General features: G+C 38.2%; 57 protein-coding genes (1 of these 57 running past the window's edge). 31 read left to right on the top strand and 26 right to left on the bottom strand.

Annotated features, from left to right (window positions below; all coding sequences use genetic code 11):
• Positions 1–367, bottom strand: the 5' portion of a protein-coding gene (locus XM47_RS06790) for a DUF6702 family protein (protein WP_048691044.1). The gene continues 140 nt to the left of window position 1, outside the view; only the first 367 of its 507 coding nucleotides appear in the window; it begins with the start codon at positions 365–367; its stop codon lies off the left edge, out of view.
• 255 nt (positions 368–622) lie between these two features.
• Here XM47_RS06790 and XM47_RS06785 point away from each other — a divergent pair, with 255 nt between their 5' ends.
• On the top strand, positions 623–1,468 hold the full coding sequence (locus tag XM47_RS06785) for a 23S rRNA (adenine(2030)-N(6))-methyltransferase RlmJ (RefSeq protein ID WP_048691043.1): 846 nt from the start codon (positions 623–625) through the stop codon (positions 1,466–1,468).
• Positions 1,469–1,495: 27 nt separating this feature from the next.
• Here XM47_RS06785 and XM47_RS06780 read toward each other — a convergent pair whose 3' ends face one another.
• Positions 1,496–1,858 (bottom strand): TraR/DksA family transcriptional regulator, encoded by a 363-nt coding sequence (locus XM47_RS06780; RefSeq protein WP_048691041.1) that lies wholly within the window; start codon positions 1,856–1,858, stop codon positions 1,496–1,498.
• A 174-nt stretch (positions 1,859–2,032) separates the two neighbouring features.
• Between XM47_RS06780 and XM47_RS06775 the strand changes: the two genes are divergently transcribed.
• The 10 genes from XM47_RS06775 (at position 2,033) to XM47_RS19105 (ending at position 9,687) form a co-directional block, all read left to right on the top strand.
• Entirely contained in the window at positions 2,033–2,524 is a 492-nt protein-coding gene (locus tag XM47_RS06775) for an HvfA family oxazolone/thioamide-modified RiPP metallophore (protein WP_048691040.1), read from the top strand.
• 84 nt (positions 2,525–2,608) lie between these two features.
• On the top strand, positions 2,609–3,433 hold the full coding sequence (locus XM47_RS06770) for an HvfB family MNIO-type RiPP peptide maturase (protein WP_048691038.1): 825 nt from the start codon (positions 2,609–2,611) through the stop codon (positions 3,431–3,433).
• The gene (locus XM47_RS06765) at positions 3,434–4,159 is read left to right on the top strand and encodes an HvfC family RiPP maturation protein (RefSeq protein WP_048691037.1); all 726 of its coding nucleotides are present in this window, start codon (positions 3,434–3,436) and stop codon (positions 4,157–4,159) included.
• Between the two features lie 124 nt (positions 4,160–4,283).
• The gene (locus XM47_RS19450) at positions 4,284–4,409 is read left to right on the top strand and encodes a hypothetical protein (RefSeq protein WP_281175807.1); all 126 of its coding nucleotides are present in this window, start codon (positions 4,284–4,286) and stop codon (positions 4,407–4,409) included.
• 140 nt (positions 4,410–4,549) lie between these two features.
• The gene (locus tag XM47_RS06760) at positions 4,550–4,918 is read left to right on the top strand and encodes a response regulator (protein ID WP_048691035.1); all 369 of its coding nucleotides are present in this window, start codon (positions 4,550–4,552) and stop codon (positions 4,916–4,918) included.
• A 120-nt stretch (positions 4,919–5,038) separates the two neighbouring features.
• A complete protein-coding gene (gene apt, locus XM47_RS06755; protein WP_048691033.1) occupies positions 5,039–5,587 on the top strand; it encodes an adenine phosphoribosyltransferase in 549 nt (182 codons plus the stop codon).
• Between the two features lie 8 nt (positions 5,588–5,595).
• Positions 5,596–8,541 (top strand): DNA polymerase III subunit gamma/tau, encoded by a 2,946-nt coding sequence (dnaX, locus tag XM47_RS06750; RefSeq protein WP_048691031.1) that lies wholly within the window; start codon positions 5,596–5,598, stop codon positions 8,539–8,541.
• A 31-nt stretch (positions 8,542–8,572) separates the two neighbouring features.
• Positions 8,573–8,902 (top strand): YbaB/EbfC family nucleoid-associated protein, encoded by a 330-nt coding sequence (locus XM47_RS06745; protein ID WP_048691029.1) that lies wholly within the window; start codon positions 8,573–8,575, stop codon positions 8,900–8,902.
• Positions 8,903–9,102: 200 nt separating this feature from the next.
• Positions 9,103–9,489: a hypothetical protein gene (locus tag XM47_RS06740; RefSeq protein ID WP_048691027.1), complete on the top strand. Its 387-nt coding sequence runs from the start codon at positions 9,103–9,105 to the stop codon at positions 9,487–9,489.
• A gap of 36 nt (positions 9,490–9,525) precedes the next feature.
• Positions 9,526–9,687: a hypothetical protein gene (locus XM47_RS19105; RefSeq protein WP_154665747.1), complete on the top strand. Its 162-nt coding sequence runs from the start codon at positions 9,526–9,528 to the stop codon at positions 9,685–9,687.
• Between the two features lie 17 nt (positions 9,688–9,704).
• Here XM47_RS19105 and XM47_RS06735 read toward each other — a convergent pair whose 3' ends face one another.
• Together XM47_RS06735 and XM47_RS06730 are read right to left on the bottom strand one after the other, a co-directional pair.
• Positions 9,705–10,655: an AEC family transporter gene (locus XM47_RS06735; RefSeq protein WP_048691025.1), complete on the bottom strand. Its 951-nt coding sequence runs from the start codon at positions 10,653–10,655 to the stop codon at positions 9,705–9,707.
• A gap of 203 nt (positions 10,656–10,858) precedes the next feature.
• Positions 10,859–12,718, bottom strand: coding sequence for a lipocalin-like domain-containing protein (locus tag XM47_RS06730; protein WP_077066501.1), 1,860 nt, complete (start codon positions 12,716–12,718; stop codon positions 10,859–10,861).
• A gap of 237 nt (positions 12,719–12,955) precedes the next feature.
• Between XM47_RS06730 and recR the strand changes: the two genes are divergently transcribed.
• From recR to XM47_RS06710, 4 genes are all read left to right on the top strand, one after another.
• Complete coding sequence (gene recR / locus XM47_RS06725; protein ID WP_048691023.1) at positions 12,956–13,564, top strand: recombination mediator RecR; 609 nt, start codon at positions 12,956–12,958, stop codon at positions 13,562–13,564.
• Positions 13,565–13,794: 230 nt separating this feature from the next.
• On the top strand, positions 13,795–15,711 hold the full coding sequence (gene htpG, locus XM47_RS06720) for a molecular chaperone HtpG (RefSeq protein WP_048691021.1): 1,917 nt from the start codon (positions 13,795–13,797) through the stop codon (positions 15,709–15,711).
• A 104-nt stretch (positions 15,712–15,815) separates the two neighbouring features.
• A complete protein-coding gene (locus XM47_RS06715; protein WP_048691020.1) occupies positions 15,816–16,526 on the top strand; it encodes an SDR family NAD(P)-dependent oxidoreductase in 711 nt (236 codons plus the stop codon).
• A 136-nt stretch (positions 16,527–16,662) separates the two neighbouring features.
• Positions 16,663–16,992 (top strand): 4a-hydroxytetrahydrobiopterin dehydratase, encoded by a 330-nt coding sequence (locus tag XM47_RS06710; RefSeq protein WP_048691019.1) that lies wholly within the window; start codon positions 16,663–16,665, stop codon positions 16,990–16,992.
• Here the strand turns inward: XM47_RS06710 and XM47_RS06705 are convergent.
• Both XM47_RS06705 and XM47_RS06700 read right to left on the bottom strand, forming a co-directional pair.
• The gene (locus XM47_RS06705) at positions 16,961–18,058 is read right to left on the bottom strand and encodes an anhydro-N-acetylmuramic acid kinase (RefSeq protein ID WP_048691018.1); all 1,098 of its coding nucleotides are present in this window, start codon (positions 18,056–18,058) and stop codon (positions 16,961–16,963) included. The genes XM47_RS06710 and XM47_RS06705 overlap by 32 nt on opposite strands.
• Positions 18,058–19,467 (bottom strand): peptidoglycan DD-metalloendopeptidase family protein, encoded by a 1,410-nt coding sequence (locus tag XM47_RS06700; protein ID WP_048691268.1) that lies wholly within the window; start codon positions 19,465–19,467, stop codon positions 18,058–18,060. The genes XM47_RS06705 and XM47_RS06700 overlap by 1 nt, the downstream gene beginning before the upstream one ends.
• A gap of 255 nt (positions 19,468–19,722) precedes the next feature.
• Here XM47_RS06700 and tyrS point away from each other — a divergent pair, with 255 nt between their 5' ends.
• Positions 19,723–20,919 carry a tyrosine--tRNA ligase gene (tyrS, locus tag XM47_RS06695; RefSeq protein ID WP_048691016.1) on the top strand — a complete coding sequence of 399 codons (1,197 nt, stop codon included), beginning with the start codon at positions 19,723–19,725 and terminating at the stop codon, positions 20,917–20,919.
• Between the two features lie 54 nt (positions 20,920–20,973).
• On the opposite strand, the gene XM47_RS06690 is transcribed toward tyrS, so the two are convergent.
• Together XM47_RS06690 and XM47_RS06685 are read right to left on the bottom strand one after the other, a co-directional pair.
• Positions 20,974–22,896, bottom strand: a complete 1,923-nt coding sequence (locus XM47_RS06690; protein WP_048691015.1) for a metallophosphoesterase family protein — start codon at positions 22,894–22,896, stop codon at positions 20,974–20,976.
• Positions 22,897–22,926: 30 nt separating this feature from the next.
• The gene (locus XM47_RS06685; RefSeq protein WP_245623435.1) at positions 22,927–24,258 is read right to left on the bottom strand and encodes an alkaline phosphatase; all 1,332 of its coding nucleotides are present in this window, start codon (positions 24,256–24,258) and stop codon (positions 22,927–22,929) included.
• A gap of 306 nt (positions 24,259–24,564) precedes the next feature.
• Here XM47_RS06685 and XM47_RS19100 point away from each other — a divergent pair, with 306 nt between their 5' ends.
• Positions 24,565–24,714, top strand: a complete 150-nt coding sequence (locus XM47_RS19100) for a hypothetical protein (protein WP_154665746.1) — start codon at positions 24,565–24,567, stop codon at positions 24,712–24,714.
• Between the two features lie 57 nt (positions 24,715–24,771).
• On the opposite strand, the gene XM47_RS19180 is transcribed toward XM47_RS19100, so the two are convergent.
• From XM47_RS19180 to XM47_RS06660, 5 genes are all read right to left on the bottom strand, one after another.
• On the bottom strand, positions 24,772–24,948 hold the full coding sequence (locus XM47_RS19180; RefSeq protein WP_048691013.1) for a hypothetical protein: 177 nt from the start codon (positions 24,946–24,948) through the stop codon (positions 24,772–24,774).
• Positions 24,949–24,957: 9 nt separating this feature from the next.
• A complete protein-coding gene (locus XM47_RS06675) occupies positions 24,958–26,211 on the bottom strand; it encodes an AmpG family muropeptide MFS transporter (protein WP_245623434.1) in 1,254 nt (417 codons plus the stop codon).
• Between the two features lie 145 nt (positions 26,212–26,356).
• Complete coding sequence (locus XM47_RS06670) at positions 26,357–26,680, bottom strand: hypothetical protein (RefSeq protein ID WP_048691008.1); 324 nt, start codon at positions 26,678–26,680, stop codon at positions 26,357–26,359.
• Between the two features lie 47 nt (positions 26,681–26,727).
• Complete coding sequence (locus XM47_RS06665) at positions 26,728–27,321, bottom strand: peptidylprolyl isomerase (RefSeq protein ID WP_048691006.1); 594 nt, start codon at positions 27,319–27,321, stop codon at positions 26,728–26,730.
• Positions 27,322–27,333: 12 nt separating this feature from the next.
• Positions 27,334–28,473 (bottom strand): methyltransferase, encoded by a 1,140-nt coding sequence (locus tag XM47_RS06660; protein WP_048691264.1) that lies wholly within the window; start codon positions 28,471–28,473, stop codon positions 27,334–27,336.
• Positions 28,474–28,610: 137 nt separating this feature from the next.
• On the opposite strand from XM47_RS06660, the gene XM47_RS06655 reads away from it, so the two are divergent.
• The 4 genes from XM47_RS06655 to cydB all read left to right on the top strand — a co-directional run bounded on the left by XM47_RS06655 (position 28,611) and on the right by cydB (position 32,121).
• Positions 28,611–28,919 carry a hypothetical protein gene (locus XM47_RS06655; RefSeq protein ID WP_048691004.1) on the top strand — a complete coding sequence of 103 codons (309 nt, stop codon included), beginning with the start codon at positions 28,611–28,613 and terminating at the stop codon, positions 28,917–28,919.
• A gap of 160 nt (positions 28,920–29,079) precedes the next feature.
• On the top strand, positions 29,080–29,628 hold the full coding sequence (locus tag XM47_RS06650) for a GbsR/MarR family transcriptional regulator (RefSeq protein WP_048691000.1): 549 nt from the start codon (positions 29,080–29,082) through the stop codon (positions 29,626–29,628).
• Between the two features lie 115 nt (positions 29,629–29,743).
• Positions 29,744–31,123 (top strand): cytochrome ubiquinol oxidase subunit I, encoded by a 1,380-nt coding sequence (locus XM47_RS06645; RefSeq protein WP_048690999.1) that lies wholly within the window; start codon positions 29,744–29,746, stop codon positions 31,121–31,123.
• On the top strand, positions 31,120–32,121 hold the full coding sequence (gene cydB / locus XM47_RS06640; protein ID WP_048690996.1) for a cytochrome d ubiquinol oxidase subunit II: 1,002 nt from the start codon (positions 31,120–31,122) through the stop codon (positions 32,119–32,121). Before XM47_RS06645 ends, cydB begins: the two co-directional genes overlap by 4 nt.
• On the opposite strand, the gene XM47_RS06635 is transcribed toward cydB, so the two are convergent.
• A complete protein-coding gene (locus XM47_RS06635) occupies positions 32,115–32,435 on the bottom strand; it encodes a DUF2956 domain-containing protein (protein WP_149865473.1) in 321 nt (106 codons plus the stop codon). The genes cydB and XM47_RS06635 overlap by 7 nt on opposite strands.
• Positions 32,436–32,597: 162 nt before the next feature.
• Here XM47_RS06635 and XM47_RS06630 point away from each other — a divergent pair, with 162 nt between their 5' ends.
• Both XM47_RS06630 and XM47_RS06625 read left to right on the top strand, forming a co-directional pair.
• Positions 32,598–33,749, top strand: a complete 1,152-nt coding sequence (locus XM47_RS06630; protein ID WP_048690991.1) for a hypothetical protein — start codon at positions 32,598–32,600, stop codon at positions 33,747–33,749.
• Positions 33,750–33,929: 180 nt separating this feature from the next.
• A complete protein-coding gene (locus tag XM47_RS06625) occupies positions 33,930–34,223 on the top strand; it encodes a YciI family protein (protein WP_048690989.1) in 294 nt (97 codons plus the stop codon).
• Between the two features lie 37 nt (positions 34,224–34,260).
• On the opposite strand, the gene XM47_RS06620 is transcribed toward XM47_RS06625, so the two are convergent.
• The 5 genes from XM47_RS06620 to leuA all read right to left on the bottom strand — a co-directional run bounded on the left by XM47_RS06620 (position 34,261) and on the right by leuA (position 39,892).
• Complete coding sequence (locus XM47_RS06620) at positions 34,261–35,025, bottom strand: hypothetical protein (RefSeq protein WP_048690987.1); 765 nt, start codon at positions 35,023–35,025, stop codon at positions 34,261–34,263.
• A 100-nt stretch (positions 35,026–35,125) separates the two neighbouring features.
• On the bottom strand, positions 35,126–35,728 hold the full coding sequence (leuD, locus tag XM47_RS06615; RefSeq protein ID WP_048690985.1) for a 3-isopropylmalate dehydratase small subunit: 603 nt from the start codon (positions 35,726–35,728) through the stop codon (positions 35,126–35,128).
• A complete protein-coding gene (gene leuC, locus XM47_RS06610; protein ID WP_048690983.1) occupies positions 35,728–37,137 on the bottom strand; it encodes a 3-isopropylmalate dehydratase large subunit in 1,410 nt (469 codons plus the stop codon). The genes leuD and leuC overlap by 1 nt, the downstream gene beginning before the upstream one ends.
• 63 nt (positions 37,138–37,200) lie before the next feature.
• Positions 37,201–38,301, bottom strand: coding sequence for a 3-isopropylmalate dehydrogenase (gene leuB / locus XM47_RS06605; RefSeq protein ID WP_048690982.1), 1,101 nt, complete (start codon positions 38,299–38,301; stop codon positions 37,201–37,203).
• Positions 38,302–38,332: 31 nt separating this feature from the next.
• Positions 38,333–39,892: a 2-isopropylmalate synthase gene (leuA, locus tag XM47_RS06600; RefSeq protein WP_048690980.1), complete on the bottom strand. Its 1,560-nt coding sequence runs from the start codon at positions 39,890–39,892 to the stop codon at positions 38,333–38,335.
• Positions 39,893–40,363: 471 nt separating this feature from the next.
• Here leuA and XM47_RS06595 point away from each other — a divergent pair, with 471 nt between their 5' ends.
• Positions 40,364–42,025 carry a sulfatase gene (locus XM47_RS06595; RefSeq protein ID WP_048690978.1) on the top strand — a complete coding sequence of 554 codons (1,662 nt, stop codon included), beginning with the start codon at positions 40,364–40,366 and terminating at the stop codon, positions 42,023–42,025.
• Between the two features lie 98 nt (positions 42,026–42,123).
• Here XM47_RS06595 and XM47_RS06590 read toward each other — a convergent pair whose 3' ends face one another.
• The 5 genes from XM47_RS06590 to XM47_RS06570 all read right to left on the bottom strand — a co-directional run bounded on the left by XM47_RS06590 (position 42,124) and on the right by XM47_RS06570 (position 47,262).
• On the bottom strand, positions 42,124–44,352 hold the full coding sequence (locus XM47_RS06590) for a bifunctional diguanylate cyclase/phosphodiesterase (protein ID WP_048690976.1): 2,229 nt from the start codon (positions 44,350–44,352) through the stop codon (positions 42,124–42,126).
• A gap of 196 nt (positions 44,353–44,548) precedes the next feature.
• Positions 44,549–44,992, bottom strand: a complete 444-nt coding sequence (locus XM47_RS06585) for a DUF4426 domain-containing protein (RefSeq protein WP_077066504.1) — start codon at positions 44,990–44,992, stop codon at positions 44,549–44,551.
• Positions 44,993–45,021: 29 nt separating this feature from the next.
• On the bottom strand, positions 45,022–45,552 hold the full coding sequence (locus XM47_RS06580) for a YggT family protein (protein WP_048690973.1): 531 nt from the start codon (positions 45,550–45,552) through the stop codon (positions 45,022–45,024).
• A gap of 125 nt (positions 45,553–45,677) precedes the next feature.
• Positions 45,678–46,499: a pyrroline-5-carboxylate reductase gene (proC, locus tag XM47_RS06575; RefSeq protein WP_048690972.1), complete on the bottom strand. Its 822-nt coding sequence runs from the start codon at positions 46,497–46,499 to the stop codon at positions 45,678–45,680.
• Between the two features lie 88 nt (positions 46,500–46,587).
• Complete coding sequence (locus XM47_RS06570) at positions 46,588–47,262, bottom strand: YggS family pyridoxal phosphate-dependent enzyme (RefSeq protein WP_048690970.1); 675 nt, start codon at positions 47,260–47,262, stop codon at positions 46,588–46,590.
• Positions 47,263–47,504: 242 nt separating this feature from the next.
• Between XM47_RS06570 and XM47_RS06565 the strand changes: the two genes are divergently transcribed.
• Positions 47,505–48,539 (top strand): type IV pilus twitching motility protein PilT, encoded by a 1,035-nt coding sequence (locus XM47_RS06565; RefSeq protein ID WP_048690968.1) that lies wholly within the window; start codon positions 47,505–47,507, stop codon positions 48,537–48,539.
• A 9-nt stretch (positions 48,540–48,548) separates the two neighbouring features.
• The gene (locus XM47_RS06560) at positions 48,549–49,661 is read left to right on the top strand and encodes a PilT/PilU family type 4a pilus ATPase (RefSeq protein ID WP_048690966.1); all 1,113 of its coding nucleotides are present in this window, start codon (positions 48,549–48,551) and stop codon (positions 49,659–49,661) included.
• Positions 49,662–49,975: 314 nt separating this feature from the next.
• Here XM47_RS06560 and XM47_RS06555 read toward each other — a convergent pair whose 3' ends face one another.
• Complete coding sequence (locus tag XM47_RS06555; protein WP_048690965.1) at positions 49,976–50,344, bottom strand: hypothetical protein; 369 nt, start codon at positions 50,342–50,344, stop codon at positions 49,976–49,978.
• A gap of 157 nt (positions 50,345–50,501) precedes the next feature.
• On the opposite strand from XM47_RS06555, the gene XM47_RS06550 reads away from it, so the two are divergent.
• Positions 50,502–51,227 carry a DUF599 domain-containing protein gene (locus tag XM47_RS06550; RefSeq protein WP_048690962.1) on the top strand — a complete coding sequence of 242 codons (726 nt, stop codon included), beginning with the start codon at positions 50,502–50,504 and terminating at the stop codon, positions 51,225–51,227.
• Positions 51,228–51,360: 133 nt separating this feature from the next.
• Here XM47_RS06550 and XM47_RS06545 read toward each other — a convergent pair whose 3' ends face one another.
• Positions 51,361–52,119 (bottom strand): outer membrane protein assembly factor BamD, encoded by a 759-nt coding sequence (locus tag XM47_RS06545; protein WP_048690961.1) that lies wholly within the window; start codon positions 52,117–52,119, stop codon positions 51,361–51,363.
• Positions 52,120–52,302: 183 nt separating this feature from the next.
• Here XM47_RS06545 and rluD point away from each other — a divergent pair, with 183 nt between their 5' ends.
• The 4 genes from rluD (at position 52,303) to pssA (ending at position 57,518) form a co-directional block, all read left to right on the top strand.
• On the top strand, positions 52,303–53,277 hold the full coding sequence (rluD, locus tag XM47_RS06540) for a 23S rRNA pseudouridine(1911/1915/1917) synthase RluD (protein ID WP_048690959.1): 975 nt from the start codon (positions 52,303–52,305) through the stop codon (positions 53,275–53,277).
• 17 nt (positions 53,278–53,294) lie between these two features.
• Entirely contained in the window at positions 53,295–54,017 is a 723-nt protein-coding gene (gene pgeF, locus XM47_RS06535) for a peptidoglycan editing factor PgeF (RefSeq protein WP_048690957.1), read from the top strand.
• An 87-nt stretch (positions 54,018–54,104) separates the two neighbouring features.
• On the top strand, positions 54,105–56,687 hold the full coding sequence (gene clpB, locus XM47_RS06530; protein ID WP_048690955.1) for an ATP-dependent chaperone ClpB: 2,583 nt from the start codon (positions 54,105–54,107) through the stop codon (positions 56,685–56,687).
• A gap of 75 nt (positions 56,688–56,762) precedes the next feature.
• Complete coding sequence (pssA, locus tag XM47_RS06525; RefSeq protein WP_048690953.1) at positions 56,763–57,518, top strand: CDP-diacylglycerol--serine O-phosphatidyltransferase; 756 nt, start codon at positions 56,763–56,765, stop codon at positions 57,516–57,518.
• The last annotated feature ends 153 nt before the right edge of the window (positions 57,519–57,671 follow it).

Below are 57,671 nucleotides of genomic sequence, written 5' to 3'. Positions count from 1 at the left end.
AGCTATCTGCATCAGCAAGTGGTGCTTCAAGATTAAACACTAAACTTTCACCTTCAACAGCAGCAGATTTAATTGATAAATTAACTGGTTCACCTTCATTTTTAGTGACAGGTAGGTACTCTTGAAAGTAGTACTCCAAATGATTTTGATAAGCGGATAAATTTTGCAGATCTAAAGCTGGTAATTTTTCTACTTCTATTAAATCTTGCTCAATTAGCTTTTTATTTACTTTGAGTGCTAATTTAACTGTATCATCATCAACAGATAATTCACTTGAGCTTGATGTTTGTTCTTCAGCTTGACTGCTAAATGGCAATAAAAACATCAGAGCTAAGCTTCCGAATAGTTTATTTGAATTCGTTTTCACGATAAGCCACCTTTTTTTCTTGAGATTAACGACATGTTAACAATTTGTTTCATGTTTAGTCAATCTTATTAAGAGAAAGTTCCATCATTTTTATGTAAATAAGTGTATAAAGTGTATAAATTTTGTAAGTTTCGCTCATTTTTTATCATTTTGTATGATTTTTAGTGCTAAACCCTTTTAGTTTAAGCCTTTCATTGGTTTTAGTTTGTTGGTTAGGTACAATTAACACAAGACTAATTTTTGAGAATTTAAATTTTGTTAAGTTATAAACATGGCTTTCATGCTGGCAATCACGCAGATGTGTTAAAACATATTGTTTTGTTTTTGTTAATAGAAAAACTTAAACAGAAAGACAAACCTTTTAGTTATATCGATACTCATAGCGCGGCAGGGATTTATGATTTAACTTCTGATGAAGCCAATAAAACTCAAGAATACCAATCAGGCATAGTCAGCTTATCAGAATCTACAATAGCTGAAATTCCACTTATTGCGCCTTATTTAGAGTTAGTGAAAAGTGGTTTAGCAAGCCAGACTTATTTAGGCTCGCCTAAACTTGCTCAAGAGCTACTCAGATCTCAAGATCAATTAAATCTAATCGAGTTACATAATAACGAGATCCGCGAACTAAAAAGAAACATGCGCGGTGACGACAGGGTATCAATTCATCATCGAGATGGGTTCGAAGGTTTAGTCGCCATAACACCACCTAAGCCAGCTCGAGGCTTAGCTCTAATTGACCCTGCATATGAAGTGAAAGACGATTATGCTCAAGTTGTAAAAGCGGTCGCATCAAGTGTCGCAAAATGGCCGGTTGGGATATTTGCGATTTGGTATCCAATTTTAGCTGCAGAGCGAGACCGCAGCGAATGGTTAACCCGCAAACTTGCTGAATTACCTGTGAAGAATTTACTGATTAGTGAGATGTGTGTGTCTGAGCAAGAAACCGAATTCGGTATGCATGGTTCAGGTATGGCAATTATCAATGCACCTTATCAACTTGATAAGCAATTAGAGCAGATATTGCCTAGCTTAACTCAGACTATGGCTCAAGATGCTGCGGCTTATCATAAGCTAGAGTGGTTAGTCCAACCTAGCTAATTAGTCTGCTTTGATATCTGAAGCCGACTAATGCGTATCTTCAGATTGGCAGCTTTGACAATATTGAGCATATGGGTGTTGATTTAAAATACTCTGCTCAATATTTTCGTCGCATTTGGCACAAGTACCGTATAAACCTATCTCTATCTGACTAATAGAAGCTTCAATTTTTTCAAGTAGTTCTATCTTATCTTCAAATCGAGAATGAAACTCTTTCTCTAACAACTCTAATTGCTCATCATTATTAATACCTAATAACTGTAAAGCGGTTTGTTTATCTGATAAATTGTCAGAGTTAAGTAGCTGTAAAATAAGATTATTAAAAACCTGACTTCTTATTTTAAATAGAGCCGATTGATTTAATCTAGCTGTATGCTCGTATGATGTCATAGTCTCAGTCCATTAATAATAGGTTGGACTAGTCTACTTATTTAGGTTTGCCCGATAATGATTTACGTCAAATAAATTATTTATTATAAAATTTAGTTTCAATGAAATTTAAAAAAATATTCCAAGGTCTTTAAAGGTAATGAACTTATTTTATGATTGCTTAGGATTAAAATTATGAAAAATTTAAAACAAAATACAATGGCAGCAACACTTGGTGCGGTAGTGGTTGGTTCTTTATCTATGACTAACGTTGCAAATGCTTCACCTTTTTCTGTGCAAGCGTTATCGACGGGTTATGAAGTGCTCGTTCATGAAGCTAAGTGCGGCGAAGGCAAATGTGGCGGTAAAGCAGATAAAGAAGCTAAGTGCGGTGAAGGCAAATGTGGCGGCAAAGCAGATAAAGAAGCTAAATGCGGCGAAGGCAAATGTGGCGGAAAAGCAGATAAAGAAGCTAAATGCGGCGAAGGCAAATGTGGCGGCAAAGCAGATAAAGAAGCAAAATGCGGTGAAGGCAAGTGTGGCGGTAAAGCAGCCAAAGAAGCAAAATGCGGTGAAGGCAAATGTGGCGGTAAGGCAGCCAAAGAAGCTAAATGTGGTGAAGGCAAATGTGGCGGTAAAGCAGCCAAAGAAGCTAAATGTGGTGAAGGCAAGTGTGGTGCCAAATAAACTAATGTATTTGGATAGATAAAGATTAAAGGTGGCTTCAGTCACCTTTTTTATTTTCTGTTTTAAATGAACGATGGATTAAGAATGCAGAACAATTTTTATGGCGCAGGTTTAGGTTTAAGACGCGATTTTTTAGATGACTTTATTTCGCAAGTGCCTGACAGCATCAATTTTATGGAAGTCGCCCCAGAAAATTGGATGACATTAGGCGGACGTTATCATGCTAACTTTTCACGCCTAGCTCAACAGCATAAATTTGTTTGCCATGGCTTATCTTTATCTATTGGTAGTCCAGACGAGTTAGATGAAAAATTTGTCCAACAAGTAAAATCTTTTTTAGATGAATACCAAATCCTTTATTACTCAGAGCACTTAAGTTTTTGTTCTGCAAATGGTCACATGTACGACCTGATGCCAATTCCTTTCACTAACCAGGCTGTGGATTATGTTGTAGCAAGAATACAAAGAGTCCAAGACATACTACAAAGGCCTCTAGTGTTAGAAAATGTTTCTTATTACACACCATTGTCGCAAGAAATTAGCGAAATAGAATTCACTCAAAGCATACTTAAAAAGTCTGGTGCATTAATGCTATTAGATGTAAACAATGTCTATGTAAATTCGATTAATCATAATTATGATGCTAAAAATTTTATAGCTGCGATGCCAAGTGAAAAAATTGTATATGGTCATATTGCAGGGCATTACAATGAAGCGGATGACCTAATAGTTGATACCCATGGTGCAGATGTCATTGAACCGGTTTGGCAGCTTCTTGATTATGCTTATAAAACGCACGGCGTGTTTCCAACTCTGCTCGAAAGAGATTTTAACATACCATCGGTCGCTGATTTAATTAAAGAGATGAACCGAATTCACACTATCCAAGCTCAGCATTTGGAGAAGTAGATGTCGGATTTTAAACAAAAGCAAATTGAGTTTGCTAACGCAATTAGACAAGCTGAGTCTGGTTTATGTAGTGAACTGGAAGCTCGACGACTCAAAATTTATCAAGATTTATTTATTAACAATGTCTCAGGGTTTATTGAAAATACTTTCCCTGTATTGAAAAGCCTCTACTCAGAAGCGAACTGGCAAAAGTTAATGAGACAATTTTTTATTCAGCATGCTAGCGAAACGCCGATATTTTCTGAGATCCCCCAAGAGTTTTTAGCTTTTATTACAGACGAATATCAATTATGTGATAGCGATCCTATCTTCATGCGGGAGTTAGCTCATTACGAATGGCTAGAGCTAGACGTATCCATTAGACAAGATTCAGCAGAGCAAGGGATTGATACAAGCAAGTTACAAGTTTCAGCATTAGCAAGTATCGTTTCTTACCCATACCCAGTGCATCAAATATCTCAAGATTTCCAACCGCAAGCACCATCCGATCCTGTTTATCTTGTGGTTTATCGAGATGAGGGATATGAGGTGAAATTTTTGCAAATTAATTCAGCCAGTGTGTATATGCTAGATTTAATTGAAAAAGATATTGCGACCAGTTTTGACTCGTTATTAAGTTGTATGCTTCAGGCACTACCGCAAGTTGGTGAAATGCAGATAAAAACCGGATTAAAAGAAAATTTAGATACGCTGAGCTCGCTCGGTATCATCTTGAATTGGAACTGATTTACGCAAAAGCTTTCTGCTTGTAGTTGATCTGTTTTGCAGATATTTAAACTATAACATAATAATATTTGGCTTTTTAAGTGGCATTGTCTAGAATACGCGCCATCAAAAATAGGAGTATTTTATGTCTCATCATGATGAACAAGGCGGAAACGAAAACATCACGCATCTATTATTAGCTGCTGTTGTGACTGTTGCTTTACCGTTATTACCAGCAATTTTAGGTTGGTTGAATATTTTATCTAACTAGTTTTAGATAAAATATTCAAAATCATTAGAAAAATATAAACAAAATTACAATAAGGAATTTAGCTTAGCTAAATTGAAACTTTTTCAGATTACCATAGGTCAAAGTGGTGCTAAGTCTGAAAAGTAATTCAGGGTAGAAATATGAAATTATTATTAGTTGAAGATAACGCTCAAGTTAGAGCTGAAATTGCGAGTTATTTAAGTCAATTTCCAATTCAGATCGATGAAGCTGAAAATGGCCTTACAGCCTTTAATAAAGCTAAATCAGATAAGTACGACATAGTTATAACTGATTATAAAATGCCGTATATCGATGGCTTAAAGTTAATTGATAATCTAGAAAACAGTTTAGATTACCAAGCAGAGCAGATTTTATTGCTGACGACAGACAACAGCCATGAATTTAAAAATAAGGCTAAATCATTAGCGATTAATTGGCTTGCTAAACCGGTTAATCGAAAATCGATTGAAGATTTTATTAATCAGACACTCGTCGTAGATGCAGCTTAATTTTTTAAGCTGCGTTTTATTATTCTAACTTCCTTTATTGTTTTTCATTCGCTGATCCCTATTGCATTTCTGCCATAGTTTGTTTTAATTCCTTTCTTAATTTCTTTTACGGTGTTTGAAATGACAGACAGTAAAATCTTGGCGGAAATAAAAGCCAGTATAAAAACAATTCCTGACTATCCCAAAGCCGGTATTCAATTTAGAGATGTGACTTCATTAGTCGAAAATGGCGACGCATTTGCTAAATCTGTCGATGCTTTAGTTGAACCATATAAAAATATGGGGATTACTAAAGTCGTGGGTGCCGAAGCGCGAGGGTTTATCTTTGGAGCTGCTGTCGCTAATAAACTGGGTTGCGGCTTCGTATTAGCGCGCAAACCAAACAAACTACCAAGAGAAACTATCAGTCAATCATACCAACTTGAATATGGCGAAGATGAACTCCATATACATAAAGATGCACTGGACGAAAATGATGTCATATTGCTAGTTGATGATCTCATCGCAACTGGCGGGACGATAGAAGCCTCAGTTAAGCTAGTTCGTTCGTTAGGCGCCAAGGTAAATCACGCTGCTTTTGTTATCAGCTTACCTGATTTAGGCGGAGAAGATAAATTAAAGCAGCTAAACATAGAGCCTTTTAGTTTAGTTTCATTTGAAGGCGAGTAAATTAATATATGAGTTATCAAGCGCTGGCTAGAAAGTGGCGACCACAAATCTTTGCTCAATTAATGGGCCAAGAGCATGTTGTTGCGGCTTTAACAAATGCATTATCTAACGACAGGTTACACCACGCTTACTTATTTACGGGAACTCGTGGGGTAGGTAAAACGACAATAGCACGCATTTTTGCAAAGAGTTTAAACTGCGCCGATGGCGTAAGTGCTGAGCCATGTGGCCAGTGTAAAAACTGTGTCGCGATAGATGAAGGACGCTTTGTTGATTTAGTCGAAGTGGATGCGGCATCTAGAACCAAGGTAGAAGACACTCGCGAAATTTTAGATAACGTCCAATACAGACCGACTCAAGGTCGTTACAAGGTTTATCTAATTGACGAAGTGCATATGTTGTCACGTCACTCTTTCAATGCCTTGTTAAAAACCTTAGAAGAGCCACCACCGCATATTAAGTTTTTGCTTGCGACAACTGATCCACAAAAACTACCTGTGACGATTCTATCGCGCTGTTTACAATTTAGCTTAAAAGCCATGTCGCTTGAGCAAATACAAACCCAGCTCGATAAAATTTTAAATGCAGAAAAAATTAGTTTTGAAGCGAAAGCCTTAGTTCAGCTCGCTAAATCGGCCAATGGCAGCATGCGAGACGCGTTAAGTTTAACAGATCAAGCGATTGCACAAGGTAATGGCCAGCTATCAGCAGAAACCGTTAGAAATATGCTGGGCCTACTTGAAGAACAGCACATTAGCAAACTGCTCAAAGCTGTACTGAATAATAATTTAGAACAAGTCATGGAGGCTATTGCTGAGCTATCTCACGCAGCTGTCGATCCAGAGCAAGTCTTAATTGAGTTAATGAATTGCTTTCACCAAATTGCCTTGGTACAAAACTTACCAAGCTTTGCATTAATGAACGAATCCATTGCGGAAATATTAACTCAAGCTGCAGAAACCCTACCTGCAGAACAAATTCAACTCTATTACCAAGTTTGCTTAAAAGGCAGACGCGATCTGGCTTTTGCAGCACACCCTAGAGTTGGGCTCGAAATGACATTAATGCGAATGCTTGCATTTTCGCCTGTCAGCACAGAACGAGTAGAGGTTTTTAAAGCAAAAAAGTCTGAACTGCTAATTGAAAATACCGACGAAGTGAATCCAGCTGAGCAAACTTCAAAACCGGATACAATCCAAGCAGATAGAATTGCCGAGCAAACCGCCTCAGAATCAATCGAATTAACGAGCACTGAAGCCGTTGAAAAAACTGCAAAAGCTGAAAAATCTGAAACTCAGAAAGGCGAAGAAAGCCAAACTGATACAGCAGCAGAAGCAACTCAGCAGACTGAAGCCCAACCAGAACAAGCGATGGAATCTCGCTCTGAACCAGAGTTAAAACCAGAGTTAAAACCAGAGTTAAAATCAGAGATTGAACCAGAACCTCAGCTTGAATCTGAGACAGCCGTTGACGAATTAGCTCCAGCGCCAGAAACGAGCGAAACTCAGCCGATATCGGCAGCCGAATTAGAAGCACAGCAGGCACAGATTTTAGATTTAGCTGAATCGCAACACCAAAACAAATTAGTTGAAAATGATTCGCAACAGAAAGCGCCGCTAGAGGGTCAAGAAGTTGCCCAAGGTCAAGCACTGGTTACATCACCAAATCCAGCTGAATCAGCAAAACAAACCATTTCGCAAGACGTAGAAGAAATTACTGAAATTGCACAAACAGATGACGTTGCAGTAGCTCAAGATACACAGGTTGAAACGGAAACCACTCAGCCAAATCAGCAAGGCGCGCAAGCTGAGCCTGTCGCTTCGGTTGAATACGACGAATATGCAGATTATGCATACCAAGTCGAGTCTGACGATGAAGAAATGGCCGATTCGACAGACTTATTCGGCGACACACAAGCTGCAGTAGCAAAATTACCAACCGAGGCCGAAAGTAGTGAACAGGTTGAAGTCACTATGTCTATGCTGGACGTTATGCAAGGGCTTAGAAATAAGCGCCAGCAGAAAAGCGCTGAAATAGATAAAGCTCAATCTGGTACAACTGAATTTGCAGCGCCAGTTATTGCTAAAGAAACCACGACTGAAGCCAATAACGAAGCGAACACAGATGTGACAACAGCAGTAAATACCGCTGCACATACAGAGCAAACTGAGGCAAGCGCAACGCCTCAGCTAACGCCTCAAGCAGAAATCACACCAGCTTACGGATTAGATGATTTGCCTGCTCAGCCGATTAGCGGATTTGGTGAAACAGGCCAAGCAGACGAACTCGAAGACGACGCGCCGCCTTGGGTTGATCACTTTTCAGGTAATTTATTTGGCGATGAACAAGCAATTCCAGCTGAGCCGATAGAGAACTCAGCTAACCCTGAGGTAGCCGAAGTAGAACCACAAACGCTATCATCAACACCAATGCAAACGGCAACAGAAAGCTTAGCGACTCAAACTGTCGAGCCAGTAGAAAATTTTAGCCCAGACAATTTAAATCAGCCGCTAGCTGAAACGCCAATTTCGGGTAATGAACTCGCAGAGCAAGTTAGGCAAGGCGTACGCAAGTCGTTTGAAATTGATGAATGGGCTAGGTTAGTTGAATCGCTTGGCTTAATGGGGTTACAAAGACAGTTTGCACTGCATTCTAGCTGTACAAACTTAGCGAATAAAATTAATTTAAAGCTAGACGAAGGTCAAAAGCATTTAGATACAGAGCATAATAGACAAATTTTAAAATCTAAAATTAAAGAAGTTTTACAATTAGATGTTGAACTTGAAGTGACAATTGAAGGTAAAATTCAAGATACGCCATTTCAAATCCAACGCTCAATTGATGCTTCTAGGCAAGATTACGCTGAAGAGCTCATTCAGCAAGATGAAAAAGTTCAAACTCTACTTGAGGCTTTTTCTGGCAGTATAGTTGAAGGTTCAATTAAACCTTTATAGTTTTTATCGATTAAGAAAAAAGGTAGTAAATATGTTTAAAGGTGGCGGCTTAGGCAACATGATGAAGCAAGCGCAACAAATGCAAGAAAAAATGCAAAAAGCGCAAGCAGACTTAGCTAAATTAGAAGTAGTAGGCGAGAGCGGTGCAGGCATGGTTAAAGTAACTATGCTAGGCAACCATAGCGTTCGTCGTGTCGAAATTGACGACAGCCTAATGGAAGACGACAAAGAAATGTTAGAAGACTTAGTTGCAGCAGCATTAAATGATGCCGTGCGCAGAGTTGAAAAGCAAAACCAAGAAAAAATGGCAGAATTAACTGGCGGTATGCAATTACCACCAGGCATGAAAATGCCTTTCTAGGATAAGCTTTAGTCGCTCATATCTGATTTCAGCTATGAGCGAAAAACAGATCTTAAATATGTTTCAATTAGGCGTTTGCTTACGAGTTTAAGCCCTCTAAACGTCATCATTTTTCAATTACCGTAGGTTGTGGTAATAGCTGATTCTGATGGTGCGGAGATATGGTAGCCTTAACAAGCGTTATACGTGTAGAGGTGAACATGCCAAAATATCAATGGAGATGTCTAGCTTGCGGGATTGCTAATTCTCAAAACGCTGAAGAGTGCGAAAGCTGTGGGGCTAGTCCAACACCTACAGCTTGGGAGTTAGATGCCAGAGAATTTGCCATCAAACATTTGCTTGGAGGTGGTTGTAAACCGGTTTGTCCAAAATGTGAGAACATATCTCATAAAATACAATTTAGCGAAGACCCATTTTTATACTTTGAATCAAGGCAGCGCCCACTGTTTAGAGCAATGTATGTTTACACAAGCTGTAATGGTTGCCATGTACAAGCATCTCAAGAATATGCGGTACCAAGCATGCGAAAAATATATCGCTGGTTTACTGGCAAAGATATAACTAATCAGCGTTTTCTAAAAATATAATACGCATACAAGCCCGCGTTGGTTGGGTCGAACGAAGTGAATCCCAACATTTTCCAATATACCAAAACCTTGGCTGCGCCTCTGGCTTACCCAAACGAAAAATATGGTAAATTTGAGTTGGGTAAACATCTGATTATCACTAGCCGACGTTTACAAATTCAAAAGCGAGCTTACGCTTCTGCGCCTAAGGCTCGCTAATTCACTAGTTGTAACAATCAAATAATCGCTAAGCTTTTTAATGAAAATATACCTATAGTGATACTGAGCGTGCTTAGGATGGTTGTGACTGCAATTGTCTCTGCTGCTAGGTCGGCTTGCGATGTCATTTGTTTGGCCATTACATAACTAGCTGCCGCAGTTGGGGTGCACATATAAATAAATAGAATCGCAATTTGGGTATGGCTAAAGTCTAAGTACCAAGCGATTATCACAGCTAACACTGGCATTAAAGCGAGTTTTACAAAACTTGCCCACACAACCCAATGCTTGTTTGTATACAGGCTCTTCATTTTTAAGCTGGCACCAATACAGATTAAGGCTAATGGCAAACTTAAGCTGGCGAAGTAGTTTCCGGTTTGTTTTATTGCTGAAAACAATGGAATACCCAAAATAGACCAAACACTCGCGAGCACAATGGCAATAATTAGTGGGTTTGAAATTAGGTTTTTAACTGTCTTAAGCGAAAATATTTTATCTGTTGGTTGGAGTAAAAAGATAGCGACGACATTATACACTAGTGTCATTACGCCCAAGTAAACAGCGGCTTCTGCTAATGCCGCACTGTCATTCGGGTAAATATTAAAAATGAGCGCTAAGCCAATAATCCCCATATTACCTCGGTAAGCAGATTGGACAAATACAGCGCTTTTCTCGCTATTTTTGGTCAGAATATTCAAAAACACTGTGAGTAAAACAACTAATAAAATCGTGAACCCAGCCGCAAAACCTAAAAACTGTGCGTTTAGTGTGCTTAAGATAGGGGCATCAGCAATTTTAACGAATAGTAGGCAGGGGAGCGCAACATTAAAAACCAGTTTATTACCTATTTCGGTAAAGTGGCTGTCGATTACATTTCTCTTTTTTAGCCAAATCCCGAGTGCTAATACAATTAAGATGGGTAAGGTAATATTTAGCGTAAATAATAAATTAGCTAAGAATGTCTGCATTCGTTGAAACTCAAAAATAACGGAAGTTATTGTTATTTTTGTGCAAATTAAGCAAACAAGCAAACTTAGTCAGTTATTTTCGTCATTGAATTAAAAAATAATACCAAATCAATAAACTCTGGGTAATTTTTTTAAAGTAAGGGCTGCTTGTTGTAGCCCTTACTTTATTTCAGTTATAAATGCTTGTAGATAATGCAGTTAAATTAATTTTGACTACCCCAAACAGCAATTCCAGCAGCAGAAAGCGCGCTAAATGTTGGGACTAATTTATTGGTCGCTGAATTCCATTGCCAACTTGCCACGCCATTAAATGAGCCTAGATTATTGATGTTAAGTTGGATTTTATTATCACTTTGTAACCACCAAGTGCCAGAGATGTCACCAGAGATGGAATTGTCACTATTTAATTGAATATTAATTGATTGTTTAGCCGTAGAATTAATATCTTTTTCATGATTAATAAATTTGTAGCTACCTAAGAGATCGTTAAAGTCGACTTTATTTTCGCCATTGAGTGCAACATATCTTTGCGGTGCTACAACAGGCCAACCTTCTGAATTTATAAACATTTCATGTACACGAACCGAGTGATATTCGCCTGTGTTAGGGAAGCGGGTGTGGAATATAAGGAAATTTTGTCCAGTGGCGGCATTATGTACAGCTGAGTTGTGACCTGGAGACAAATAACCATATTCGCCTGCAAACTCGAATCCCCCCATTAATTTCACACCATAAGGGGCAATTGATGATCTATTTCCCGCCACATTTGCCATGTTGTAGTTTTGAGCGTCATAGTAGGGGCCGTCTGGCGATGTTGCTCTTGAAACTCGGATATTGTACCCACCATCAGCGGCTAAACCGCCAAAAGACGTAAACATGTAATAATAGGGTGAATCTGGAGTGTGTAAAATAAATGCGCCTTCAATGTGACTGTGATCGCCACCTAACAGGTGTTTACCATACCCTTGACCAGCCAGTGGCTTGCCTGTGGTATCGTCCATTTCTAAGATAAAAATCCCGCCAGAATATGAGCCGTACACCATCCATAATTTGCCATTTTTATCATAAAAAGTGTGTGGGTCTACTGCATTTGGATGTATAGTTGGGTCATAAATCTCGCCTGCATTTTCGCTTTCTTCGCCCCACATGCCAGATTTTAATTGTATGCCTTGGTTATAAAATGGACCTTCAATACTATTACCGGTTGCCACTCCAGTGTAACCACGTGGTGCTGTCATTATGCTTTGATTGTAATAATAAGCGAATTGACCGTTACTGAGTTGAACCACATCGGCCGCCCAAAGTGATTGTTCACCTGTCCAAGCAAATCCCTCGGCAAGTTCATTGGTTACATTGTAATTAAATAAAGGGTTATTATTATTTACGCCGTCTGAGACTGATGTCCAATTCATTAAATCTGTTGATTTGGCTGACGCTAAAAAAGAACCGAAGATATAATAAGTTGTTTGACCATTAACTGAGGTTTGATAAACCGAAGGATCGTGGACTGATATATCGGTAAACTGAACATTACTTGGCGCTGTTGGGTTTGTATAGCTAGGGTGCTCAAATGACCACTGCTGCGGTGTGCCTGCCCAGTAAGACCATTGTAATATGTTGGCACCGTTTGTTGAGTCAAAATTGTAAACTTCAGCTGCTCCGCCGGTAAAACTATTAATTAAGCCGTAGTAGCCATTTTGTAGGTCATCTAATTGCCATAACTGACTGTCTGCTCCCCAATAGGTCCACTGTACTATATTTGCGCCATCGGACGAGTCGAAGTTATATACCTCAATGGCTTTACCACTTTTAACCGAGACAATGGAGTATTTACCATTCCCTCTATCGGTTACATCCCATAGTTGATTTTCCCCCCCATTTTGTTGGTATTGTAATATGTTCGCACCATCTGCTACAGAAGCACCAGCAACATCCATGACTTTACCACTGTAGTTATTTTTAATTATATAAGTTCCGTTTGTAAGCGCATTGGCGGGTAGGCTTAGTGTTGAACTCATTATGATTGCTGTGGTGGTTAATTGAACGCTTTGTTTTAGTTGCATAAGTAGCCTTTTCTTTTTAATTAAATGGATGTTGCAAAAATGTTTCAATTACGATTTATTTGTATGATAGTAATAAAGTAATACTAATGTAAAGTTGTTTTTGTCATTGTTTTTTATTTGTAACTGTTATGTTGATGTTTTGCTAGGTAGGCGAAAATGTAAAAATAGCTTTATTACTGGCGGTAGTTATGAATAATAAAGCCTCGCTCGGCTAATGGTGTTGTAACGGAAATAAATATGAAATTTACCCCTTTGATTCAAGAGTTGATTGACTCGTTTAAAATTTTGCCTGGTGTTGGTCCTAAATCCGCACAGCGTATGGCATTTCAACTACTTGAACAAAACCAAACAGGGGCTGCAAGGTTAGCTAAAGCATTGCAAACCGCTTTATCTGGTATTTGTAAGTGCAAAATCTGCCGAAATTTTTCCGAGCAAGAAAATTGTCCTGTCTGTAGCGAATTAACTCGGGTAGAAAGTGGGCAAGTTTGTGTCGTTGCTACGCCATCTGACGTATTAGCGATTGAAGAAACCGGGCATTATCACGGCCGATATTTTGTTTTAATGGGGCTGTTATCGCCGCTAGATGGTGTCGGTCCAGAAGAGCTTGGGCTGGACTTACTTGCTCAGCAACTGAGCGCCGGACAAATTAGCGAACTTATTTTAGCAACGCCACCAAGTATAGAAGGCGATGCGACAGCTTACTACATTACTGATATGGCTAAAGATACAACGGCGAAAGTAAGTCAGTTAGCTCAAGGTGTGCCTATGGGAGGCGATATTTCTAACATAGATTCGCGCACACTCGGGCACGCATTTAGTGGTCGTAAATTTATTGAGCAGTCCTAATCCCCAAAAATGGCCCGTTAAACCCTTTAGCTTATTTGTATCTTAGTTGGGTGGTTTTCGGGTTTAAATTGCCTTTCTTCACTCTATTTTTCTTATTTAAGCGCTTTTCTCAAAATTTATCCTTGAAATAAATTTGCCTAACCCCATCTAGTTTGACAGCGGTAATCAGGTTCGATTATCAAATTTATTTTTGTACAACCAAAATGATGAACTAGTAGGAGACTCAATTAATGAGCGAAGTTGCCCATCAAGAAACGCATGGTTTTCAAACAGAAGTTAAACAACTTCTACAGTTAATGATCCATTCTTTATATTCAAATAAAGAAATATTCTTACGTGAGCTAATTTCAAATGCTTCTGATGCAGCTGACAAATTAAGATTCAGAGCGTTAGAAAACAATGCTTTATTTGAAGATGACGGTGAAATCCGCGTTCGAGTTTCAGTTGATAAAGACGCAGGGACTATTACTATTTCTGATAATGGTATTGGTATGACGCGTGACCAAGTGATTGAGCATTTAGGTACAATTGCTAAATCTGGTACTAAAGATTTCTTCAGTAAATTAACCGGTGATGATGCGAAAGATTCACAGTTAATTGGTCAATTTGGTGTTGGTTTTTACTCTTCATTTATTGTTGCTGATGAAGTAACTGTATTAACTCGTGCTGCAGGTGAAACTGCAGATCGCGGCGTTGAGTGGAAATCAAAAGGTGAAGGTGACTTCACAGTTGCAGATATCGAAAAAACTACTCGCGGTACAGACATTATCTTGCATTTAAAAGAAGAAGAAAAAGAATTCTTAGATGCATGGAAAGTTCGCTCTATCATTTCACGTTACTCAGAGCACTTAAGCTTACCAGTACAAATGTGGAAAGATGAAGTTCCAGAATCAGAAGGTGAAGACGGCGAGAAAATTGCTGCTATTCCAGGTGAATGGGAAGCGATTAATGACGGTTCAGCACTATGGACTCGTGATAAGTCAGACATTTCAGATGAAGAATATAAAGAATTTTATAAATCAGTAACATATGACTTTGATGAGCCATTAAAGTGGGTTCACAACAAAGTTGAAGGTAAAACTGAATACACTAGCTTACTTTACATTCCAAAACGCGCGCCATTTGATATGTGGAACCGCGAAACTAAAAACGGTATTAAGCTATATGTACAGCGCGTATTCATCATGGATGACGCTGAAAAATTCATGCCGACATACTTACGTTTTGTAAAAGGTTTAGTTGATTCAAATGACTTACCATTAAACGTATCGCGTGAAATTTTACAAGATAACAAGGTTACTCAGTCTATTCGTAGCGGCAACGTAAAACGTATTTTACAAACATTAACTCGCATGGCTGAAAACGATGCAGAAAATTATGCAATTTTCTGGAAAGAGTTTGGTAATGCGTTAAAAGAAGGCCCAGCAGAAGATTTTGCAAACAAAGAAAAAATTGCAAAATTATTCCGCTTTGCGTCAACTGACAAAGATACATCTGAGCAATGTGTTGGCTTAGATGATTACATCAGCCGCATGAAAGAAGGCCAAGATACAATATACTACATTACGGCAGACAGCTTTGAAGCAGCTAAAAACAGCCCGCATTTAGAAGTATTCCGTAAGAAAGGTATCGAAGTTTTATTAATGGCTGAGCGTATCGACGAGTGGATGATGTCTCACTTAACTGAATACAGCGAGAAGAAATTCCAGCATGTTTCTAAAGCGAATATCGATTTATCTGACTTAGATGATGAAGAAACGAAGAAAGCGCATGAAGAGACTGAAAAAGAGTTTGCTAGCTTTGTTGAGCGCGCTAAAACAGCTTTAGGTGATAAAGTTCAAGAAGTTAAAGTATCACATCGTTTAACAGAATCTCCTGCTGTTATTACAACAGGTGAGTTCGATATGAATACACAAATGGCTAAGTTATTAGAAGCTGCTGGTCAAGCTGCACCTGAAAGCAAGCCAATTTTTGAAGTAAACCCAGAGCATGCACTTGTTAAACGCGCTGCAGATGAAGCAGATGAAGAAATGTTTAAAGAGTGGGTTGAGATGTTACTTGAGCAAGCAACCTTAGCAGAGCGCGGTTCATTAAAAGATCCGGCTAGCTTTGTTGCTCGCTTAAATCGTTTATTACTAAAAGCTTAAGACTTAAGTAATTAACAACACAATATAAAACGGGCGCTTTAGCGCCCGTTTTTGTTTCTAACTTATCCTGAATTTAGGTTAAATTAATAATAATAGGATTTGATATGACTAAACATATTGTTTTAACCGGTGCGACATCCGGCATTGGTAGAGCCTTAGCTATCCAAGCGCATCAATTAGGTTACAAGTTAAGCCTGTGTGGCCGTAGCCAAGCAAAAATGGACCAAACTTTAGCTATGCTGTCAGAGCTTGAGTTGAATATGGAAAATGTGTTAAGCGATTGTTTTTGCGTGTCTGACAGTCAGTCAATTCAAGCCTTTAGCGCTAAAGCTAAACAAGCAAATGGGGATATTGATATATTGATCAATTGTGCTGGCTTAAATAACGTACGGACTTTAGGTTATCAAACCGAAATTGAAGCGTTAGATTGGATGATGAAGATTAACTGTTATGCGCCAATCGAGTTAATCAAGTCTGTATTACCAGACATGCTTGCGGCTAAACAAGGTTGTATTGTTAATGTGTTATCGACGGTTTGCTTATTTGCTAATGCAGGTATCTCTTCTTATACAGCGTCTAAAATGGCGTTAGACGGTTATACCAAGGTAATGAGGAAAGAACATAGAGCAGATAATATTAAGTTTTTATCTGTTTATCCTGGTGGCGTAGATACTGAATTTAGAGCTGCTGAAAGGCCGCAATATTTAACCGCAGATGCAGTTGCCAAAGCCATATTGAATCAAATCGACACAGATGCGAATACGCATATTCACGAGTTAGTCATCCGGCCACCAGCTGAAGAAAATTTTTGCTAATTTGTAGGACGTGATTGTGTTTCAAGCCAGCTGATTGCTGGCTTGTTTCTTTTCGCGCTTGAAAATTTAAACTAAGCTAGTTTGAGGCGGGTGAGTGGTTTGCTCATCAAATTAGGTTAAACAGGAGAAAACGAATATGAGTAAATTGGATTCTAAAGAGATAGATATAGCTTTAGCAGCGTTAAATCAAAAAACTAAGTCAGCTTGGGTCATCGAAAACGAAAAACTAACCAAAACCTTTAAATTTTCTGACTTTACCCATGCTTTTGGTTTTATGGCTAAAGTTGCTATATATGCTGAGAAAATGAATCATCACCCTGAGTGGTTCAATGTTTACAACAAAGTGAAAATTGAACTGAAGACGCACGATGCGGGTGGAATTTCGACTAAAGACTTTGAGTTAGCTGGTTTAATTGAACAAGCCGTTGAAAGCGTTAAGCCGGATATAAGCAGCCTAATACCTTAGCTTTTGTTGCGCCTGTTGCACTAGGTAAATTGCCCGGTAGCCTTTGGGTAAAACGATATGCGAGCCAAGCAAAGCATTGAGACTCTATCCAATTTGGATCAATACCTAATTTTTCAGTACTGAATACCTGAAAATTTTGGCCTAATTCAGTTTGGATTAATTCGAGCAAAAATAGATTAAAAGCACCTCCACCACAAATTAAAACTCGACCAGAGGTTTGTAGCTTTTTTACTTGCTGACAGATTGTTTGGCAGGTCAAATGCGCTAAGCTGGTTTGAATATCTTTGGCCTTCATTTCGTTTGTTAAAAAAGGCGTTAACCAATCAAGGTTAAAAATTTCTCGCCCCGTGCTTTTGGGCGCTGCTTTGCTAAAGTAGGGATGAGCTAATAATTGATTTAATAACTGAGGAATGACTTGGCCTTGTTTAGCCCATTGTCCATTTTTATCAAAATTTTTGCCTAATTTTAAGCTTATCCAAGCATCCATTAATGCATTGCCTGGGCCAGTATCAAAGCCTAAAATCGCGCGGTTAGCTTGTGCGGGTAAAAAGCTGATATTGGCAATGCCACCAATGTTAATCACGCTGAGATCTGCTGTTTGATCAATAAATAATGATTTGTGAAATGCGGGTACTAAAGGTGCGCCTTGGCCGCCTGCAGCTATATCTGCCGTACGGAAATCACCTATTACATCGATTTGTGTTAACTCTGCCAGTTTTGCATAATCCGCAATTTGTATTGTAAAAGGCAGTTCATTATCTGGTCTGTGGCGAATGGTTTGGCCATGACAGCCGATTGCTTGAATTTGCTCAGGGGTTAGCTTGGCTTTGGTTAATAGCGCCAAGCAGGCTTGTGCATATACATCTGCAAGCTGACTAGCAACTGAACCTAGTTGTTCAATTTCGTCATTTGAGCTGGTATAGAGTGCAAGTATTTGGTTTCTAAGTTCAGGGCTAAAATCTATCCCTATATTATCAACACAGCTAAATTCATTGTGCTCAAATTTTAGTAAGCTGGCATCGACACCGTCTGCACTGGTGCCAGACATTAAGCCGATGAAATACATTAATCGTTGATCGCTAAAATGACGCGTTTATTTGTGTCTAAAGTATCTAGCATGAGTTGCGCTGTTTGCATAAACTCAGCTTTTTCACTGCTATTAAGTGGCTGGGCTTTAGGCAATTTAACGGTTTTAGGGTTTCTGTGCACGCCATTAACTAAAAACTCATAGTGTAAATGTGCGCCTGTCACTCGACCCGTTGCCCCTACAGTACCAATTTTTTGATTTTGTTTAACTTTTTGTCCTGCTTTTACATAGCGTCTGTGTAGATGTAGGTACTTAGTGACATACTCTTTACCGTGTTGGATAAAGACATAATTTCCATTAAGTGAGTTTCTACCAGATTTAATTACTTTACCATCGCCAGCTGATACAACAGGCGTGCCAGTGCGCGCTGCATAATCTATCCCTCTATGGGCGCTAACTCTACCTGTTACTGGATGAAGGCGTCTTGGATTAAAGCTAGAGCTAATATATTTAAAGTTAACTGGGGCACGTAAAAAGGCTTTACGCATGCTGCGGCCTTCAGGGGTATAGTATTGTCCGTCTGTATGTCTAATTGCGATAAAAGTATCGCCATTATTGGTAAATTCTGCGGCTAAAATATTGCCAAATCCAACATGCTCACCTTCTGCATATAGTTCTTCATAAACAACTGAAAAGCTGTCACCATTTCGAATATCTAATGCAAAATCTATGTCCCAACCAAAAATATTGGCAAGGTTCATAATTTGAGTGTCGTTTAGTCCAGCTTGTAAACCTGCATTCCAGAAGTTTGATTTGATAATTGCTGCTGCAACATGATTTCGACTTTCAACGGGTTTGTGAAGTTCGTTTGCGACAAAGCCTTGGTCTATTTTAGAGACTTCAATTGAGTGAGTTTTACTAATTGGGTAGTTGATCTTAGCAAGCGAATTATCTAAAAACCCAAGCTCAATAATTTGACCAGGACGCAAGCGTTTTATCATTTCTGTTGCTGGCTTACCGCTATTGCTTACTGCTAATAAGGTTTTAGCTGAAATTTTATTCCGTTCAAAAATGTTTGCTAAGCTATCATTTTTTAGAACTTTAACTTTTTTCCATTGGTATTGAACGGCTTCAACTTCTGCAACACTGGCTAATTCAGGCTCGGTTTTTATCTCAGAAAATTTTGGCGCAGGTGTCTCTACTACTGGAGCTGAAGCTGGTTCATTTTCGTTAGTCGTCGGCTCAACAATTTCGACTTGTTGTGCGGATAAATCAACAGATAATCTAACACCAGGTGTTAATTGGAAAGGGGTGGCATCGCTTTGTTTAGATGCATTGGCGTCGTCCGACGGCAGTATTAAAAATAGAGTTAAAATCGCAACAATACTAACGATAGAAATCTTGTGCAGTTTTGGAAATTCATTCCAGTAACCTGAAACTTTTTGCATTTTAATACTTGCCCTTTTTTGAATCTTGCTCAGGATAAACATTTTTCGCTTAATTTACCAGCAAATGGCGCTTTAAATTAGAGTCAATGACCTTTAGAATTAAGGTTTTTTGTTATTTTAGCTAAAAAACTGATTAAGTTTGCTAAAGACATAAGATCTGGTTAGAAGTTTCATATACAATCGGTTTTTAAATCGAATTCATCAATAAACTGTCTCGACAATATTTGAGACTGAATAATTTTAAATAGGTAAGTAATGGTCGATGTACAAAACGCACTTGCTGAAATCCAGCGCGGTGCAGAAGAAATATTAGTAGAACAAGAGCTAGTCGAAAAATTAAAAGAGAATCGACCATTAAAAATTAAAGCTGGTTTTGATCCAACAGCGCCTGACTTACATTTAGGCCATACAGTTTTAATCAATAAATTAAGAGCATTTCAGCAATTAGGTCATGAAGTTATCTTTTTGATTGGTGACTTTACTGCCATGATTGGCGACCCTACCGGTAAAAACGTAACTCGTAAGCCATTGTCTAAAGAAGATGTTTTAGCGAATGCTGAAACATACAAAGAACAAGTTTTTAAAATTTTAGATCCAGCTAAAACAACTGTTGTTTTCAATTCAGAGTGGATGGAAAAACTTGGTTCAGCTGGCATGATTAAATTAGCGGCTCGTCAAACAGTTGCTCGTATGCTTGAAAGAGATGACTTCAAAAAACGTTATGCGGGTGGTCAGCCAATTGCGTTACATGAATTTTTATATCCATTAGTTCAAGGTTGGGATTCTGTGGCATTAGAATCTGATGTTGAGCTTGGCGGAACAGACCAAAAATTCAATTTATTAATGGGTCGTGAGTTACAAAAAGAAGAAGGTCAAAAACCTCAAACTGTACTTATGATGCCATTATTAGAAGGTTTAGACGGCGTACAAAAAATGTCTAAGTCGCTAAATAACTACATAGGGATTACGGACGCACCAAACGATATGTTTGGCAAAGTGATGTCGATTTCTGATGAGTTAATGTGGCGCTATTATGATTTATTGAGCTTCCGTCCAATTGATGAAATTGAAGGTTTGAAGCAAGCAATCGAAGAAGGTAAAAACCCAAGAGACGTTAAAATTGAACTAGCGAAAGAGCTAATTGCACGTTTTCACGATGATGCTGCTGCAGAAGCTGCACATCAAGATTTTATCCAGCGTTTCCAGAAAAATGCGATTCCAGATGATATCGACGAAGTGACAATTACAACGGGTGAAAATACGGGTTTAGCTGCTTTATTAAAAGAAGCAGGATTAGTTGCGAGCACAAGTGAAGCTATGCGTATGGTTAAACAAGGTGCTGTTAAAATTGACGGTGAAAAAGTTGCGGACCCTAAATCAGAGGTTGAATTAGGCACGACAGCAGTTTTCCAAGTTGGTAAACGTAAGTTTGCTAAAATAACTTTAGCTTAAGTTATAACTGATAAAACCCAAAGGCCCTGATTTTTCAGGGCTTTTTTTTCTAGTTTATTCCTGATTGATTTTATCTTCTAAAAATTCTATTTGCGAGGTTTGGGTCAGTTGGGTGATTCGACTCGGTCTACCTTCACTATCTAATTCAACTAATCCGATACCTGATTCGTTAACTAAACGCTCACCAGCTGAAGCTGTACTGGGTTTTAACGGCGAAACTCGCATTTTACGACGTTTGGTAAAGGCGTTTAAAGGTGACCATGGTGCATAAACCCAACGATTTAATCTATCTAACCAGTTTAGCAGTTGTTTCGGGAACTGGTTACGCAAGCCGCTACTGGTGATTTGCCAAATATCTGGGCTGTTTTTTCGGCGTTTAATTGATATTTTAGAGACGAAAGAGTAATGCACATCACCAGACAAAATCACAAAATTTTGGGGTGTTTTGGGATGACAAAATAAATTTAAAATGGAGTTTGCACTGCCGTTATGCGCCATCCAGTTTTCGGCATCAACCATTAATGGTTTGCCAAACCAAGTAAAGATCTTTTGTACCGATTCAATTAATTTAACCCCAAATATAGGTGCTGGTGAGACTAAAATCACAGCTTGTTCGCCGATTAAATTTTGTTGTAAATCAGTAATGGCTTCCCAATCCATTAAGCCAGATGGTTTGTTAGGGTTGGACTCTGACCACCACCTTTGAGTTCGAGTATCTAATACAATGAGTTTAGGTTTGGTTTGCCACTCATAATGCCATTGTTCAAACTTGAAGACTTGGTTGATTAGCTCTTGGTGTGCCTGCGAGCCTAAATCATCAAAACTTTGCTGGCTAAGTGTTAAAAGTTGCTCTGGGATCTTGGCTGGTTCATTACCCCAGCCTTGGCAGATTAGGTAGCCGATTAATGCATTGCCTAGGATTCGTCTAGAAAAATCATGCTGCTGAGAATTAGTTTGCCAAGCAGCGGTTAAATTCCAATCATCGGTTACATCATGGTCATCAAACATCATAGCTGTTGGCATATGAGCGAGCAGTCTTCTGACATTGGGTAAGCCTTTTTTAAAACATTCTATGGCTTGTAGTTGCTTATGATATTGTATTTTTTCTGCAGCGCTCAAGCCTGAGGGCATGCTTTGGTCTGTTAATTCCCAAGCTTCAGGTGACCAAGATAATAAGTACATAGACATGACTTCAGCTGCAGAAATCAAATGATTATGAGCGTTATCAGAGGTAAATATCGGCTTTTTCACTCCTTCAAAAAGGGATATTTTAATTTGTGTACTCTCTTTATCTGCCGGTAATATCGCTTCTCTATTGTTGTAAAAAGCTTGGCCGGTGTGAAGGTCTGTTGAATTACTCACTTTAGATGCTGCAAAGGTTTCTTCACTAAATCCAAGTTGGTTGCAAATTTGGTGGGTTGCAACCAACATAGGTGTTGCAACATCATCTGCGTAAATTTGATCGCCAGACATGATGAGTAAGCTAGGCCAATCTTCTGGTTTAGTTAACTGCTGTTGTAAAAATTGATCTGCAATGACTAAGCCATCGCTGGAATCGGCTTTTAGTTCAAAATGTGGTTTTCTACAGGAGCCATGCAGAATTTTCTTAACCTGGCTATGAATAACAAAAGCAGGTTTAGTTTGTTGCGGATAACAGATATCGGGTATTAAATCGGTTAAATAACTCGGGCTATCTGTACTGCCATGGAAAAACTTAAGTTGATATTGAATTAAGCAATCATAGGGCAAGGCTTGTTCTAAACCCAGGTTGATTAGATGAACATGATAGTGCTCAGCCACCTTGATAGAATGGATTGCCCGTTGCTGAGATAAATCGAATCTTAATTTTGAATCATGATAGCAAAGTGCTAACTCAATTTTTACTGGCACAGAGCTAACCAGCCAAATCGTAACTTGATTTGGCGTAATTTTTCTAATTATGGGCCCAGCTAATATTCGTAAGTTATTCTCTTGCAATGCAAATCTTAATTTTAACCAGCGTGGTTATCATCTTAACAAACTATCTAGTTTTTTGGCTATCTCTGTATTATCCATAAAGCCAGAAAATAACTGGCTATGCTTGCCATAGGATAATATTGGGACATCAGCCGCTGTGTGGCCGCCAGAGGTCCAACCCGTGAAGCTTTTTTCATTTATGTACTGTGTTAGTTTTTGCTTAAATTGCTTTTCGTCGCCTGCTTTTTGCAACTTAGTTAACGCTTGTAAGTTTGTCTCTTCTAACTCAAATTGAAAATATTTAGACCAGGTTTTCGCTAAGCTTTTTGCTGAAAATAAGGCTTTACTGGCGACTCTAATGCTCGATTTTGTTTGATCTATATATTGAGTTTGCCACTTATAAACGCCATCAGAACCAATGGATAAGCCACCAGTTTCATGATCTGCTGTGATAACAAGCTGAGTATCTGGGTGGGTATCAACATAATGTTTTGCTATTTTTATCGCTTTGGCAAAATCATTCATTTCAGCCAAAGCACAGGCGATATCATTTGAGTGCCCACACCAGTCGATTTGGCTGCTTTCAACCATCAAGAAAAATTTATTGGTACTCGCTAGCAATGATAGCGCTTTTTCTGTCATATCGGCTAAGCGGTTTGGGTACTCGTCTATTGCCGATGGAAAACCCTTATCGAAATAAATACCCGCGGCAGGTAGTTTGTTAAGCTGATCCAGTTTGGCGTAGTCTGCTTGTGTCTGGTAGCCCAGCTGCTGTAATTCGGCGAGGATATTTCTGTCGTCTCTAATCAAATCTTTAATGCCGCCACCCAGCATTAAATCTAAGATTGGCTGATTATTGATCTTGTTATCAACAATCTGATCGGCAATTTGTGGATATTGTTTACGCAATTCTTGATGAGCGTAAAATGCTGCGGGTGTTGCATGCGTAATTTGAGATGTGACAACAATGGCATTTGTATAATTAAGTTTTTTAGATTTTTCTAAAATGGTTGTAAGTGGTGTTTGGTCAGCTGTTACAGAAATTGCGCCATTGTAACTCTTCACTTGTGTGTTTAATGCCGTTGCTGCAGAGGCGCTATCCGTGATAAATGTGTTATCGTCTGGATGCGTTTTAGCCATTCCTGTCCAAAGTTCATCAAAAATCGTTTGGTCTATTTGTTTGTTTGGGTTCTTTTGTAACCAGTAGCGGTAAGCCGTTAAATAATTAGGCCCCATACCATCGCCTATCATGTAAATAATATTTTGAGATAAAGCAGAAAAAGAGGTAAAAAAAACTAGGCAGATTAAGCAAGCTTTTATTCTTAATAGGTTAAATTGCATCCAAGTGACTCTTGATGTTGAGATGAGCTTATTATGTGGCATTTTTTTAATTTTTAAAATGGAATTAGGTTAAACCGGTATTTTAATTTTAACTGTTTGTTTTTAAATTATTTTTCTTATCAGTATAAATGATTTATATGACGTAATTATTAATAAGCGTATTGGATTAAATGACAGTGGATAAAGATCGGAAAATTTTTTGCAAAAAAACTGCAATATTATTAAGTGATTAGTATTGTGACTGGTGAATAATTGAGCTAATATGAGTGCCATTCAGTAGCTAGGTTGGTTATAGCTGTTGATAAAAATAATAATAATGCGTTGATTTGAAATTTTGGTGCAAAGCGAATGAAAAAAGCTTCTCATGGAGTTAACTTGACAACTATTGCGCTCGTCGTTTTAGTAATGGCTGTTTCTGCGTTATTTAATGCTGCAAACGGTGATTTATCTGAAAATTACGATGAAGCAACAGTCGCGAAGGAAAGCACAAAACAGTAATACCTAAAAAGCCTCATTCGAGGCTTTTTAATTTATGCTCCCGTAATTTGTTTAATCTTATTCAACTTGGGTAACCAAGTGCATAATCGCAAAAAATCCTAGTACGACAACATTGAAGATAAATATTTTTATAAACCCACTTTTACCTTGTTTTAAACTCCAGCCGTTATGATTTAAATATAACCACCATAAGCCAAAGGTGATTAAAGGCAAAAGTGCAAATAATCTAATCATCTCTTATCCTTACAAATTTATTTTTGTTTTATGTTTCGCTAAGTAAATAATGAGCCCTAATGCTGGTAAACCTAACACAGCAGTGCCGATAAAGAAGGCTGTGTAGTCGTATGCTTCGACTGCGAACCCTGAAAAGCCAGCTACAAATTTAGGCAGCAACAACATAGTTGAACTAAATATAGCATATTGTGTTGCTGAAAATTCTTTATTGGTTAAGCCACTTAAAAATGCGATAAAGGCAGCGGTTGCAATACCTGCACTTAAATTGTCAATCGAGATAACGGCAGTCAATAAGGTCAGGTTTGGACCAACCATCGACAAGCTGACAAAGAATACGTTGGTTAAAGCCGCTAATAAACCGCCGACGAATAGTCCGAATAAAGTGCCTTTTTGCTTTAGAATAATACCTCCGATTGCAGCACCTGCTAAGGTCATTATGACCCCATAAACTTTAGCGATAGAGGCAATTTCTGTCTTATTAAAACCTGTATCTATATAAAATGGATTTGCCATAACGCCCATGACAACATCAGAAAGCCGGTAGAGTGAGATGAGACAGATTAGAGGGATTGCAATTTTTCCGTAGCGAATAAAGAAATCTGATACTGGTTGCCAAAATGCGTGAGTAAAATGCTGGATGAAAGTTTTTGCTTTGTTATTTTCTGAACTGGTGACTGCTTCTGGTTCTTTCACTAATAAAGTGGTTAGAAGGCCGGGTAATAATAGAAACGCCATAATTTGATAGGTTTGTTGCCAAGCTTGGTTGCTGTATTCTTCAATACTTGGTGAGAGCCAAGCTGCGATAACTAAGCTACCTGCGCCGGAAACTATCATGGCAATGCGGTAACCGGCTAAATAGGTTGCAGCCATGGCCGCCTGTAAATCGGTTGGCGCAGCATCAATTCGATAGGCATCTATCACTATATCTTGCGTTGCTGAGCTAAATGCCACTACCACAGCGAGTAGAGCAAAAATAAATAGGGATTCCGAAGGGTTAGCGAGACCCATAGCAAACAAGCTTAACATTATGGCGATTTGCGAGGTAAGCATCCAACTTCTTCGTCTGCCAAATAGTTTATTAAGGAGAGGGAGTTTAAATTGGTCGATTAATGGTGACCAAAGGAATTTTATAGCGTAGGCAAGTGCGACCCAACTTAGCATACCGATACTGGCTTTATCGATTCCAGCTTCTCTTAACCAAAAAGAGAGGGTAGAAAAAACGAGAAGTAAGGGTAAACCTGAAGAAAATCCAAGAAAAAACAAACTGACAACTTTGGGGTTGCTATAAACAGATAACCAGCGCATATAATTATAATATAAGGGAAAATAAAGATAGGTTAACAGATTGGGGTAATTTCTAAAGTGATTTTAGTCCGAGATAAAACTTAGCTAAGGTGTATTTGTAGATTTATGGGCGTATTCCTATGCAATCCATAGGAAAACAACCATTGCCGTCGATGTATTCAACGCAAATATTGAGTTCGTTTATCAATAAGGTATCGTTTAGTAGGGTTTCTTTTTCCCAAAAGCTGATTTGGTGAACTAGGTGCCAAAACACTCTTTCTTTTTCTGAGTAGCTTTCGTTTTTTGAAACAGTGACTTGTCCCCATTCTTCCAGCGTATCCCAAATAAAAATATCTAGTTCAGAATAGTCGATAGTTCTAACCAAAAAAGCTCGCACATAGTAAACGAGCTGTTTTGCCTTTAAATCGATAAATTGGTTCACTCTCATAGATAAACAACCTTGCTACAACGTCTACAATTCAGTATAGACGGCAATTACGAGCGTGGTAGTAATGTAACCTTTTTTATTAAAATTGTTTCAACAGGGACATCTGCAGCGCCAAAATCGGGGTTGAAAGCAGTTGCGGCTTCGCCGATTTTTTCTAGCACTTCTTCACCTGATTCGACATAGCCAAAAACACAGTATCCCCAGTTTCGACCAGGGTCTAAGTTTTTGTTATTAGAGAGATTAAAATAAAATTGTCGGGTGGCTGAATGAGGTTTGTTCATTCTTGCCATTGCGATTGTCATTCGACTATTTTTAAGGCCATTACCACTTTCGTTGTATATAGGCTCTTTTGAATCTCTAGGCGTAAAATCAGCTTCGTAACCACCTGCTTGTGCGACAAACTCGCTTACAACTCGATGAAAAACCGTACCGTCATATTCACCCGCCACAGCATAATCTAGAAAATTCTTCACTGTTATCGGGGCTTTAGAACGATTAAGCTCTACGATAAAGTTCCCCATATTTGTTTCAAACTGAACACGAGGGAATAATACATTTTCTTGGGTATCGAGTTTATTATCTGCAGAGTAAGAGAAAAAACTGACTGATAAGCCAATGATAAGTAAAAGTATTTTTTTCATTGTTATAACCTACTAATTTTTAGTGGCCGAAATAATAACAAATTTATCATTGGTTGCTAGTACTTTCACATCGTCAAATATGGTTAGTAATTTTTGGAAATAACCTAGATGTTGGTTTCCGACTAACCTGAGCTCTCCACCTTTACGCAACACTCTTTGCGCATCATTAAACATTTGTAATGCGATATGGTCAGTTATCGTTTTTTGCTGATGAAATGGTGGGTTGCAGATTATGATATCTGCGGACTCATCTTCAGTTTCTGTTAAGCAATCTTGCCAAATGGTCGAAATTTTAATATTAGAATTTTCGAAGCCATTACTATTGAGATTTTTGGTGACTGAGTCTATCGCCATATGGGATTCATCACTAAATATGACTGAGTTCGGTGTTTGGGTTTTTAAAATCGACAAACCTAAAATACCATTACCACAAGCTAAGTCGATTACATCTTTGTTTGCTGTATTTGGGATGTAATCTAGTAAGAAACTAGCACCTAGATCTAAGCTTGAACGGGAGAAAACATTTGAAGCATTATAAATATCAAGCTCATTATGTTGCCACTTTTGCCAAGCTTGAAAGGATGTATACGGAGACTTTTGTTTACCACTAGCTTTAATTGTTCTTGATTTACGTTTGGCTAAACTCACTTCCACATTTTCGAAATAACGATTGAATAACTTAACCACAGATTTATTGATATCCGTCGCTTTGGCAACGGCAATGATCTCCACATCCTGAAATTGGCTCTGATGTGCTTGCTGCAAAATAAATTGTAAAAAATCCAGATTTTTTGGCAGTTTAACTAAAACGAGAGGGTAATTCTTTAATGCTTCAGTGTCTGTTTCTATCTTGACTGGCGCTAGGTTATTTAACTCAATATTTTTAGTTGTTGCTAATTCACTTACTTTGGAGTCTGTGAAGACGCTTGGGCTGATTTGGTTTAAGTGACACGTTACTGCGCCAAAATTGTCATTCACGATTAATGCTGAGTTTAATCTGTCTTTTTCTGCGATGTTGCTTAATACATATTCAGCCAGTAATTTATCTGCCGTATCCCAAGCTTGCAACGGAGAATCGTCGGCCTGTTTTGGAAATCGCCATAAGGTTAATGATTCAGAATCATTGATAGTGTATAGGTGGTTATTTTGCATTTGCTTGTTCCAAAACGTAAAAAAACGATTGTAACAGACTGCACGTAAACCCCAAACATTCATGAAAATTTATTAAGATCAACAGACCTTAAAGATGTCTGCTATATTTATTGAAATTCAAAATATTAGTTATGATTATGAAATATTTGTATAAATTATCCTTATTTGTCGTGTTTTTCAATCTTGTAAGTTGCAGTGATACCAGTGAAAAACTACCAGAATCCGGTGACGCGGTTAAAGTAAAATTTGAGTTGTTATTCGATTCAGTACAAAACAAGCAATTCACACCTAAAGTTAACCTCCAAGCTCAGGGCGTTACTTTAGGTAAAGGCGTCAGTGTCGGCGGACTGCTTAAAATACAAGGCTTTCAATTAACTGAGCTAGCAGATAAAACCTTCTTAGTAAAAAATGTTAATGGCATCATGGTGATTGAATCCATCGAATAACGAGCGACAAATATCCTCCAGTAAATGGAGCTTTGCATTGTAGAGCTCCATCTTCAATATTCTGTAATATTACCCTTATTAAATTAATTTCTTAAAACACTTGATCTTTTGTTATTAAAGTTTCAGAATTTACTGAAACTTTAATATAGATCAAACAATCATGAAATTATCTACAAAAACACAAAGCTTTGTTATGCATTTTGGTGAGATGGGCAGCAAGTGGGGCTTTAACCGAACTGTTGGTCAGATGATTGCACTTATGGTGATCCACGAAAAAGCCTTGAGCGCAGACGAAATAGCCGAAGCTCTATCCATTAGCCGAGGCAATGTCAGTATGGGGATTAAAGAATTGCAATCTTGGCGTTTAGTCCAAGTACAGCATATACCAGGTGATAGAAAAGATTACTACACCACGGTTGGTGATTTATGGCAAATGGCGAGAACTGTGTTTGAGGAGCGAATGAAAAGAGAAGTTGAGCCAACACTTTCTTTATTGAGATCTCAATTAATGGATTCAGCCGACAATGATAAAGAAGCTTACGCTTTGCAACAAATGCAAGAGATACATGATTTGATTGAAATGCTAACTCAGTGGTCTGCTAGCCTGAATTCACTTAAGCCGGAAACCTTACAGTCTGTTATGAAGTTAGGTGCAGGTGTGACTAAAGTTTTAGAGTTTAAAAATAAGTTTTCTAATTCTGAAAAGTAAGTTGGTTATCACCGGCTAAGCCTTCGAATATATACCCAAATTACTTGGGTTGTTTTTATCTCCATGAACAATGGGTAAGCAACTTGGGTATATATTTTATCAATAGGTGGTTGTCATGTTAGATACCTTAGTTCTGTCTCGCATACAGTTTGCGACCAATATTAGTTTTCATATTTTGTTTCCTAGTATTACCATCGCTCTGTGTTGGATTCTGGTTTATTTTAAAATCAGATTTGATATTTCTCAGCATCCAGTTTGGATGCGTGCTTATCGATTTTGGGTCAAAGTTTTTGCTTTAACTTTTGCACTCGGAGTTGTTAGCGGCATCACTATGTCGTTTCAATTTGGCACCAATTGGCCTGGTTTTATGGAAAAAGTCGGCAACATAGCAGGTCCGCTGCTGGGCTATGAAGTGCTAACGGCCTTTTTTCTGGAGGCGACCTTTTTAGGCATAATGTTGTTCGGCTTTAATCGTGTCTCTAGTAAAGTTCATACATTTGCGACTTTTATGGTTGCGGTTGGCACTAGTTTGTCAGCGTTTTGGATACTTGCCCTTAATTCTTGGATGCATACTCCAGCTGGATATGAGTTAAGAGGTGGTGTGGTGTTTCCTACGGATTGGTTTGCTGTTATTTTTAACCCTTCTTTTCCATATAGATTAACTCATGTTGTGATTGCTTCTGGCTTAACCGCTGCTTTCTTTATGCTTGGTATATCTGCTTATCGAATATTAAAAGGGGATACTAAACAAGCACCTAGGGTGACGTTAAAAACTGCTCTGATAATTGCGGCGGTATTAGCGCCTTTACAAGCTTTTGTTGGTGATATGCATGGTTTAAATACACTGGAACATCAGCCCGCTAAAGTCGCTGCCATTGAAGGGGTATGGCAAACTGAAAAAGGTGCGCCGTTACTGTTATTTGCGATTCCAGACCAAACTCTGCAGAAAAATCATTTTGAGTTGGCGATCCCTAAACTTGCTAGTTTAATTTTGACGCATGATTTAGACGGGGAAATTAAGGGGATTAATGAGTTTGGCGATAAACATCCGCCAGTTGCCCCTGTGTTTTGGAGTTTTAGAATTATGTTAGCTGTAGGACTCATGATGCTATTTTCAGCTTGGCTGGGTTGCTATCAGTTGCTTCGCCGAGGCGAGGTGAGTAAGCGAGTTTTACATTTATATGTGTTAATGACATTTGCCGGTTGGGTCGCTGTGTTAGCGGGTTGGTATGTCACAGAGATAGGACGTCAGCCTTATTTAGTCACGGGTATTTTGACCACAGCAGAAGCCGTGACCAAGATAGCGCCAACCAATGTTGCCTTGTCCCTGAGCCTGTATTTATTGATTTATGCTTTTTTAATTATTGCTTATTTGCATACTTTATTTGTCATGGCCAAACGAGCGATTTCGATTGATGAATTTGAAACCCTAGAGCCGCAATTAGCTGGGAATCTAACTCAAGTCGAAAACTTAGAGCAAGGAGTTAAATTATGATTAATCCAGATTGGTTGCCGGTTATTTTTGCTGGCTTAATGGCGCTGGCGATTTTAATGTATGCGATTTTGGATGGTTATGATTTGGGCGTTGGTATTTTGTTGCCGCTAAAAGATTCAGAGCATAACCGCGATACTATGATAGCTTCGATTGGACCATTTTGGGATGCGAACGAAACTTGGCTTGTTTTAGCCGTTGGTTTGCTGCTAATCGCTTTTCCGCATGCTCATAGCATTATTTTGTATCATATGTATCTGCCGACTGCGATTTTGCTTATAGGCCTTATTTTACGCGGTGTTGCGTTTGATTTTAGAGCTAAAGCTGCGATTGATTATAAGCAAAACTGGGACTTTATTTTCAAATTTGGTTCTTGGTTAACCAGTTTTACTCAAGGCTATATGCTGGGTATGTATGTAACAGGATTTGAGCAAAGTCTCTTTACTATACTTTTCTCTGTCTTAACTGGATTCGGGGTGATCGCAGCTTACAGTTTTATTGGCGCAGCTTGGCTTGTCATGAAAACAGAAGGTGAACTACAAGTCTTTGCCATTTTAAAAACTCAGCAAATGGCGAGGTTAACAGCAATTGTTGTTGTACTTATTTCATTGGTCAATGTTTGGCTAAACCCGAGTGTTTATCATAAATGGTTTAGCTACCCCTTAGTGATGTTTGTGCTCTTGATTCCGCTTGCTTGTTTACTGCTTTTTGTTGGTTTGGAAGTTTTGCTCAATCGCTTGCCTAGAGCAAATGATAAGCATGCAGCTGTCCCTTTTATCATTGCTGTCGGTATTTATATTTTATGTTTTTCTGGCCTAGCTTTTAGCTTTTTTCCTGACATAGTGCCGAACCAGTTGACAATATGGCAAGCTGCTAGTGCGCCTGAAGCTCTGAGTTTTATCTTTGTCGGAGCCGTGATTGTTATTCCTGTGATTATTGGTTACACAATATTCTCGTATAAGGTCTTTAGTGGTAAAGCGACTGAACTAAAATATCACTGAAGTAAAAAATAGAGTCCAAATAGAGACCAACTTAATCCTAATAATCCCCAAGCTAGCTTTTGGTTAGCTGGGGCTTTATTGGGATTGGTTGCTGTTATTACATCTTTTTGTTCAGATTTTTGTTTAATCTTTTGTTTTTTCGCTTTATCCGCTTCTCTGGCCTTTGCTTTCTGTTGCTTCTTGTATTCAGCAATCCCTTTTTCGATACCTTGAGCAATTAGTTTTGTTTGTTCTTTCGTCTGCCCTGGTCTTTGCGTCGCTTTTGCAACTCTTTGTGCTTCATTTTGAATTTCTGTTGAGATAGATTGTTTCATATTTTTTCTTATTGTTTGGGTATAAACTAGGGCGCGTAATCTTTGTATTATTCCTGTGCTATTTAAGAAAATTATTCAATAAGCTCGAATTATAATTAAAGATAAACAGGCCTTCGGCTCGCTTAGTTTACATTACTCCCAGTCTTAATACATGTTGGTAAAATGAAAAAGAAATCGACCTGGACAAATTTTCAATACGGACTTGCCATTGCGGTATTGATTTTTATTATATGGATGCTGTTTCAATTGGTTGATTTACCAGATTCAGATATTGAGAAAGATAATTTAGTTTCTGTTGAATCTAGCAACCAAGCCGTGGTTCCAACCGAAATTTTTAATCCATTTGCTTTAGCATCGAGTGCTGAGTGTTCTCCTAACTCTAGATGTCGTACTTTTGAGCAAGCCCAAAAGCCAATTAAGACTCCAGCTAAATCAGTGGCTAAAAAGACAAAAAAACCAGGTAGTTTATTTAATTTAAGCCCAGTTCACCGCTGCGAAATACCCGTTAACGAAGACGCTGTTGCATTAATTAATGAAAATTTTCAGGCGATTGTGTCTGCTGGTGAGACCATTTTCCACCGTAAGTTAGAATTAGAGCCTTTTTTGACCGTCAATCTTGTCTTTACTCATTTACCTAGGGGATTTATCGAGGAGTTTAAAGCAAAGTTGGAGATAATTATGCACAGCTATGAATCTAGCTTTGGCTTGCATTTAACCCAACCAGAAAGCATTAATATTTTAATTCTCCCTAACCGAACTCAATATTTAGATTTAATGGCTAATTTATCTATAGATGCAAGCTATAGCCAAGGTATGTATTTGTATTATGCCAATCATGCTTTTGTGGAAATGAAAGATGAGCAACAAGTGGTGCGTACAGCGCTGCATGAAGCGGTGCACACAATTAATCATTTTTTTGTTGGTTTCACAGCAAGATGGCTTAATGAAGGCTTAGCTGAATATTTTGAAACGATTGTTTTAGCTGAAAATGAATCTAAACCGAATGTTTATTTACTGCCTCAACCAAAGCGGGTTGATGAAATAATGGATGTTAATCAGTTAGCAACGTCAAATCAGCAGTGGAATACCAAGGAAAGAAGCAACTTATATCTTAGCTCCTTTTACACGGCTGCTCATTTGATGAAGTATAGAAGGCAAGCTGATATTTTAGCTCGGCTGCTGCAAGCTGAAGCCAAAGATAAGTGTTCGGCAATGGCGGATAATGAGTATCTGAGTTTGATCGAGCAAGATTACTATCAGCTTCAACCCAGTTTAACTGAATGGTTACAAAGCTTTTTTAATCAGCAACCTTAGCATGTTGTTAAATAGGTTAGTTGATTAAGCTTTAACTAGTTTTATTCGGCTGAATTTATCTTAATTTTAGTGGCTCTTTAGCGAGCTTGTTCTAAGCTATTATTGAATTATTAAAAAAATGAAATATTTGGTGTTATTCATCTTTCTTTATCAATAAGTTATTTTTAAAAAGGATGCAGCATGTTTATTATTTCGCTGACTTATAAACAATCGAATGCTGAAGTTGATAAATATATTGATTCACATCGAATTTTTTTGACAAAGTTTTATGCAGCAGGTGTGTTTATTATGTCTGGGCGTAAGCAGCCTAGAACGGGGGGGATTATTTTAGCTAAGGCTCAAAACTTAGCCAGTTTAGAGCAAATTATTCAACAAGATCCTTTTTACATACATCAGCTTGCCGATTACGAAATTACCGAGTTTTTGCCGTCAAAATCGATTTCCGAGTTAAGTCATTTATTGTTAGAAAGGTAGCAGCAAGCATGTACTTGCTGCTTGTTTTATTTAGCACTTATTCATTAGCAGATGAAAACTCAATGCTGTATTCACCGATTCCTTGGTAACTTACGCTATATTCTTTGTTGATCTCGATTTCGACTACGCCTGCATAAGAGCCTGTTATCATGGCTTGGCCTTTTGCAATATCAATTCCTAATTCGCTCAAGCGGTTTACTAACCAATAAAGCGGTTTTTGTGCTAAGCCATTTGGGTGTTTACCGTCAAAGCTTTGAGTTGTAGTGCCGTCACTAATTTGAATCGCTATTTCAGCTGCATTATAAGCTTGTTCTTTACTGATTTCAGGACCAATAAATAAGCCTTGGTTGACTAAGCAATCAGCTAGTTTTTGTGGAAATTCGACATCTTGATTAAATCTATTATGTAATAGTTCAAGTGCCATATGGCAGCTTTTAATTGAATCATCTATTTCTTGCTCTGTATAGCCACCAGATTTAGCGGGTAAGTCTTTCGCAAAAACAAAGGCTATCTCAGGTTCGATTTTCGCGATTCCATTGGTAGAGACAACAGGGCAGGGGGATTGCTCAAAAGTTGCTGAGGAAAAGATAGGACCTAGTATTTCTTGTTCTGGGCCGATAGGTAATAAACATTTCCAGCCTGAAACCTGGCTATCACTAAGTTTGATTAGTTGACTCTGAACGGCTAAAGCTTGGGCTAAATTTGAGGGTGTTAAGCTAGGGGCTAGAGGCTCAGATGATAGATGATTTTGTCGACGCTTAAGTAGTTCTGTTGCTGCTTGTTCAGGATTAAATTGTGTCATTGTGTATATTCTTATTTGTAAAAAAAAACCAGTTTAAATCGTTAGACTTAAACTGGCTCCTGTTATCGTTTAGATAAACGGCAAATCTTGAAATTGCCTTTTATTTTAACCAGCTTGGTAATTTTGCTTCGTATGTGTCAATGTCGCCAGCAAACTGTAATGTCCAGCCAATTGAATCTAGGCCATTAACTAAACAGTGCTTGTGGAAGTCATTGATAGGGAAGCTGTAAGCTTTACCTGCAACCGTTAAGGTTTGTGCTGGTAAATCTACTTCAAATTTTACATTTGCATCAGCAGTTACAGCTTGGAAAAGTTCTTCAACTTCTGTATCTGATAATTTAATCGGTAAAATTTGGTTGTTCATGCAGTTGCCGTAGAAGATATCAGCAAAGCTGCTTGCCACGACTACATCAAAACCATAGTCTTTAATTGCCCATGGAGCATGTTCACGGCTTGAACCACAACCAAAGTTTTCACGAGATAATAAAACGTTTGAACCTGCATATTCAGGTTTGTTTAACGCGAATTCTGGGTTGTCTTGTGTACCAGCTTCGTCAAGGTAACGCCAATCGTGAAACAAGTGAACGCCAAAACCAGTGCGGTCAACTTTTTGTAAAAATTGTTTAGGTATGATTGCATCTGTATCGACATTTGATTTGTCTAATGGTGCGACTTTACCTGTAATTGTAGTAATACCAGACATTATTTAGCCTCCATTAAATCACGAACATCAACAAAATGACCTTCAACTGCAGCAGCAGCTGCCATAGACGGACTTACTAAGTGGGTACGTCCGCCGCGGCCTTGACGGCCTTCGAAGTTACGGTTTGAGGTTGATGCACAGCGCTCTTCAAAACCTAATTTGTCATCATTCATAGCTAAGCACATAGAGCAGCCAGGCAAACGCCATTCGAATCCAGCTTCAACAAAAATTTTGTCTAAACCTTCTTCTTCAGCTTGTTTTTTAACTTGGCCTGAACCAGGTACAACAATCGCTTCTATACCAGGTTTAACTTGTCGCCCTTTAGCAACTGCTGCCGCATCACGTAAATCTTCAATACGGCTGTTGGTACAAGAACCAATGAATACTTTGTCTACGCTTAAATCTTTTAAAGATTGACCTGCTGTCATCCCCATATAGTCAAGCGCAGCTTGAGCTGAGGCTTTTTCTACTGCATTTGAAAAATCATCTGGAGAAGGGACTGCTTGGTTTACGCCAATTACTTGACCTGGGTTAGTACCCCAAGTAACTTGCGGTTCAATTTCTTCTGCTTTTAAGGTTACAACCGTATCGTATTGTGCATCTGGATCTGATTTTAATGTTTTCCAGTATTCAACTGCTTCAACCCAAGCATCACCTTTAGGTGAGAACTCACGGCCTTCTAAGTAGTCGATAGTCGTTTGATCTGGTGCAACTAAACCAGCTTTACCGCCAGCTTCAATACTCATGTTACATATCGTCATGCGTTGTTCCATAGATAATGCTTCAATCGCACTACCTGTGTATTCCATAACATGACCAGTTGCGCCGTCCATACCGATTTTACCGATAATGGCTAAGATAATATCTTTTGCAGTTACGCCAAATGGCAATACACCATTGACTTCAACTTTCATTGTTTTAGCTGTATTTTGCTTAAGCGTTTGAGTTGCTAAAACATGTTCAACTTCTGATGTACCTATACCGAATGCAAGTGCACCAAAGGCACCATGAGTTGCAGTATGAGAGTCACCACAAACAATCGTTGTACCTGGTAAAGTAATGCCAAGCTCTGGGCCAATAACATGAACTATACCTTGGCGTAAATCACCAACTTTGTATAAAGGCACACCAAATTCTTCGCAGTTTTGCGCTAAAGTTTGCATTTGGATTTGCGCCATAGGGCTGGCAGCATCGACAGCTAATGATTTAGTTGAAACGTTGTGATCCATAGTTGCGAAAGTTTTATGTACCGCTCGAACAGGGCGGTTTTTCTCACGTAAGCCAGAGAAAGCTTGCGGAGAGGTTACTTCGTGTACTAAGTGGCGATCAATATAAATTAAAGGTGTTTCACCTTCTTCTGCGCGAACGATATGCGCATCATAAATTTTTTGATAAAGCGTTTTGCTCATTAGTTACTCCAACTGGCGTTTAACGCCAGTTTTACTCATTTCGATTTGTGTGCTGTTATTAAATTAACTAGCAGACAGTAAGTTAGCGATATAATCACCAACTTGAGAAGTTGTTTTCGCTTGGTCTTTTTTCTCTGGTGCTAATAGTTCACCCGTTAAAATACCATCGTTCAATGTTTTAACAACAGCAGCTTCAATTGCATCTGCAATATCGCCACGGTTGAAGCTAAATCTAAGCATCATAGAAGCAGATAAAATTTGTGCGATAGGGTTAGCAATACCTTTACCCGCGATATCTGGTGCGCTGCCGCCTGCCGGTTCATACATACCAAAGCCTGCTTCGTTAATTGAAGCAGAAGGTAGTAAGCCCATAGAACCTGTGATCATGGCACATTCGTCAGAAATGATGTCGCCCATTAAGTTTGAACATAACATGACATCGAATTGATTCGGGAAACGAATTAACTGCATTGCCGCATTATCTATGTACATGTGCTCAAGTTCTACTTCTGGGTAGTCTTTTGCTACTTCTTCAACAATTTCACGCCATAAAACACTGGTTTGTAGAACATTGGCTTTATCAATTGAATGTACTTTTTTGTTACGCTTCATTGCCGCTTCGAATGCTATGATTGCGATTCGGCGAATTTCACGACGGCTGTAACGCATAGTGTCAAAGCCGAACTCTTCTTCGCCTTCGCCTTCACGGCCTTTTGGTTGGCCAAAGTAAATACCAGACGTTAGCTCACGCACGACAAGCGTGTCAAAACCACTTTTAGCAATATCTTCTCTTAGTGGTGATAGAGCTTCTAAACCTGGGTAAATACGAGCTGGACGTAGGTTACTGAATAAATCAAAGTGACCACGTAAACCTAATAAAGCACAACGCTCTGGCTGTTGTTGAGCTGGTAAGTTAGCCCATTTTGGACCACCGACTGAACCAAATAAAATAGCGTCAGCTGCTTCACATGCTTTAACTGTTGATTCTGGTAGCGCTTCGCCGTGATTATCGATAGCAGCACCACCTACATCATGCGCGTCAAATTCAAACTTAACGTCAAATTTTTGCTCGGCAACATTCAGTACTTTGATTGCTTCTGCCATAACTTCTGGACCGATACCATCACCGGCTAAAACAGCTACTTTCATTGTGTTCTCTGACATTTTTTGATAATTCCTATAATGTTACTTTGCTTTACTTCGAGCTTTGTTCGTTTTGTTTTGCTTGTTTTTGCAATTCTATTTGGTCAGCTCTATAAGTTAAATTTAATACATGGATTAATGCTTGAGCTGAAGCTTCAACTATATCGGTTGAAAGTCCCATACCACGGTATTTTTTACCTTTGTATTTGACCACGATATCGGTTTGAGCTTGTGCGTCTTCACCACCTGTCTTAGCGCCAATTGCATAATCAACCACTTCAACATCTAAATCTAAAATACTTAAAATAGCTCGGTAGGTCGCGTCAACTGGACCATTACCTAAAGCTGAACCTGAAATAATCTCATCGCCAACTTTTAATTTTACGCCAGATGTTGCTGTTTCGTCAGTCCCTGAAACTGCAGCTAAGTAGCTTAATTGATAATGTTGTTTATCCATTTGTTGTTGATTAAAGTACAACAAAGCTTCTAAATCGTAATCAAATACTTGGCCTTTACGATCAGCTAATTTTACAAAACTAGCGTACAACTCGCTTAAATCGTAATCATCTTCGGTGTAACCTAGCACGCCCATACGGTGTTTAATAACATGACGACCGCTGCGTGATGTCATATTTAAATCGTTTGTGCTCTTACCTATGCTCTCTGGTGTAATGATTTCATAAGTATTTTTGGCTTTTAACATACCGTCTTGGTGGATACCTGAAGAATGGCTAAATGCATTCGCACCAACAATCGCTTTGTTAGGCTGAACAGGCATGTTACATAACTGACTGACTAAACGAGAGGTATGGTAAATTTCTTTAGTATTGATATTTGTTGTGACATTAAATAAGTCTTTTCTGGTATTTAATATCATGGCCACTTCTTCAAGTGAACAGTTACCAGCACGTTCACCAATACCGTTTATAGTACATTCAATTTGACGTGCACCGTGTAATACTGCAGCAGTTGAGTTTGCAACGGCTAAGCCTAAATCGTTGTGGCAGTGAACAGAAATAACGGCTTGGTCAATATTAGGCACCTTGTTATATAAGGTTTGAATGATACCGCCAAATTCACTTGGTATGGTATAGCCAACTGTATCAGGAATATTGACTGTAGTTGCGCCTGCTTTAATCGCAGCTTCGACCATGCGACATAAGTTGTCAATTGGTGTACGGCCAGCATCTTCACATGAAAACTCTACATCATCTGTAAATTTACGCGCATATTGTACGGCTTTTGTGCCCATTTCTAATACTTGATCAAAACTACGTTTTAATTTTTGTTCAACATGAATTGTTGAAGTAGAAATGAAAGTATGAATACGAAAACGCTCAGCAACACTTAATGATTGTGCACAGGCGTCTATGTCGCCTTCTACCGCACGAGATAAACCGCATGGAATCGCATGTTTTAAGTTTTGTGCTATGGTTTTTACTGATTCAAAGTCACCTGGGCTAGAAACAGGGAAACCCGCTTCCATTACATCTACACCTAAACGATCAAGTGCTAAGGCGATTTGTAATTTTTCACGCACAGATAAACTCGCAGATAAGGCTTGCTCGCCATCACGCAAAGTGGTGTCAAAAATGATTACTTGATCTGACATAATGTTGCTCCTGTTTTAAATTCGGCTCTATGCTGAGGGTCAGCTACAGCGCGAATCTAACAAAAAACCCGCGCTGGTTAGAGCACGGGTTTTTTGCTTCGAAATCTTTTACTTAGGTTGAGTTAAACTCGAAACAAATCCTCCCGCACTCCATAATGAGTGAGGCTTAGCAGGCTTGTTAAGAGTAATAATGACTTCATTTAGTCCAAATCCTAAGTTTTACCATTGCGTAAAATACGCGTATGGCGGTATTTTCACGAGATTTGATGCCTATGTCAAATTTAATTGTACTAAGCCTCAAAATCCTTAGTTTTCTCTCGAATTTTGGGCTTAATTTCCTTGGTTTGCTGGTTTTGTAACGCTTTGTGTAAATGAAACAGCATTTTGGTTAAGTCATGTAAATTCTGTTTTATCTGGAACTCAATTATCTATCATGAATGAATCGTGAATAAATGGATAAAATAATTAAAAATGCAGTTATTTAAATCATTCAACTCAACTGGAAATTTACTAACCATCTTGGTTTTTGTCTTGGTTATGTGTACGACTGCTTGTTCGGCATTGTTACCTAAAAGTGCTATCTCAAATCAGGCTGATACTAATTCGAGAAAACCTAACTTTGTCTTTATCGCAGTCGATGACTTGAATATATACAATTCAATTTTAGGTGATGAGGCGGGGAGTTTTTTACGCAAAGTTTATCCTGATGATAAGTTGCGTCAGCAAGTCATAGATAAATTAACGCCGAACTTAGCTAAGTTAGCTAAGCAAGGGGTGAGTTTTCGTAATACTTATAGCGCTTCACCTTTATGCGGTCCTTCCAGAACAGCTTTGATGACAGGGGTCCCACCACATATATCTGGTTATTACAAACACGATCGACATTTTAGAGCATATGAAACCTTAACCAATGTCACTACTTTACCTCAGTATCTAAAGCAGCATGGCTACTATACTTCTGGCATAGGTAAAGTGTTTCATAAAGGACGATCCTATTTAGACAGGGGATATTTTAGTGACTGGCCAGATCAATTGTTTTCTTGGGATCATTGGGTTGAACGCAATGTAGGAACCAGTAGCCAAGTTGAAGCGATGATTACTAAGCAGGAGCAGGTATCAAAATATTGGGATAACCCAGGTGACAAAAGTAAAAACTTTAGTCGATTTGGGGTAACAAGCATACCTACTGAATTCTCAAATGACTATGTTAATGCTCAGCATATTGCTCAGCTCATCTTGACGGGCCGCTCCGAGATTAATGATGTTCGCGGCAAAAAGCATAGTGTGACCTTAGCTAATGATAAACCTTATTTTTTAGCTGCCGGTATTTTTGCGCCTCACTTACCTTGGGTGGTTGAGCAAAAATATTATGACATGTTTCCACAATCAGAGATGGCAATAAATAAAGATTTGCTTGCTTGGGTTAGAGCTGATTTAACGGATATGTCAAAACATGGGCAAAAGATGACTGCTAGTACTCATTTTACTGATTTGCTTGATTATGGTGTCAGTTTGGATGGTCAAACAGGGGATGTAAATGCGTGGAAAGCCATATTCCAAGCTTATTTGGCTACAGTCGCATACGCCGATAGCACCATAGGTGTGTTATTGGATGCCATTAATCGCAATCCTCAAAAAGATAATACAGTTGTTGTGCTGTGGAGCGACCATGGTTATCACTTGGGTGATAAAAATTGGACGGGTAAAACTAGTCTGTGGGAGGCAGCGAACAGGGCTAATCTAATTATTGCGGATCCAAGGCAGCCAGGCCAGCATGGAAAACAAGTTAATGCGCCTGTTAGCTTACAGGATATTTACCCCAGTATTATGGCGATGGCTGAGCTACCTAAAAATCAGGCTGTGTATGGATACGATTTAACGCCATTAGTTAAAGATGTAAATACTCAGTGGACTAAAGCTGTCCTTAATACTTTCCAGCAAGGTAACCACGCGTTAAGGACTAATGAGTATAGATACATACGTTTTCGCAACGGTGATCAAGAGTTATATAATTTAATTCAAGACCCGCTTGAATTAACTAATTTAGCGAATCGTCCGGATTATAAAATACGCCTTAAACAATTCTCGGGATTATTAGATAGAGAGTTAAAGCGTAAGCCTAACGATTTTTAACTGTTAACTGATGAGCTAGGCTATAAAATTTTCAGCCGATAGATAAAATAAAGGCTTATCCATTTGATAAGCCTTTGCTTGTATTAAACTAGATGAAACTAGTCCGGTTTGTGTTGTAATACAAATTCCTGAAGTTGATTGGATGGCAGTGCTTTAGCGTAAAGGAAACCTTGTACTTCCTCACATCCCATATTCACAAGTCGATTTTCCTGTTCTAGGTTTTCGACTCCTTCTGCAATTGTATGTAGACCGAGTTTTTGCCCAAGCGACAAAACTGTTTCTACAATAACTTCACCATTTTTATGCTGCATATCATTAATAAATGCACGGTCAACTTTCATTCGGTCAAGTGGCAATTTATGTAGATAGCTTAGTGATGAGAAGCCAGTACCAAAATCATCCAATGCAACTTGAATACCTTCCGCTTTTAATAAGTTAAGGGCATCAATGACAGTTTGAGGGTTGTTCATCAGTACAGATTCGGTAATTTCTAATTCAATATGAACAGGATCTATACCGAATCGCTTTATCGTATCTATGGTTGTTAGTACAAATTTAGGATCTTTAAACTGAGCCATAGAAACATTAATTGAAATTCTTACTTTAGTTAAACCTTTTTCTTCAAGCTGTTTTAACTGGCGACAAGACTCTTCTATGACCCAAGTGCCTATGTCTACGATTAGACCTGAATACTCAGCTAAAGGAACGAAAACTTCTGGAGATATCATATCACCATTGGCTTTCGGCCAGCGCAGTAAAGCTTCAAAACCAATTATTTGATGCGAGTTAATCGCAAGTTGCGGTTGAAACCAAACTTGCAGGCGATTGGCAGCAAAATCTTCTTGTAGTTGGTGAACCATACCAAGCCGCCAAGCTGTTTTTTGCTCCATTACATCAGAGTATACGGCATATTTTAGTTGAACATTTTGCTTGGCTTGATTAAGCGCAATATCCGCATGTTTCAATACATCAAGGCCTGTTTTCTCAACTGTACTTCTGTGACAAAAACCCATATTAAAATTAACAGACATTCTTTGTTCTGTAACTCTGAGTGGGTAGCTAAATAAGTCTAAAATTTGTTCAGGATTGACGAGTAACTGGTGGCCAATAATGCCAAATACATCGGGGCTTACTCTGGCAAGGATACAACTGTTACCAAATTTTTCTTGCAGTCTTTGGGCACAGGCTTTGAGTAATTCATTGCCCATTTCCTGGCCTAAGCCGTCATTGATATCGGCAAAGTGCACTATATCTAATAAAGCGACTACATCGCCTAAACTGTTATCTTTTATATATTTGTCTAAGTGCCGGGTAAAATTGGTTCGGTTAAAAAGTTGAGTTAATTTATCTGTATAGGCCGCTTCTTTAATCTTTTGGAACAGGCTTACATTCTCAAGGCTGACGGCTATATTGGCTAAAAAGATATCTAGCATTTGTTCTGAAAGTTCGGTTTGCTCAAAACTTTCATCTAAATAAATTACTGCCTTTGATTTACTGCCTTTAATATAGAAAGCAGAATCAGGGCCAGTTAAAAGATGAGTTTTCGAATTGAACACTTTAGAAACTTGGTTAATGATTCGTCCATTGTCTAAATTTTCTAAATTAACTTGAGCGAGGTTTTCAAATTCACCTATACCTGTTAATACTTTATTACAAAGTTTGGAGTCGTCATCCAGACTTTGAACACAAATAATCCCATTCGCTTGGATGCCGAGTAGAGCATTGGTTTGATGTAAAACGGTTTGGCCAAATACTTGTGGTTGTTGCTGTCGTTGGATTTCCGAGCCAGCATCGATTATTTTTTCAAGCTGATATTTGCTTTTGTTGATTATGCGTATTTGTTCGTAACCACGTATAGCAGATATTAGAGTCGTTACTAGCTTGCTACGTGTTAACTCCGTTTTTGTTTTGTAATCATTAATGTCATAGGTTTGAACTACTTTTTCTTCAGGAGCATAACCAGGTTGACCTGTTCTGAGTATGATTCGAACATCATTTTGTCCGAGTTCTTCTCTAATATATTTAACCGCGTCTAGACCAGCATTTTCATGCTCCATTACAACATCCATTAGGATAACTGCAATATCAGGGTTTTGTTTTACGTAGTTAATCGATTCTTCACCAGAATAGGCGTGGCCGAAATAGAGGTCTTTATTTAAAGCTTTTAACCCAGACAAGGCGAGTTGGGTAACTGAATGAATTTCTGCGTCATCATCGACAATTAAAATATGCCAACTCTTTGCAGGATCTTGTTCCACATGAATATCTAATGAATCGTCATCATCATCGGCAAAAAGAAGTACATCGTCAAAACTACTTAGGCTCATAATGTTCCTGATGGATTTAAACTTGAAGTTTTAATAACCAAAGAACTTGAAAAATAACTAACAGTATCCTTTGAGTTATTATCTTATTGTAATGATAGTGCCTTGTTTAATGATTGGCTAATAAAAACAAGGCTGAAATTCAATTTAGTTGATTATCTTTTACTAAAGTTCACATTTTAATTTGAGCTAGCTCGAATTAATCGACCCACATTTTTTGTAAGAATTTTATTTCTTCAATTCTACCTGTTTTAGGGTCTTTAATTTGGATGAAGAAGCGAAATGTTTCTTCATTGGCATATTTTAGCTGGCTTAAATAATAGATAGCGTCTTTTTCGTCAACTTCAACAAAATCTAGAGATTTATTTGTACCCACTAGGTTCTGTATTTTTCCTGTCACCTTTACTTTAACTGGGATTCGAGTCTGGTTACTTATATCGATGACGCTGATATTGACAAGGGCTCTATTGTTGGCCCGAGTTAATTTTAAGGCTTTTGCCGTACTCGCTTGAATAAAGGTTGAAGGGAAAGCGATATGGTTGATTTCCCAATTGCCCCTGATAGTTTGGTTGGGGTTTTCGTTAGCCATTACCCCAAAACTAATAAAGCATAGAATGATGCTTAAACGTTTTAATATATTCATATTTAGCTCACAAATAGACGGTGTGCCCATTAGATAGAACCGCTTAATAATATTTTAAAAAATTGAATTGCGATAATGGCAACCAGTAAAGATAAATCTAAGCCGCCCATATCAGGTAATAATTTTCTGATAGGCTTTAAGAATGGCTCTGTTAATTGGTGCAATAGCATTTCTGCTGGGTTATAGCCTTGACTAAACCAGCTTAAAATAGCTCGAATAATTAAAATCCAAAACGCTAAGTTAAGGAATTCTCTAGCAACATCAAATAAACTCACGATTAACAAAGTGACAGGGTTAGGCGCTTGGTTATTGACTAAGTACAATACGATTAATTTAGTAAAGCTGACGATGACAGCTAAAACTAAAGCCGCGACATTAAATTTACCAGCAGAAGGTAAAAATAGTTGTAACGGTTTTAAGACTGGATTGGTTGCTTTAACGATGAATTGGCAAATTGGGTTGTAAAAATCAGCTCTAACGGCCTGAAGCCAAAACCTTAGTACAACCACCATTAAAAATAAGCCAAATAGTGTATCAATCAGAAAATTAATCGCCTGCATTGTTAGTTCCACTTTAAATTTAAATGAGTACTTTCGCGCGTGTTGATTGTTAAGAATGTTTGTTTGAACATAAAATCAAACACGCCCTAATCTTAGTTGTTTATTATGGGGACTAAAATTGATATTTAAATCGTTTTAGCCATTTCTTCTGCTCTAGCAATCGCTGCGTCCATCGCTTTTGCAGTTATTCCGGTTAAATTAGAATCGTTAAAGCTATTGAGTGCCGCTGCAGTTGTACCACCTTTAGAGGTTACATTTGTTCTTAACTGAGCGATACTAATGTCATTTTGTCGGACCATTTCTGTAGAGCCTGTTGCGACCTGACTCACTATCTCTCTGGCCGCTTCTGGTGAGAAGCCTAATTCAATCGCTTTAGATTCCATACCTTCCATAAATAAGAAAAAGTAAGCCGGTGCACTTCCAGCTAATGCTGTAATTTTATCTATGCCCGATTCTTCTTCTACCCAAACTGTCTTACCAACGGCTTGCATAATTTCTTCTGCTACTTGCTTTTGCTCTGCTGAAACTGCAGCTGACGCATATAAGCCAGTCATGCCAAGTCCTAATAAGCTAGGTGTGTTAGGCATAGTACGAACCACTGCTGTTGGCGTTACCAATAGCTCTTCTAAACGAGAAACGGGTAAACCAGCTGCAATTGAAATGAATAGCTTATGACTAAAAATGGACTTATCAATTGAAAGGTCGCCTAACATGCCGGCCATCATTTGTGGTTTGACGGACAAAATGATGACATCAGCTTGTTCAATCGCTTGGTTGTTATCTGTCGTTGTTTTTATAGAATGCTGAGCAGAGAGTGCATCTAATTTTGGCGTAGAAGGATTACTCGCGATAATATTATCTGCTGGGTAACCATTTTTTACTAAGCCAGCAATGATACTTGCCGACATGTTTCCTGCGCCAATAAAAGCAATTGTTTTTTGTGTCATGTTTCTCTCTTTAAATTTTGTTTATATATTAGGGGGACTTAAGCGTCTGAGTAGAATCAAAATCACCTAAAGTTAAAATGCAAGCTTGCTATGTCCTTTGACCAAATATCGCACTGCCTATGCGCACCATTGTACTACCGTTTTTAATTGCTTGCGCCATATCTTGGCTCATCCCCATAGATAAAGTGTCCACACTTGAATATTCTTGTTGCAAATTTTTGTATATTTCAAATAACTGGCTAAAAGCTTGATCTAGTTCTTGTTCATCTTTTGTTTTTGCAGGAATCGCCATTATGCCTCGTAGGCGTAAATTTGGTAAGGCGGAAATTTGTGCTGCTAGTTCACACACTGCTTCGGAAGTTAAACCAGACTTAGAGGCTTCATTTGATATATTAACTTGGATACAGACATTTAAAACCGGTAAATTGTCGGGTCTTTGGTCGTTTAGTCTCTGCGCTATTTTAAATCTATCAATAGATTGCACCCAATCAAAATGCTCCGCAACTTGCTTAGTTTTATTCGATTGCAGTGGGCCAATTAGGTGCCATTCTATCTCGGTTAAATCGCTTGCACTTTGAATCTTTTCAATAGCTTCTTGTACATAGTTTTCCCCAAATAGTCTTTGCCCAGAGTGATACGCTTCTCTTATCATGTCTAATGGTTTAGTTTTACTAACCGCTAGTAATTGGACATTGTGATTAGATGGTGAGCATGCGGCTATCTGGTTTTTAATATTTGCTAAGTTAGAAGTTAATTTAGACATTATAAACTGAGTTTTATCTATTCATTTTTAATTGTGTAATCATAATAATGAATTCGCCGACTAAGATCATTTTTATTTTAACCGTTTAATATTTATCCAATTTTCAATAAGGTTATGATAATCATCTAATTATTGTGCACTATTAGACTATTTTAAGTGGCATTAGACGTGCGAAAAAAGTGTTTTCTGCTATGTTATACAAATCAAAATAATAATTAAGTTTACAACTTGGAGTTATCATTATGGATATTACCGAACTATTAGCTTTTAGCGTTGATCACAAGGCTTCTGATTTACATCTTTCTGCTGGCGTACCCCCTATGATCAGGGTTGATGGCGACGTGCGTAAAGTTAATATTCCCGCTTTGGACCATAAACAAGTCCATCAGCTTATTTATGACATAATGAATGATAAGCAGAGAAAAGATTACGAAGAAAATTGGGAAGCTGACTTTTCGTTTGAGGTCCCTGATTTAGCTCGATTTAGGGTAAATGCATTTGTCCAAAATCGAGGCGCTGCAGCTGTGTTTAGAACGATTCCGAGTGAAGTTTTATCGTTAGAAGATATCAATGCGCCGTCTATATTCAGGGAGTTATCTGAAAAGCCGAGAGGTTTAGTTTTAGTAACCGGGCCGACAGGTTCAGGTAAAAGTACCACTTTAGCTGCTATGGTTGATTACATTAATGCGAATAAGCACCATCATATTTTAACCATAGAAGATCCAATCGAGTTTGTTCACCAAAATAAAATGTCTTTGATTAATCAAAGGGAAGTACATCGAGATACCAAGTCGTTTAACAATTCGCTGCGCTCAGCACTTCGTGAAGATCCAGATGTAATCCTAGTCGGTGAAATGCGAGATTTAGAAACTATACGGTTAGCTATGACAGCAGCTGAAACTGGGCATTTAGTCTTTGGCACTTTGCACACGACTTCAGCACCAAAAACAATAGATAGAATTGTGGATGTTTTCCCAGCGGCAGAAAAACCTATGGTGCGTTCAATGTTATCTGAGTCGTTACAAGCGGTAATTTCTCAAACTTTACTTAAAAAATCGGGCGGTGGCCGAGTTGCTGCGCATGAAATTATGGTGGGTACGCCTGCTATCCGCAATTTAATCCGTGAGGATAAAATCGCGCAAATGTATTCAGCGATACAAACTGGTATGCAGCATGGGATGCAGACTATGGATCAGTGTTTACTGGATTTGGTCAGTCGTGGATTGGTGACTCGTCAAGTTGCGCAAAGTAAAGCTGTGAATAAGCAACAATTTTAGGTGATTAAAATGCTGATTAGACCGTTTTTAGAAAAAATGAGCCAGCTAGGCGGTTCGGATTTATTTTTAACTGTTGGACGTCCAGCCTGCGCTAAAATTAATGGTGAAATGACAGAGTTATCGGATGTTGATTTAAGTCTAGAGCAAGCAAAAGAATATGTTTTAGACACTATGACTCTGGTACAAAAAGAAGAGTTTTTAGAAACTAAAGAATGTAACTATGCTATTGCGTTAGATGGTATTGGTCGTTATAGGTGTAATGCTTTTGTTCAACGTGAACAAGTCGGTATGGTTATTCGTAAAATCAATGTTGATATACCAGACGCAGATAAAATGGGCCTACCGCCTATTTTAAAAGATGTCATTATGGCAAAGCGCGGGTTGTTTTTATATGTTGGTGCAACCGGTACTGGTAAATCTACTGCGCTTGCTGCCCTGATTGGACACCGTAACAAAAACTCTCGAGGCCACATTTTAACGATAGAAGATCCAATTGAATTTGTACATGAACATGAGCAATCTATCATTACTCAAAGAGAAGTAGGGGTTGATACTGATTCTTTTGATGCTGCGCTTAAAAGCTCGTTAAGACAAGCGCCAGATGTAATTATGATAGGTGAGATACGTTCTGCTGAAATTATGGAATACGCTTTATCTTTTGCTGAAACAGGGCATTTATGTGTTGCAACGCTCCATGCGAATAATGCGAATCAGGCAATTGACCGTATCATGCACTTAGTTCCTAAGGATATGAAAGAAAAGCTATTGTTTGATTTGTCCTTAAATCTTAGAGCAATTGTGGCGCAACAATTGGTCCCTACAGTTGATGGTAATGGCCGAGTTGCTGCAATCGAAATTATGCTTAATTCTCCTTTAATTTCAGATTTAATCGCTAAAAATGATTTAGGCGGGATTAAAGAGGTGATGGAAAAATCGAAAGAGCTCGGTATGCAAACTTTTGATGGTGCTTTATTTGATTTATACCGACAAGGTAAAATTACATTAGAGAATGCACTTCATCATGCAGATTCACCAAATGATTTAAGGTTAAAAATTAAATTACAGAGTGAACAGCAAAAAGGTTCTGGTTTCTTTGACGGTGTGACAGTCGATTTTGATTAAGAAGATGTTAAGCCTTGAGCAAATCTCAAGGCTTAGAGCTAAATTAATATAAATAGCGATAATCAGCTGGAGATAAAAGCCATTTAGGCAAGGCAAGTTGGCACAGGCATAGTGGTTCTATGCTAAGCCAACTTAACGCAGAATAAATGGCTTTTAGCCCAGCCTTTTAGGAGCCTCACAGGCAGCTCACTTCTGTGTTGTATCATTTTGAAAGGTGCCTACATTCCTGCAATGATACGCCTTGAATTGAACTGTCTGTGATGGCTCTGATACTCGCAATTTATATTGATTTAGCTCTATTTAATCGGATAGAATTATTTATTTAATTGTTTTAATTTTTCTCTCAACACGTAATTAACCATATCTATCTCAACGCCTTCTTGTACAGATTCAACTAACTGGTCGATAACATCCATTTTGTATGGGCCACCAATTAACATTTTTTTGATTTGCAATAAATCACGTCTACAAGCGGTTGGTGCATATTTAAATGCTGTATCTAAGTCTGTTACTTGACTAAACTCTAGTGCTTTAGTCAGTGCACATTGAGAGTACCTTTGTTTTATGTTCTGGAACTCAGATGACTCAGTAAATTGTTGAGAAGGTGGTAATATTTTCTGTTGGGCATTAGCTGTATTTAAAAACGCTAAGGTTATTAACGATAATGCAATTAGATTTTTCATTTCTTTACCATAGGGTTAAAGTGTAAATTAATTAGCTTTGAGTATTTACGACGAGTTTGGTTCAGTGTAACAGAATAACGGTAGCGCTGTAATAGTTTTGGCTGAAAATTGGTTTTAAGTCACAATAATTTTTTTATAAAAAATATTTAGGTTTCATATGTTTAATCCCGAACAAATTGATATTTTAAGCTCGGTCATTTTTGTCAGTGTGTGGTTTGGCTATGCTTTATTTGCAAAGAAAATGGCGAAAAAAACAGAGTCTTTGTCTAGTGTCTTGATTATTTTTAGAATTGAGTGGATGAATCGGCTGATTGAAAGAGAAAACCGAATTTTAGACGCTGCTTTAATGGGAAATTTGGAAAAAAACATTAATTTTTTTGCATCAACAACCCTGCTCATTATTGCTGGTGCATTAACAGCCCTTACCTCGGCAAAGTCGATTCATGAAATTGTACAAATAGTGCCTTGGGTATGGCCGCAATCAATCCATATTATTCAATTTAAAGTTTTGGTGATTATTGTTATTTTGATTTATGCTTTTTTTAAGTTTACTTGGTCTTTACGTCAGTATGGCTTTGCTTCTGTCATGATAGGTGCAGCACCAAATATAGATGATACAGACGCAACTGAAGACATGAAGTCTACTTTTGCATTAAATGCAGGTAAATTAATCGATCAAGCACAACATAACTTCAATAGTGGGATGCGTTCGTACTATTTTACCCTTTCAGTCGTTGGTTGGTTTATTCACCCGTTATTATTTGTTTTCTTAGCGTTAGTTGTGGTTAGGATTTTATACATTCGTGAATTTGCGTCACGTTCACTCAAAACACTAGTGGACGGCTTGAGTATGACGCGTTATCACTTGAATAAAAAAAAGTAAACATGACCTGCTTACTGTAAAATGGCTGCAAGCGCTTTGACGCGGTGATGATATGTTCAGAGGGGCGTTGTAAATAACAAGCCCAGTCCTGTAATGAAGTTTACAGGACTAAATAACTTGTTGAACTTAGTGATTAGTTTACCGATGGGTTATTCGGGAAGTTTAATTTCAATACTTTATAAGTATTTTCTACCATGTCAGGTAATTCTAACTGTTTATAGCTTTCTAACATCATTTCTAATGCTGTTTCCATTTGTTGTGTTTTATCAAAATTTTCAACAACGTATTTGGCTCTATTTGCTGCTGCTACATAAGCCCCACGGCGCATGTAGTATTCTGCAACTGCCAATTCGCTTTTCGCCATGAAGTCTTTTACATAAATCATTCTTTTTCTAGAATCGTTGGCATATTTACTATTTGGGAAATCAGTTACTATGGTATTAAAGTCGTTAAATGCTTCTCTATGCTCAGTAATATCGCGGTCAAACCTATCAATGCCAACCATTTCTTGTAAAGCATTACTCGCGGCTTTTATATTGGTTAATCCACGCATGTAATAAGCATAATCAATGTCTGTATGATTCGGATTTAAACGAATGAATCTATCGATAGAAGCTAATGCTTGGCTGGTATCGTCAGTTTTGTAATAAGAATAGATTAAATCTAATTGAATTTGGTGTGAATAAGGACCAAATGGAAAACTGGCATCCAGTGCAGCTAATATCTCTGCGGCTCTTACGTAGTTACCTTGCTTTAATAAGTCTTTAGCTTCAAGGTATTGCGCTTCTACTGCTGATTGTTCTGAAACGACGATTTCATCGGGTGCAGAAGAACATCCAGATATAAATAAAATAGAAAAAACTGCCGCTATAATTGTTTGTTTGAAGTTCACTTCACTTCCTCTTGTTTAAATAATTATGTGAGTTACGGTTGTAACAAGGTACAATTAGCTTATTTGGGCATTCTAACCTAGGGTTAGCTAAGTTGCACCGTTTATTCAAATTCAATAAATGAATTGCACTCGTTCTAAGTTCATTTTTGCCATATTTTTCAAAATTACAGCTAGAGATACTTAATGTTAGAGCATATTTCACTATCAGGAACCATAGCAGAACATTCTACTGGTCATCGCTTAGATCAAGCTTTATCCGATTTGTTCCCTGAATATTCAAGATCACGTATAAAAGAGTGGTTATTAGCAGGGCATATCAAAATTAATGGTGAGGTTGCTACTAAGCCAAGAGAAAAAGTCTACGGCGGCGAGCAGGTTGAAATTGAAGCTGAAATTACCGTAGAAGTAGAAGCTCAAGCTCAGAATATTGCGTTAGATATAGTATACGAAGACGATGATATTATTGTTATTAATAAACCAATGGATTTGGTGGTTCATCCTGGCGCAGGGAATAAAGATGGCACAATTTTAAATGCATTGCTGCATCACTACCCTGAAATAGAACAAGTGCCAAGAGCGGGTATTGTTCATCGTTTAGATAAAGATACAACAGGATTAATGGTTGTCGCTAAAAATTTGATTGCACAAACTTCTTTGGTTTCTCAACTACAAGATAAAACTGTAACTAGAGAATATGAAGCTATTGTTTTAGGTAATTTAACTGCGGGTGGTCTGATTGATGAGCCAATTGGACGTCATCCAACTAAGCGTATTCTACAAGCTGTTGTAGCTGATGGAAAACCAGCAGTAACACATTATCGTGTCGCAGAAAAATATCGTGCACATACTCGTATTCGATTGCGTTTAGAGACGGGGCGAACACACCAAATTCGTGTACACATGTCAAACATGAAGCACCCACTTGTGGGGGATTTAATATATGGTGGTAAAGCAAGACCACCTAAAGGTGCAAGCGAAGAGTTAAGAGAAGCATTACGTCAATTTAGACGCCAAGCTTTGCATGCTGTGATTCTTGAGTTAGAACATCCTGCGACTGGTGAATGGATGCAATTTGAAGCACCTGTGCCAGAAGATATGGTTAAAATTGCTGAAATTTTACGGCAAGATACGCGTGAACATGGCTTAAATGAGCTCTAATTAAGTTAAGCCAAAATATGTTTGTCCCAAATTGGCAAGTTCCTAACCAAGTAAAGTCATTACAAACCACTCGACAGGGTGGTTTTAGTCGTGCACCTTACGATAGTCTAAATTTAGGTAATCATGTTGGCGACTCTGAACATGTGGTGAGTCAGAATCGCAGGTTAATTAAAGCGCCTCAACCTATCCAATGGTTAGAGCAAGTGCATGGCGATACGATACATGAGCTAACTCCTAATAGTTTCTCCATTCAGCCAGTCGTTGCGGACGCAGTTTTTACTCGCGAAAAACAATTAGTTTGCGCTGTTATGACAGCTGACTGTTTGCCGATACTTATCACTGACAAGCAAGCATCGTTTGTGGCTGCAATTCATTGTGGTTGGCGGGGTCTTCAGCAAAGATTGATTAGTAAAAGTTTAGCAGTGATTAACCCTAATAACCTTAGTAATGTTCAAGTATGGTTAGGACCAGCAATTGGCGAGTTAGCTTTTGAAGTTGGTGAAGAAGTCAAAAGCGCTTTTACGCAAATATCAACTGAGTATGAATCTGCATTTCTTGCCAAGGATGATAGTAAATTTTTAGCGAATATTTATTTATTAGCACAAATCGAATTGAACAAACTTGGCGTGCAGCAGATTAGTAGCGACTTCGAATGTACTTTTTCTCAAACTGAGAAATATTTTTCGTACCGTCGTGAAACAGTAACAGGTCGTCAAGCCAGTTTGATCTGGATCGAATAATTTTATTAATTTTCTTAGCATCACTTGATATTTAATTTTTCAAATCCCATTTAGACACTATAGAAATTTTTATTGTGGGTAGTGACGATGAGATTAGATAGATTAACCAGCCAATTTCAAATTGCGATTTCAGATGCGCAATCGCTTGCGCTCGGAAGAGATCATCAATATATAGAACCAACTCACTTAATGTATGCTTTGTTAAACCAAAGTTCCGGTTCTATCCGTAATGTATTAAATCACTCCGGAATTAATATCACAGAGTTGCGCTCTGCTTTGTCTGAGGCTTTAGATAAAATTGCTAAAGTAGACGGCATAGAAGCTGATGTTCAGTTATCTCGCAACATGATTGCCTTATTCAATATGTCAGATAAATTATCGCAAAAGCGAAAAGACAAATTTATTTCATCTGAGATATTTATTTTAGCTGCAGTTGAAGATAGTGGAGAATTAGGCTCTATTTTAAGAAGAATGGGCGCCTCTAAAGAGTCAGTTGAAAAAGCGATAGAAATTGTTCGTGGTGGGCAAAGTGTTGATGATCCAAATGCAGAAGAAAAAAGGCAAGCACTTGAGAAGTTCACTTTAGATTTAACAGCAAAAGCGGAGCAAGGTAAGTTAGATCCTGTTATTGGTCGTGATGATGAAATTAGGCGAACCATCCAAGTTTTACAGCGTCGGACTAAAAACAACCCAGTTTTAATTGGTGAGCCAGGTGTTGGTAAGACTGCGATAGCTGAAGGTTTAGCTCAGCGAATCATTAATGGAGAAGTGCCTGAAGGTCTAAAGAGCAAAAGAGTTTTGTCGTTAGATATGGGCTCTTTAGTTGCTGGCGCTAAATTTAGAGGTGAATTCGAAGAACGGCTTAAATCTGTCTTGAGTGAATTGGCAAAAGAAGAAGGTCAAGTCATTTTATTTATAGACGAATTGCATACTATGGTTGGCGCAGGTAAAGGTGAGGGTGCCATGGATGCCGGTAACATGTTAAAACCAGCACTCGCAAGAGGCGAACTCCATTGTGTTGGCGCGACGACTTTGGATGAATACCGCCAATATATTGAAAAAGATGCAGCCCTAGAAAGACGCTTTCAAAAGGTTGTAGTCGATCAACCAAGTGTGGAAGATACCATTGCTATTTTACGTGGCTTAAAAGAAAGGTATGAACTTCACCATTCAGTTGAGATTACTGATCCTGCCATTGTTGCAGCTGCATCGTTATCACATCGTTATATTTCCGATCGACAATTACCAGATAAAGCGATCGATCTAATTGATGAAGCGGCTTCGAGTATTAGAATGCAGATCGATTCTAAACCAGAAGAATTAGATAAACTCGAACGTAGAAGTATTCAGCTTAAATTGGAACAAAGAGCACTACAAAAAGAACGGGACGAGGCAAGTAAAAAACGTCTAGCCATTATTGAAGATGAACTTGCAACGATTAATGATAAATTCCAAGAATTGGATGAAATTTGGAATGCTGAAAAGGCTGCACTACAAGGTACTCAAAATATTAAAACTGAGCTAGAGCAAGCTAGACAAGATCTTGATATTGCAAGAAGAGCCTCTGATTTGAATCGAATGTCAGAGTTACAATATGGAAAAATCCCAGCATTAGAGCGTCAACTGGATCTAGCTGTTCAAGCAGAAATGCAAGATATGAGTTTATTGAAACATAGAGTGACAGATGTTGAAATTGCCGATGTGCTGTCAAGGTGGACAGGTATACCTGTTGCTAAAATGCTCGAAGGAGAAAGAGATAAACTTCTGCATATGGAAAAAGATTTACATAAGCGTGTAATTGGGCAGGATGAAGCAGTAAGTTCAGTCGCTAATGCGATTAGGCGTTCAAGGGCAGGCTTGTCTGATCCTAACAAACCGATTGGTTCATTTCTCTTTTTAGGTCCAACTGGTGTAGGTAAAACGGAACTATGTAAAGCATTAGCGAATTTAATGTTTGATTCTGAGTCGTCAATGGTTCGAATTGATATGTCTGAGTTTATGGAAAAACATTCAGTCGCTAGGTTACTTGGTGCGCCTCCTGGTTACGTAGGCTATGAAGAGGGTGGATATTTAACAGAAGCGGTTCGAAGAAAGCCTTATTCCGTCATCTTATTAGATGAAATAGAAAAAGCACATCCAGATGTCTTCAATATCTTGTTACAGCTTTTGGATGATGGACGTTTAACTGATGGGCAAGGCAGAACGGTAGATTTTAAGAATACAGTGATCATAATGACTTCTAATCTTGGCTCGGATGTTATTCAAGATCATATGGCGAAAAATGAATCTATGGAAGGGCTGAAAAAATTAGTTATGGATGTCGTGGGTCTTCAATTTAGACCTGAGTTTATTAATAGAATTGATGAAACAGTTGTATTTCATCCGTTATTGTCTGAACATATTAAACAGATTGCGCGGATTCAATTGACTCATTTACAAGCTAGATTAGAACAGAAAGGTTATGGCTTTGATGTAACGGATAATGCTTTGTCTAAATTGGCAGAGGTTGGCTTTGATCCCGTGTTTGGCGCTAGACCACTTAAACGTTCAATTCAGCAAGAAATTGAAAATCCATTGGCCCAAGCTATTCTGTCTAATCGCCTACCGACAGAAAAAACCATTGTTGTTGATGCAAAAGATGATAAATTAGTATTTAAATCTAGGGCATAATGACAAAACTTATAAAGTGCGGTTTTCGTTCTAGATTAAACCGCACTTATTTATTCATACTCTTACTAGGTATTTATGACTGACATATCTTCGGAAAAACAAAAATCAAAAGGGATCTTTCTACTCCCAAATCTTTTAACCACAGCGGGCTTGTTTTCAGGTTTTTACGCTGTGATTGCTTCAATGAATAATCAATTTGAAAGTGCGGCTGTTGCTATTTTCATCGCGATGATCTTTGATGCATTAGATGGCCGTGTAGCGAGAATGACAAATACTCAAAGTGCATTTGGCGCAGAATATGACAGTATGGCGGATATGGTATCTTTTGGTATAGCCCCCGCTTTAGTTGCTTATAACTGGGCGCTTGCGGATTTAGGTAAAATTGGCTGGTTAGCTGCATTTATATATACAGCGGGAGCTGCGCTTAGGCTAGCTAGATTTAATACGACAGTTGACACTGCAGATAAACGATACTTTAAAGGTTTAGCTAGTCCTGCCGCTGCTGCCATTGTTGCGGGTATGGTTTGGGTTGGAACAGAATATAATATTGATTTGTCTAGTTTTGGCATTGTCGCAACTGTCATTACAGTATTATGTGGTTTACTAATGGTAAGTAACTTTAGATATAGTTCGTTTAAAGAAGTTAAGTGGAAACAAAAAGTACCTTTTATTAGTATTCTAATTATTGTGTTAGCTTTTGTTGTTGTCGCAACAGAACCTGCTTTAGTATTATTCAGCATATTTTCGTTATACGCGATTTCAGGCCCTATAATTACATACAGATCGATTAAAGAGCTAAAAGCAAAAGAAGCCAGTGACGAAAATCAATAGATTAGTTTAATCTTTATTTATCCAGCTAAAAAGCTCAGTGATTGAAACTGGGCTTTTTTACTTTTTAGGGCGGTATAAATAGAAAATAGCTTTAAATTTAAACTTTCTGTGTGCTTTTTAAGCAATCAATTGGTTGGTTTTAATTTAATTACA

This window comes from Catenovulum maritimum (assembly GCF_001050375.1).
Taxonomy (GTDB): Bacteria; Pseudomonadota; Gammaproteobacteria; order Enterobacterales; family Alteromonadaceae; genus Catenovulum; species Catenovulum maritimum.
This window is presented reverse-complemented; position numbering and strand designations above follow the sequence as displayed.

Excerpts from the sequence above, each read along its gene's own strand:
- XM47_RS06625 (WP_048690989.1), top strand. The coding sequence starts at position 33,930 with ATGTTTATTATTTCGCTGACTTATAAACAATCGAATGCTGAAGTTGAT.
- XM47_RS06585 (WP_077066504.1), bottom strand. The coding sequence starts at position 44,992 with ATGAATATATTAAAACGTTTAAGCATCATTCTATGCTTTATTAGTTTT.
- XM47_RS06630 (WP_048690991.1), top strand. The coding sequence starts at position 32,598 with ATGAAAAAGAAATCGACCTGGACAAATTTTCAATACGGACTTGCCATT.
- XM47_RS06760 (WP_048691035.1), top strand. The coding sequence starts at position 4,550 with ATGAAATTATTATTAGTTGAAGATAACGCTCAAGTTAGAGCTGAAATT.
- XM47_RS06745 (WP_048691029.1), top strand. The coding sequence starts at position 8,573 with ATGTTTAAAGGTGGCGGCTTAGGCAACATGATGAAGCAAGCGCAACAA.
- leuC (WP_048690983.1), bottom strand. The coding sequence starts at position 37,137 with ATGAGCAAAACGCTTTATCAAAAAATTTATGATGCGCATATCGTTCGC.
- XM47_RS06550 (WP_048690962.1), top strand. The coding sequence starts at position 50,502 with ATGTTTAATCCCGAACAAATTGATATTTTAAGCTCGGTCATTTTTGTC.
- XM47_RS06765 (WP_048691037.1), top strand. The coding sequence starts at position 3,434 with ATGTCGGATTTTAAACAAAAGCAAATTGAGTTTGCTAACGCAATTAGA.
- XM47_RS06740 (WP_048691027.1), top strand. The coding sequence starts at position 9,103 with ATGCCAAAATATCAATGGAGATGTCTAGCTTGCGGGATTGCTAATTCT.
- XM47_RS06570 (WP_048690970.1), bottom strand. The coding sequence starts at position 47,262 with ATGTCTAAATTAACTTCTAACTTAGCAAATATTAAAAACCAGATAGCC.
- leuD (WP_048690985.1), bottom strand. The coding sequence starts at position 35,728 with ATGTCTGGTATTACTACAATTACAGGTAAAGTCGCACCATTAGACAAA.
- XM47_RS06560 (WP_048690966.1), top strand. The coding sequence starts at position 48,549 with ATGCTGATTAGACCGTTTTTAGAAAAAATGAGCCAGCTAGGCGGTTCG.
- dnaX (WP_048691031.1), top strand. The coding sequence starts at position 5,596 with ATGAGTTATCAAGCGCTGGCTAGAAAGTGGCGACCACAAATCTTTGCT.
- XM47_RS06780 (WP_048691041.1), bottom strand. The coding sequence starts at position 1,858 with ATGACATCATACGAGCATACAGCTAGATTAAATCAATCGGCTCTATTT.
- XM47_RS06645 (WP_048690999.1), top strand. The coding sequence starts at position 29,744 with ATGTTAGATACCTTAGTTCTGTCTCGCATACAGTTTGCGACCAATATT.
- XM47_RS06685 (WP_245623435.1), bottom strand. The coding sequence starts at position 24,258 with ATGCCACATAATAAGCTCATCTCAACATCAAGAGTCACTTGGATGCAA.
- tyrS (WP_048691016.1), top strand. The coding sequence starts at position 19,723 with ATGGTCGATGTACAAAACGCACTTGCTGAAATCCAGCGCGGTGCAGAA.
- leuA (WP_048690980.1), bottom strand. The coding sequence starts at position 39,892 with ATGTCAGATCAAGTAATCATTTTTGACACCACTTTGCGTGATGGCGAG.
- XM47_RS06700 (WP_048691268.1), bottom strand. The coding sequence starts at position 19,467 with ATGCAAAAAGTTTCAGGTTACTGGAATGAATTTCCAAAACTGCACAAG.
- apt (WP_048691033.1), top strand. The coding sequence starts at position 5,039 with ATGACAGACAGTAAAATCTTGGCGGAAATAAAAGCCAGTATAAAAACA.
- XM47_RS19100 (WP_154665746.1), top strand. The coding sequence starts at position 24,565 with ATGAAAAAAGCTTCTCATGGAGTTAACTTGACAACTATTGCGCTCGTC.
- proC (WP_048690972.1), bottom strand. The coding sequence starts at position 46,499 with ATGACACAAAAAACAATTGCTTTTATTGGCGCAGGAAACATGTCGGCA.
- rluD (WP_048690959.1), top strand. The coding sequence starts at position 52,303 with ATGTTAGAGCATATTTCACTATCAGGAACCATAGCAGAACATTCTACT.
- htpG (WP_048691021.1), top strand. The coding sequence starts at position 13,795 with ATGAGCGAAGTTGCCCATCAAGAAACGCATGGTTTTCAAACAGAAGTT.
- XM47_RS06590 (WP_048690976.1), bottom strand. The coding sequence starts at position 44,352 with ATGAGCCTAAGTAGTTTTGACGATGTACTTCTTTTTGCCGATGATGAT.
- XM47_RS06710 (WP_048691019.1), top strand. The coding sequence starts at position 16,663 with ATGAGTAAATTGGATTCTAAAGAGATAGATATAGCTTTAGCAGCGTTA.
- XM47_RS06650 (WP_048691000.1), top strand. The coding sequence starts at position 29,080 with ATGAAATTATCTACAAAAACACAAAGCTTTGTTATGCATTTTGGTGAG.
- leuB (WP_048690982.1), bottom strand. The coding sequence starts at position 38,301 with ATGTCAGAGAACACAATGAAAGTAGCTGTTTTAGCCGGTGATGGTATC.
- XM47_RS06705 (WP_048691018.1), bottom strand. The coding sequence starts at position 18,058 with ATGTATTTCATCGGCTTAATGTCTGGCACCAGTGCAGACGGTGTCGAT.
- XM47_RS06580 (WP_048690973.1), bottom strand. The coding sequence starts at position 45,552 with ATGCAGGCGATTAATTTTCTGATTGATACACTATTTGGCTTATTTTTA.
- XM47_RS06660 (WP_048691264.1), bottom strand. The coding sequence starts at position 28,473 with ATGCAAAATAACCACCTATACACTATCAATGATTCTGAATCATTAACC.
- XM47_RS06670 (WP_048691008.1), bottom strand. The coding sequence starts at position 26,680 with ATGAGAGTGAACCAATTTATCGATTTAAAGGCAAAACAGCTCGTTTAC.
- pgeF (WP_048690957.1), top strand. The coding sequence starts at position 53,295 with ATGTTTGTCCCAAATTGGCAAGTTCCTAACCAAGTAAAGTCATTACAA.
- XM47_RS06715 (WP_048691020.1), top strand. The coding sequence starts at position 15,816 with ATGACTAAACATATTGTTTTAACCGGTGCGACATCCGGCATTGGTAGA.
- XM47_RS19180 (WP_048691013.1), bottom strand. The coding sequence starts at position 24,948 with ATGATTAGATTATTTGCACTTTTGCCTTTAATCACCTTTGGCTTATGG.
- XM47_RS06635 (WP_149865473.1), bottom strand. The coding sequence starts at position 32,435 with ATGAAACAATCTATCTCAACAGAAATTCAAAATGAAGCACAAAGAGTT.
- XM47_RS06775 (WP_048691040.1), top strand. The coding sequence starts at position 2,033 with ATGAAAAATTTAAAACAAAATACAATGGCAGCAACACTTGGTGCGGTA.
- recR (WP_048691023.1), top strand. The coding sequence starts at position 12,956 with ATGAAATTTACCCCTTTGATTCAAGAGTTGATTGACTCGTTTAAAATT.
- XM47_RS06770 (WP_048691038.1), top strand. The coding sequence starts at position 2,609 with ATGCAGAACAATTTTTATGGCGCAGGTTTAGGTTTAAGACGCGATTTT.
- XM47_RS06555 (WP_048690965.1), bottom strand. The coding sequence starts at position 50,344 with ATGAAAAATCTAATTGCATTATCGTTAATAACCTTAGCGTTTTTAAAT.
- XM47_RS06655 (WP_048691004.1), top strand. The coding sequence starts at position 28,611 with ATGAAATATTTGTATAAATTATCCTTATTTGTCGTGTTTTTCAATCTT.
- XM47_RS06665 (WP_048691006.1), bottom strand. The coding sequence starts at position 27,321 with ATGAAAAAAATACTTTTACTTATCATTGGCTTATCAGTCAGTTTTTTC.
- XM47_RS06620 (WP_048690987.1), bottom strand. The coding sequence starts at position 35,025 with ATGACACAATTTAATCCTGAACAAGCAGCAACAGAACTACTTAAGCGT.
- XM47_RS06565 (WP_048690968.1), top strand. The coding sequence starts at position 47,505 with ATGGATATTACCGAACTATTAGCTTTTAGCGTTGATCACAAGGCTTCT.
- pssA (WP_048690953.1), top strand. The coding sequence starts at position 56,763 with ATGACTGACATATCTTCGGAAAAACAAAAATCAAAAGGGATCTTTCTA.
- XM47_RS06735 (WP_048691025.1), bottom strand. The coding sequence starts at position 10,655 with ATGCAGACATTCTTAGCTAATTTATTATTTACGCTAAATATTACCTTA.
- XM47_RS19450 (WP_281175807.1), top strand. The coding sequence starts at position 4,284 with ATGTCTCATCATGATGAACAAGGCGGAAACGAAAACATCACGCATCTA.
- XM47_RS06595 (WP_048690978.1), top strand. The coding sequence starts at position 40,364 with ATGCAGTTATTTAAATCATTCAACTCAACTGGAAATTTACTAACCATC.
- cydB (WP_048690996.1), top strand. The coding sequence starts at position 31,120 with ATGATTAATCCAGATTGGTTGCCGGTTATTTTTGCTGGCTTAATGGCG.
- clpB (WP_048690955.1), top strand. The coding sequence starts at position 54,105 with ATGAGATTAGATAGATTAACCAGCCAATTTCAAATTGCGATTTCAGAT.
- XM47_RS06730 (WP_077066501.1), bottom strand. The coding sequence starts at position 12,718 with ATGCAACTAAAACAAAGCGTTCAATTAACCACCACAGCAATCATAATG.